50 protein-coding genes (2 of these 50 cut by a window edge) are annotated in these 56,139 nt (G+C 70.7%); 13 read left to right on the forward strand and 37 right to left on the reverse strand.

What is annotated here, in order from left to right:
- The 4 genes from AC1ROW_RS18945 to AC1ROW_RS18960 all read right to left on the reverse strand — a co-directional run.
- Positions 1-314, reverse strand: the 5' end (the start) of a protein-coding gene (locus AC1ROW_RS18945; protein WP_493020723.1) for a carbohydrate ABC transporter permease. Its footprint begins 646 nt before the window's first position; only the first 314 of its 960 coding nucleotides appear in the window; the start codon lies at positions 312-314; the stop codon falls past the left edge of the window.
- On the reverse strand, positions 311-1,582 hold the full coding sequence (locus AC1ROW_RS18950; RefSeq protein ID WP_493020725.1) for an ABC transporter substrate-binding protein: 1,272 nt from the start codon (positions 1,580-1,582) through the stop codon (positions 311-313). Before AC1ROW_RS18950 ends, AC1ROW_RS18945 begins: the two co-directional genes overlap by 4 nt.
- Before the next feature lie 70 nt (positions 1,583-1,652).
- Positions 1,653-2,663: a Gfo/Idh/MocA family protein gene (locus AC1ROW_RS18955; RefSeq protein ID WP_493020727.1), complete on the reverse strand. Its 1,011-nt coding sequence runs from the start codon at positions 2,661-2,663 to the stop codon at positions 1,653-1,655.
- Complete coding sequence (locus AC1ROW_RS18960) at positions 2,660-3,493, reverse strand: sugar phosphate isomerase/epimerase family protein (RefSeq protein WP_493020729.1); 834 nt, start codon at positions 3,491-3,493, stop codon at positions 2,660-2,662. Before AC1ROW_RS18960 ends, AC1ROW_RS18955 begins: the two co-directional genes overlap by 4 nt.
- Before the next feature lie 129 nt (positions 3,494-3,622).
- Between AC1ROW_RS18960 and AC1ROW_RS18965 the strand changes: the two genes are divergently transcribed.
- Genes AC1ROW_RS18965 through AC1ROW_RS18975 form a run of 3 tightly spaced genes read left to right on the forward strand, consistent with a single transcriptional unit; the run spans position 3,623 to position 6,152 of the window.
- A complete protein-coding gene (locus AC1ROW_RS18965) occupies positions 3,623-4,648 on the forward strand; it encodes a LacI family DNA-binding transcriptional regulator (RefSeq protein WP_493020731.1) in 1,026 nt (341 codons plus the stop codon).
- Positions 4,645-5,367: an SDR family oxidoreductase gene (locus AC1ROW_RS18970; RefSeq protein WP_493020733.1), complete on the forward strand. Its 723-nt coding sequence runs from the start codon at positions 4,645-4,647 to the stop codon at positions 5,365-5,367. The genes AC1ROW_RS18965 and AC1ROW_RS18970 overlap by 4 nt, the downstream gene beginning before the upstream one ends.
- Before the next feature lie 47 nt (positions 5,368-5,414).
- Positions 5,415-6,152, forward strand: coding sequence for an SDR family NAD(P)-dependent oxidoreductase (locus tag AC1ROW_RS18975; protein ID WP_493020735.1), 738 nt, complete (start codon positions 5,415-5,417; stop codon positions 6,150-6,152).
- Positions 6,153-6,185: 33 nt separating this feature from the next.
- On the opposite strand, the gene lysA is transcribed toward AC1ROW_RS18975, so the two are convergent.
- From lysA to AC1ROW_RS18995, 4 genes are read right to left on the reverse strand one after another with little or no spacing between them, the layout of a single operon-like run.
- Entirely contained in the window at positions 6,186-7,445 is a 1,260-nt protein-coding gene (gene lysA / locus AC1ROW_RS18980) for a diaminopimelate decarboxylase (RefSeq protein ID WP_493020737.1), read from the reverse strand.
- A 46-nt stretch (positions 7,446-7,491) separates the two neighbouring features.
- Complete coding sequence (locus tag AC1ROW_RS18985) at positions 7,492-8,397, reverse strand: universal stress protein (protein ID WP_493020739.1); 906 nt, start codon at positions 8,395-8,397, stop codon at positions 7,492-7,494.
- Positions 8,394-9,890 carry an amino acid permease gene (locus tag AC1ROW_RS18990; RefSeq protein ID WP_493020741.1) on the reverse strand — a complete coding sequence of 499 codons (1,497 nt, stop codon included), beginning with the start codon at positions 9,888-9,890 and terminating at the stop codon, positions 8,394-8,396. The genes AC1ROW_RS18985 and AC1ROW_RS18990 overlap by 4 nt, the downstream gene beginning before the upstream one ends.
- Before the next feature lie 49 nt (positions 9,891-9,939).
- Positions 9,940-11,484 carry an aminotransferase class I/II-fold pyridoxal phosphate-dependent enzyme gene (locus AC1ROW_RS18995; protein WP_493020743.1) on the reverse strand — a complete coding sequence of 515 codons (1,545 nt, stop codon included), beginning with the start codon at positions 11,482-11,484 and terminating at the stop codon, positions 9,940-9,942.
- 112 nt (positions 11,485-11,596) lie between these two features.
- Here AC1ROW_RS18995 and AC1ROW_RS19000 point away from each other — a divergent pair, with 112 nt between their 5' ends.
- Positions 11,597-12,538, forward strand: a complete 942-nt coding sequence (locus AC1ROW_RS19000) for a LysR family transcriptional regulator (RefSeq protein WP_493020745.1) — start codon at positions 11,597-11,599, stop codon at positions 12,536-12,538.
- Positions 12,539-12,569: 31 nt separating this feature from the next.
- Complete coding sequence (locus AC1ROW_RS19005) at positions 12,570-12,701, forward strand: hypothetical protein (protein WP_493020747.1); 132 nt, start codon at positions 12,570-12,572, stop codon at positions 12,699-12,701.
- Between the two features lie 30 nt (positions 12,702-12,731).
- Here AC1ROW_RS19005 and AC1ROW_RS19010 read toward each other — a convergent pair whose 3' ends face one another.
- From AC1ROW_RS19010 to AC1ROW_RS19035, 6 genes are all read right to left on the reverse strand, one after another.
- Entirely contained in the window at positions 12,732-13,850 is a 1,119-nt protein-coding gene (locus tag AC1ROW_RS19010; protein ID WP_493020850.1) for a Gfo/Idh/MocA family protein, read from the reverse strand.
- Between the two features lie 44 nt (positions 13,851-13,894).
- The gene (locus AC1ROW_RS19015; protein WP_493020749.1) at positions 13,895-15,007 is read right to left on the reverse strand and encodes a Gfo/Idh/MocA family protein; all 1,113 of its coding nucleotides are present in this window, start codon (positions 15,005-15,007) and stop codon (positions 13,895-13,897) included.
- Positions 15,004-15,813 carry a ThuA domain-containing protein gene (locus AC1ROW_RS19020; protein ID WP_493020751.1) on the reverse strand — a complete coding sequence of 270 codons (810 nt, stop codon included), beginning with the start codon at positions 15,811-15,813 and terminating at the stop codon, positions 15,004-15,006. Before AC1ROW_RS19020 ends, AC1ROW_RS19015 begins: the two co-directional genes overlap by 4 nt.
- 40 nt (positions 15,814-15,853) lie before the next feature.
- Positions 15,854-16,714, reverse strand: coding sequence for a carbohydrate ABC transporter permease (locus tag AC1ROW_RS19025; RefSeq protein WP_493020753.1), 861 nt, complete (start codon positions 16,712-16,714; stop codon positions 15,854-15,856).
- The gene (locus tag AC1ROW_RS19030) at positions 16,711-17,676 is read right to left on the reverse strand and encodes a carbohydrate ABC transporter permease (protein WP_493020755.1); all 966 of its coding nucleotides are present in this window, start codon (positions 17,674-17,676) and stop codon (positions 16,711-16,713) included. Before AC1ROW_RS19030 ends, AC1ROW_RS19025 begins: the two co-directional genes overlap by 4 nt.
- 61 nt (positions 17,677-17,737) lie before the next feature.
- On the reverse strand, positions 17,738-18,952 hold the full coding sequence (locus AC1ROW_RS19035) for a sugar ABC transporter substrate-binding protein (protein WP_493020757.1): 1,215 nt from the start codon (positions 18,950-18,952) through the stop codon (positions 17,738-17,740).
- Positions 18,953-19,084: 132 nt separating this feature from the next.
- On the opposite strand from AC1ROW_RS19035, the gene AC1ROW_RS19040 reads away from it, so the two are divergent.
- On the forward strand, positions 19,085-20,110 hold the full coding sequence (locus AC1ROW_RS19040) for a LacI family DNA-binding transcriptional regulator (protein WP_493020759.1): 1,026 nt from the start codon (positions 19,085-19,087) through the stop codon (positions 20,108-20,110).
- Between the two features lie 37 nt (positions 20,111-20,147).
- Here AC1ROW_RS19040 and AC1ROW_RS19045 read toward each other — a convergent pair whose 3' ends face one another.
- The 4 genes from AC1ROW_RS19045 to nirD are packed head-to-tail and all read right to left on the reverse strand — an operon-like array spanning position 20,148 to position 22,707.
- Positions 20,148-21,125 carry an NAD-dependent epimerase/dehydratase family protein gene (locus AC1ROW_RS19045; RefSeq protein ID WP_493020761.1) on the reverse strand — a complete coding sequence of 326 codons (978 nt, stop codon included), beginning with the start codon at positions 21,123-21,125 and terminating at the stop codon, positions 20,148-20,150.
- On the reverse strand, positions 21,122-21,562 hold the full coding sequence (locus AC1ROW_RS19050; protein WP_493020763.1) for a MerR family transcriptional regulator: 441 nt from the start codon (positions 21,560-21,562) through the stop codon (positions 21,122-21,124). The genes AC1ROW_RS19045 and AC1ROW_RS19050 overlap by 4 nt, the downstream gene beginning before the upstream one ends.
- 60 nt (positions 21,563-21,622) lie before the next feature.
- Complete coding sequence (locus AC1ROW_RS19055; protein ID WP_493020765.1) at positions 21,623-22,339, reverse strand: sirohydrochlorin chelatase; 717 nt, start codon at positions 22,337-22,339, stop codon at positions 21,623-21,625.
- Positions 22,336-22,707 (reverse strand): nitrite reductase small subunit NirD, encoded by a 372-nt coding sequence (gene nirD / locus AC1ROW_RS19060; protein ID WP_493020767.1) that lies wholly within the window; start codon positions 22,705-22,707, stop codon positions 22,336-22,338. The genes AC1ROW_RS19055 and nirD overlap by 4 nt, the downstream gene beginning before the upstream one ends.
- A gap of 219 nt (positions 22,708-22,926) precedes the next feature.
- Between nirD and nirB the strand changes: the two genes are divergently transcribed.
- The 3 genes from nirB to AC1ROW_RS19075 are packed head-to-tail and all read left to right on the forward strand — an operon-like array spanning position 22,927 to position 27,435.
- Positions 22,927-25,527: a nitrite reductase large subunit NirB gene (gene nirB, locus AC1ROW_RS19065; protein WP_493020769.1), complete on the forward strand. Its 2,601-nt coding sequence runs from the start codon at positions 22,927-22,929 to the stop codon at positions 25,525-25,527.
- The gene (cobA, locus tag AC1ROW_RS19070; protein ID WP_493020771.1) at positions 25,524-26,309 is read left to right on the forward strand and encodes a uroporphyrinogen-III C-methyltransferase; all 786 of its coding nucleotides are present in this window, start codon (positions 25,524-25,526) and stop codon (positions 26,307-26,309) included. Before nirB ends, cobA begins: the two co-directional genes overlap by 4 nt.
- Before the next feature lies 1 nt (position 26,310).
- Positions 26,311-27,435, forward strand: a complete 1,125-nt coding sequence (locus AC1ROW_RS19075; protein ID WP_493020773.1) for a uroporphyrinogen-III synthase — start codon at positions 26,311-26,313, stop codon at positions 27,433-27,435.
- Positions 27,436-27,572: 137 nt separating this feature from the next.
- Here the strand turns inward: AC1ROW_RS19075 and AC1ROW_RS19080 are convergent, their stop codons facing one another.
- The 6 genes from AC1ROW_RS19080 to chvE all read right to left on the reverse strand — a co-directional run bounded on the left by AC1ROW_RS19080 (position 27,573) and on the right by chvE (position 36,704).
- The gene (locus AC1ROW_RS19080; protein ID WP_493020775.1) at positions 27,573-29,141 is read right to left on the reverse strand and encodes an FAD-dependent oxidoreductase; all 1,569 of its coding nucleotides are present in this window, start codon (positions 29,139-29,141) and stop codon (positions 27,573-27,575) included.
- Positions 29,138-31,222: a molybdopterin oxidoreductase family protein gene (locus tag AC1ROW_RS19085; RefSeq protein ID WP_493020777.1), complete on the reverse strand. Its 2,085-nt coding sequence runs from the start codon at positions 31,220-31,222 to the stop codon at positions 29,138-29,140. The genes AC1ROW_RS19080 and AC1ROW_RS19085 overlap by 4 nt, the downstream gene beginning before the upstream one ends.
- A gap of 13 nt (positions 31,223-31,235) precedes the next feature.
- Complete coding sequence (locus AC1ROW_RS19090; protein ID WP_493020779.1) at positions 31,236-32,630, reverse strand: MFS transporter; 1,395 nt, start codon at positions 32,628-32,630, stop codon at positions 31,236-31,238.
- Positions 32,631-32,783: 153 nt separating this feature from the next.
- On the reverse strand, positions 32,784-33,959 hold the full coding sequence (gene mmsB, locus AC1ROW_RS19095) for a multiple monosaccharide ABC transporter permease (protein WP_493020781.1): 1,176 nt from the start codon (positions 33,957-33,959) through the stop codon (positions 32,784-32,786).
- Entirely contained in the window at positions 33,956-35,500 is a 1,545-nt protein-coding gene (mmsA, locus tag AC1ROW_RS19100) for a multiple monosaccharide ABC transporter ATP-binding protein (RefSeq protein WP_493020783.1), read from the reverse strand. The genes mmsB and mmsA overlap by 4 nt, the downstream gene beginning before the upstream one ends.
- Positions 35,501-35,576: 76 nt before the next feature.
- Positions 35,577-36,704 carry a multiple monosaccharide ABC transporter substrate-binding protein gene (chvE, locus tag AC1ROW_RS19105; RefSeq protein ID WP_493020785.1) on the reverse strand — a complete coding sequence of 376 codons (1,128 nt, stop codon included), beginning with the start codon at positions 36,702-36,704 and terminating at the stop codon, positions 35,577-35,579.
- Positions 36,705-37,041: 337 nt separating this feature from the next.
- On the opposite strand from chvE, the gene AC1ROW_RS19110 reads away from it, so the two are divergent.
- Together AC1ROW_RS19110 and AC1ROW_RS19115 are read left to right on the forward strand one after the other, a co-directional pair.
- A complete protein-coding gene (locus AC1ROW_RS19110; RefSeq protein WP_493020787.1) occupies positions 37,042-38,064 on the forward strand; it encodes a LacI family DNA-binding transcriptional regulator in 1,023 nt (340 codons plus the stop codon).
- A gap of 41 nt (positions 38,065-38,105) precedes the next feature.
- Positions 38,106-38,522, forward strand: a complete 417-nt coding sequence (locus tag AC1ROW_RS19115) for a hypothetical protein (RefSeq protein WP_493020789.1) — start codon at positions 38,106-38,108, stop codon at positions 38,520-38,522.
- 16 nt (positions 38,523-38,538) lie between these two features.
- On the opposite strand, the gene AC1ROW_RS19120 is transcribed toward AC1ROW_RS19115, so the two are convergent.
- The 6 genes from AC1ROW_RS19120 to AC1ROW_RS19145 all read right to left on the reverse strand — a co-directional run bounded on the left by AC1ROW_RS19120 (position 38,539) and on the right by AC1ROW_RS19145 (position 45,569).
- Positions 38,539-38,964 carry a four-helix bundle copper-binding protein gene (locus tag AC1ROW_RS19120; RefSeq protein ID WP_493020791.1) on the reverse strand — a complete coding sequence of 142 codons (426 nt, stop codon included), beginning with the start codon at positions 38,962-38,964 and terminating at the stop codon, positions 38,539-38,541.
- A 112-nt stretch (positions 38,965-39,076) separates the two neighbouring features.
- A complete protein-coding gene (locus AC1ROW_RS19125; protein WP_493020793.1) occupies positions 39,077-40,843 on the reverse strand; it encodes a glycoside hydrolase family 13 protein in 1,767 nt (588 codons plus the stop codon).
- Positions 40,840-42,441: a glycoside hydrolase family 66 protein gene (locus AC1ROW_RS19130; protein ID WP_493020795.1), complete on the reverse strand. Its 1,602-nt coding sequence runs from the start codon at positions 42,439-42,441 to the stop codon at positions 40,840-40,842. Before AC1ROW_RS19130 ends, AC1ROW_RS19125 begins: the two co-directional genes overlap by 4 nt.
- Positions 42,438-43,283 carry a carbohydrate ABC transporter permease gene (locus AC1ROW_RS19135; protein ID WP_493020797.1) on the reverse strand — a complete coding sequence of 282 codons (846 nt, stop codon included), beginning with the start codon at positions 43,281-43,283 and terminating at the stop codon, positions 42,438-42,440. The genes AC1ROW_RS19130 and AC1ROW_RS19135 overlap by 4 nt, the downstream gene beginning before the upstream one ends.
- Entirely contained in the window at positions 43,280-44,278 is a 999-nt protein-coding gene (locus AC1ROW_RS19140) for a carbohydrate ABC transporter permease (RefSeq protein WP_493020799.1), read from the reverse strand. The genes AC1ROW_RS19135 and AC1ROW_RS19140 overlap by 4 nt, the downstream gene beginning before the upstream one ends.
- A gap of 4 nt (positions 44,279-44,282) precedes the next feature.
- Positions 44,283-45,569 carry an extracellular solute-binding protein gene (locus AC1ROW_RS19145; RefSeq protein WP_493020801.1) on the reverse strand — a complete coding sequence of 429 codons (1,287 nt, stop codon included), beginning with the start codon at positions 45,567-45,569 and terminating at the stop codon, positions 44,283-44,285.
- A 180-nt stretch (positions 45,570-45,749) separates the two neighbouring features.
- Between AC1ROW_RS19145 and AC1ROW_RS19150 the strand changes: the two genes are divergently transcribed.
- A complete protein-coding gene (locus AC1ROW_RS19150; RefSeq protein ID WP_493020803.1) occupies positions 45,750-46,907 on the forward strand; it encodes an ROK family protein in 1,158 nt (385 codons plus the stop codon).
- 8 nt (positions 46,908-46,915) lie between these two features.
- Here AC1ROW_RS19150 and AC1ROW_RS19155 read toward each other — a convergent pair whose 3' ends face one another.
- From AC1ROW_RS19155 to AC1ROW_RS19175, 5 genes are all read right to left on the reverse strand, one after another.
- Positions 46,916-47,887, reverse strand: a complete 972-nt coding sequence (locus tag AC1ROW_RS19155) for a PfkB family carbohydrate kinase (protein WP_493020805.1) — start codon at positions 47,885-47,887, stop codon at positions 46,916-46,918.
- A gap of 2 nt (positions 47,888-47,889) precedes the next feature.
- Entirely contained in the window at positions 47,890-48,885 is a 996-nt protein-coding gene (locus tag AC1ROW_RS19160) for a glycosyl hydrolase family 32 (protein ID WP_493020807.1), read from the reverse strand.
- Between the two features lie 2 nt (positions 48,886-48,887).
- Entirely contained in the window at positions 48,888-49,814 is a 927-nt protein-coding gene (locus tag AC1ROW_RS19165) for a carbohydrate ABC transporter permease (protein ID WP_493020809.1), read from the reverse strand.
- Positions 49,811-50,770: a carbohydrate ABC transporter permease gene (locus AC1ROW_RS19170; protein WP_493020811.1), complete on the reverse strand. Its 960-nt coding sequence runs from the start codon at positions 50,768-50,770 to the stop codon at positions 49,811-49,813. Before AC1ROW_RS19170 ends, AC1ROW_RS19165 begins: the two co-directional genes overlap by 4 nt.
- A gap of 63 nt (positions 50,771-50,833) precedes the next feature.
- Positions 50,834-52,126, reverse strand: coding sequence for an extracellular solute-binding protein (locus AC1ROW_RS19175; RefSeq protein ID WP_493020813.1), 1,293 nt, complete (start codon positions 52,124-52,126; stop codon positions 50,834-50,836).
- 184 nt (positions 52,127-52,310) lie between these two features.
- Between AC1ROW_RS19175 and AC1ROW_RS19180 the strand changes: the two genes are divergently transcribed.
- Positions 52,311-53,369, forward strand: a complete 1,059-nt coding sequence (locus tag AC1ROW_RS19180; RefSeq protein ID WP_493020815.1) for a LacI family DNA-binding transcriptional regulator — start codon at positions 52,311-52,313, stop codon at positions 53,367-53,369.
- On the opposite strand, the gene AC1ROW_RS19185 is transcribed toward AC1ROW_RS19180, so the two are convergent.
- Positions 53,350-54,735 (reverse strand): Nramp family divalent metal transporter, encoded by a 1,386-nt coding sequence (locus AC1ROW_RS19185; protein ID WP_493020817.1) that lies wholly within the window; start codon positions 54,733-54,735, stop codon positions 53,350-53,352. The two genes, AC1ROW_RS19180 and AC1ROW_RS19185, sit on opposite strands and share 20 nt — an antisense overlap.
- A 93-nt stretch (positions 54,736-54,828) precedes the next feature.
- A protein-coding gene (locus AC1ROW_RS19190; protein WP_493020819.1) for a hypothetical protein crosses the window boundary here: on the reverse strand, positions 54,829-56,139 show its 3' portion. The gene runs 1,041 nt beyond the window's last position; only the last 1,311 of its 2,352 coding nucleotides appear in the window; its start codon lies off the right edge, out of view — the gene reads right to left on this strand; it ends in the stop codon at positions 54,829-54,831.

Raw genomic sequence — 56,139 nt, forward strand, 5'->3', positions numbered from 1 at the left:
AGCACGAAGATCGCGGTCACCAGCACGCTGTTGAGGAACTGCGGGTCGTGCAGCAGCCGGACGTAGTTCGCCGTCCCGGTGAATTGGGTGCCGCCGAGGAGCGTGGAGTTCGAGAACCCCAGGATCAGCGAGGCGACCTGAGGGATGACGATGAAGACCGCCAGCCCGACGAGCCCCGGAAGGACGAAGACCCAGCCCACCCAGCGGGGGCCCGCGAGGGGCCGGCGGCGAACCCGGCCCCTCGGACGGTCCTGGGGCGCGACGGACCCGGCGGAGACCTCCTGCTCCGCACGGTCCAGGCGCACGAACGTCATTGCCCGAGGCCGGCCTTCACCTGCTGGAGCACCTCGGCCACCGTGTTCTTACCGGAGAACGCGTTCACCTCGTACTGCGTGAGCAGGGTGTCGAGCTGGGCCTGGTTGGACGGCACCGGCGACGGCGTCGCGTCGAACGTCATCTGCTTGATGACGGCGGCGAAGCTCGGCGAACCGACGTTGGTCGTCCAGGCGTCGAGCGCGTCCAGCCGAGCCGGGACCGAGGCCTGCGACTTGGTCACGTACTCCAGCCCGCTCTTGCTCGTCATGGCAGCGACGGCCTGCATCGCCTTCTGCTTGTCGCCGCACGTCTTCGTGATGCCGAAGCCCGAACCGCTGATGAAGCCCTTGGACTTGCCGCTCGTGCTCGGGATCACCGCGATGCCGACGTTGTCCTTGCCCAGGGTCTGCTGCTCGTGCTGCAGATCCCAGAGACCCTCGAGCGACATGGCCGCCTGGCCCGTGCTGAAGGCGTCGATGTCGGGGAACGTGCCGCCCGCGGCCGCCTCGAGAGGCTTCGCCACCTTGTACTTGTCCGCCAGGTCGACGAGCAGCTGGAGGGCGTTCTTGAAGTTCGGGTCGTCGAGCTTCGGACCGTTCTTGTCCGCGTAGGGGTGCCCGTCCGCCGCCATCAGGGTGCTGATGGGGGTCGAGCCCTGTCCGATCGCGAAGCCGTAGACGCCGTTCTTCGTCGTCGCCTTGGCCGTCGAGATGAACTGGTCGACGGTCCAGTTGCTGGTGGGCTCCGCCGCACCGGCGTCCTTGAAGAGCTTCTTGTTGTAGAAGATCACGTTGGGGCCGGCGTTGAACGGGATGGCGTAGAGCTTGCCGTTCACGCTCAGCTGCTGCAGCATGGCCGAGCTGTACGCCGACAGGTCGACCTTGTTCTGCTTCGCCAGGTCGTCCAGCGGCTCCAGGCCCTGCACGTACGGGTTCACCCGGCCGTTCTGGAAGGTCACCAGGCACGGGGCGCTGCTGCTCTTCATCACGGTCGGGAGCTTGGTGTAGTAGTCGTTGATCGGCGGCCCGGAGAAGCTCACGGCCACCTTCGGGTCGGCGTGCTTGCCGCCGGCGATGTAGTCGCTCCATTGCTGCTTGTCGGGCTTGCCGCCGATCCAGGTGTACATCTTCAGGGTGCCGCCGGACAGGCCGGACGACGAGTTTCCGCCTCCCGAGCAGGCGGCGAGCCCGAGCGCGAGCATGCCCGCGATCAGAGCGGAGGCACCGGCGCGGGCCCTGCCTCTCGCGCTTCTCGACCGTGACTTCATGAACTCCTCCTTGAGTGCTAAAGCGAAACGTTACGACTAGATCAGATGCTAAGAACTATTCAGTTGTGGGTCAATGCTCTGACGGAAAAGACGAAACGTTTCGTTCCGGCAGTCCGCGAAGCACGTCGTGCGCGAGGATGAGCTCGGCGATGGTCATCGTCTTCAGTGCGTCGCCGAAGTGCGACGAGGGCAGCCGACGGGAGCGCACGGCGTCGATGAACTCCGCGCTCTTGGCGCGGAAGCCGCCGCGGACGTGCAGTTCGGACGATCCAGCCACCTCCGCTGCGTCCAGGGCGGTGGCACCGTCGGCGTCCCACACGGTCCCGCCGACTTCGAGGTCGCCCTCCGCCATGATCCCCGGACCGTGGAGCTCCACGCCGAAGGTCCTGCGTCCGCTGGTCCAGCTCGTGATCATCACCCCGACCGCGCCCGTGTCGAACTCGAGGGTCGCGGCGACGAAGTTGAGGTCGTCCACGAGCACCCTGCGCGTCACGTCAGAGACGGCGACGAGCTCGCCGCCGCAGAGATGCCGAAGGGTGTCGATCACGTGCACACCGTCGTCCATCATCCGGTCGCGCGCGGACACCATCGGCGTCGGGTCGTTCTTGTAGAAGCGGCACACCGCGTGGACGACCTCGCCGCGCTCCCGCACCCGCGCGAGCATGCTCTCGAGCAGCGGGGACGACCGGCGCTGGAAGCCGACCTGCGTGACGCAGCCGTTCTCCTCGGCGAGCCGGGCGAGCGTGCGCGCCTGGTGGAGTGTCAGTCCGAGCGGCTTCTCCACGAACAGGTCGAGGCCGCGCCGCAGGCAGGCGCACCAGATCCCGAACATGAGCTCGGGAGGCCCGATCACGTAGACGGCGTCGGGAGCCACCTCGTCGAGCATCGCCGACCAGTCGCCGAACAGCGCGGAGACGTGCCACCGCTCCCCGGTCTCCCGGAGTCGCTCAGGCGACAGGTCGCAGATGCCGACGATCTCCACGCCGGGCAGCGAGACCAGAGACGGATAGTGCACCAGATTCGCCATCTGGCCGGCGCCGATGACGGCGACCCGGACCGGACGGCCCTCGGCGGCGCTCATCGCGACGCCCCGACGGCGCCGAGCGCCGCGGCCTGCAGGCTCCGCGCGTAGTCCAGATCGCGCGTCACCTTCGCCACGAGGTCGCTCTCGTCGGTGTACTCGGCCGTCAGGCAGATCGGTCCGGCGAATTCGTGCTCCGCGAGGTAGCGGATGGCCCGGCCCCATTCCGCCATGCCGCTGCGCGCGTCGGTGAAGACGGGCTCCCACACCGGGTCCCCCGCCGGCGACACGGTGTCCTCCACGCGCGCGTAGTGCGCGCTCTTGAGGTTGACGATGCCGAGCCACGGCCACAGCAGTTCCAACCCGTGCTCCGGCCGCTTTCGGGCGAGGGCGTCGTGGGCAGAATCCCAGATCGCCGCCACGAACCGCGGATCGACGTCGCGCAGGAGGGCGTAGAGCTCGGAGGAGTCGGCGATGTAGTCGTCGTAATGAGGCTGGACGGCGACGCGGACCCCGTAGCGCTCCGCGCGTTCGGCGAGCTCGGCGAGCGTGCGGCGGATCTCCGCGCCCGTCGCCGCGTAACCGGCCCGCCCGATGGGCACCATGATGCGGATGAACGGCACGCCCGCCTCGGCGCAGGCGGCGAAGGTCGCCTCGTCGGTGCCGGAGGCGATGCTCGCGATCGTCACGTCCGCCCGGGCGAGTTCGCGCGCGGCGGCCGGGAGCGCCGCCGCCACCTCGGCGGGCGTCACCTGGTATCCGGGCCGCACGGGCAGCTCCACGGCGTCGAAGCCCATCCCGGCGACGAGCTCTCCGAGCGACCCGATGTCGGGCTCTCGCCACGGTTTGGTGAAGACGCTCCAGGTCGTCGTCGGATGGTCGTGCGGCATGTCGAACTCCTTCGTCAGGACAAGTGCGGGATTTTGTGCAACGATACAGTAAGCTACTGCAACGATACAGTGAATCCAGGACGGGTCAACCGGAACGAGGGGGTGAGAGCGATCGCGACGATCAAAGACGTGGCACAGGCCGCCGGCGTCTCGCCCAGCACGGTCTCGAATCTGCTCAACGCGCGGGAGCATCTCATGCAGCCGGAGACCCGCCGGCGGGTACTGGAGGCCATGGAGTCGCTGTCCTACCGGCCGAGCCGGGTCGCGCAGCAGTTGCGCGGCGCGCCGAACCCGACGTTCGGGCTCATCGTCCCCTCCGTCGCCAACCCGTTCTGGGGCTCGTGGGCGGCGCACTTGGAGACGGCGTTCCATGCGCGCGGGCGACAGGTCTACCTCTGCAACAGCGAGCGCGACCCCGAGCGGGAGCGCGCCTACGTCGAGCAGCTCTGGGCGGACGGCGTCGAGCACATCGTGCTCTCGACGTCGCTGCCCTCGCTCGATCATCTACGGCCGGCAATGGACGCCGGCGTTCAGATCGTCGCGTTCGACCGCGAGCGCCAGGAGTCGGATCCGCCCGGGCTGGTGAACGTCAGCATCGACAACGAGGCCGGCGCCTGGCTGGCCACGCAGCACCTCGTGGAGCGGGGGCACCGCCGGATCGCCTTCGTGTCCGGTGCGATCCGCACGGTCAGCAGGCAGCGCCGCCTGGCCGGCTACCGCAGGGCTCTCACCGAGAACGGCATACCGCTGGACGACGCGCTCGTCCCGCTCTCCCCCGACTTCGGCGACGCGGACAGCGATCCGCTCGCCCGGGCGGCGGTGCGCACCCTGCTCGCGCTGGACGAGCCGCCCACCGCACTGGTCGCCGTCAACGACATGTTCGCCCTCAGCGCGTCGGCCGCGATCCGGGAGGCCGGCCTGGACGGCGCCGATATCGCCGTGGTCGGCTTCGACGACATTCCGATCGGCGCCCTCGTGTCGCCCGCCCTGACGACCGTCCGGCAACCGCTGCGCGAGATGGCGGAGGCGATCGCCGAGCTGACGACCTCGGACGGGAGCGCCGACCAGACCCAGGGCACGGACCAGTCGCGCCGCTCGCTCGTCTTCCCACCCACGCTCGTCGTGCGGGCGTCGACCGCGGGGAGCGTCGGATGACCGCCATCGCCACCCGGGTGCTGATCGCGGGCGCGGCGGGCGGAGTCGGCCGCGCCGTGGCCCTCCGGGCGGCGCAGGAGGGCGCCGCCGTCCTGCTCCTCGGGCGCGACGCCCGGCGCCTGGAGGACGTCCGGGCGCAGGTGCTGGAGGCCGGCGGGACCGCTCATCTCGCGGTCGCCGACGCGACCGACGCGGACCAGGTCGACGCTGCCGTCGAGGCGCTGCGACGAGAGGCGGGCGGCATCGACGTCGTCGTCAACGCGGTCGGGATCAACCTCAAGAACCGCCGCCTCGACGCGCTCGACGAAGCGGGCTGGCGCTCGGTCCTGGACGGCAACCTCACCTCCGCCTTCCTCCTCACCCGAGCCGTGCTCCCGGTGTTCCGCGCCGCGGGCGGCGGCCTGCTCATCCACATCTCCTCCGTCGCCGCGCTCAGCGCCGACGGCTCCGGCGCGGCCTATCAGGCGAGCAAGGCGGGGCTCGCCGCGCTCGCCAGGGCGACGGCCCTGGAGACCCGCGGCGAGGGCGTGCGCGTCACGACGATCTCGCCCGGGCTCATCGATACCGCCTTCGTGCGCCACCGCCCGGAAGCGCCGTCCCCCGACGAGCTGGCCGGCGCCCTGCACGCCGAGGACATCGCCGACGTCTGCCTCGCCGTCATCCGCCTCCCCGCGCGGGCGACGGTGGGCGACATCGTCATCCGACCCACCGCGGGCTGAACGCCGGCGGCCACCGAAACACCGCACCGAACGAGATGGAGACACCCGTGACCGAACCTTCCGCCGGCCGAACCGTCCTGATCACCGGAGGCGCGACCGGCATCGGCCTCGGCATCGCGGAGGCCTTCCTCCGCTCGGGCGACCGCGTGGCGATCACGACGAACGCCTCCCCCGTTCCCGAGCACCTGGCCGGCCGCGTGATCGCCGAGAGGATGGACGTCACCGACAGCGCGGGTGTGGCGGAGACCGTCGACCGGCTCGGCGACGCCCTCGGCGGCCGGATCGATGTCCTCGTCAACAACGCGGGCGGCCTCGTGGCACGCCGGACGATCGACGAGGCGGACGACGCGCACTGGCGTCAGGTCGTCGAGCTCAACCTGTCGAGCGTGTTCTACGTGATCAGGGCCGCCCTGCCGCGCATGGCGGAGGGCGGGCGCATCGTCAACATCTCCTCGCTGGCCGCGCACAACGGCGGCGGCGCAGGGGCGAGCGCCTACGCCGCGGCCAAGGCCGGCGTCGAGGGCCTCACCCGGGCACTCGCGAAGGAGCTCGGGCCGCGCGGGATCGCCGTGTCCGCAGTCGCACCGGGCCTGATCCTCGACACGCCGTTCCACGAACGCTTCACCCCGGAGTCCGACCAGCGGGCGACCATCGCAGCGACTCCGATGCGCCGCGCCGGCACGCCGGCCGACGTCGCCGCAACCACGCTGTACCTGGCTTCCGAGCCCGGCGGCTTCGCCTCGGGAACGGTCGTCGCCGTCAACGGCGCCGCGGCGTTCCACTGATCGCCGCCCCCGCGGCCGCGCGAGCAGCGGAGCTCACAGGTCCCGGTCGAACAGGTCCTCCCACGTCTCGCGCCGGATGACCGCCCGCGCCGCGCCGTCGCGCGCGAAGACCACCGGCGGCCGCCGGTAGCCGTTGTAGTTGTTCGCCATCGTGTGCGTGTAGGCGCCGGTCGCGGGCACCGCGAGGATGTCGCCGACCCGGGCGGCGGGCAGCCGCAGCGGGTCGATGAGCACGTCCCCCGACTCGCAGTGCCGGCCGACCACCACGACGTCCTCCGTGTCGTCCTCGTGCATCCGCCCGGCGAGCACGGCCTCGTAGCGCTGCTGGAACAGGGCGGCCTCCAGGTTGTCGCCCATGCCGCCGTCGACCGCGACGAAGTTGCGGGCGTCCCGCTTGACGGTCGTCACCGTGTAGAGCGTGAAGGCCGACGCGTTGACCATGCTGCGGCCGGGCTCGATGATCAGCTCGGCGTCGGCCGGCAGGTGCTCGTCCGCGGCGGCGAGCAGCGCCTCGACGTACTCGTCGACCGTGGCGGGCCGGTCATCGGTCGTGTAGCGGGCGCCGAGACCGCCGCCGAGGTCGTAGACCGGGAAGGTGCCGAGCGCCGCCAGCGGGGCGACGGCCGCCGCGAGCTCCGCCGGGTCCATGATCTGCGACCCGACGTGCGCGTGCACTCCGCGCAGCTCCAGCAGCGGGCTCGCCTCGATCCGGGCGATGAGGCGGCGCGCTGCGGCGGCCGTCAGCCCGAACTTGGAGCCGACCTGCCCGGTCTGCACGTGCGGGTGCGTGGAGGACGCCACCCCGGGGACGACCCGGACGAGGACACCCTGAGCACTCCCCGGCGCGACCAGCTGCTCGAGCCGGTCGACGTCATCCTCGTTGTCCACGACGACGAGCCCGACCCCGGCCTCCACCGCGATCCGCAGCTCCTCCGTCGTCTTGGCGTTGCCGTGCATGACCACGAGCGCCGGGTCCACCCCGGCCCGGAGCGCGCTGAGGATCTCGCCGCCGCCCGCGACGTCCAGGCCGAGCCCCTCCTCGACCATGACCCGCTGCACGGCGGTCGCCGGGAAGGCCTTCGACGCGAATACGACGCGCGCGTTCGGCCGGCGCGAGGTGAGGGCGGTGCGGTATTCGCGCGCCCGGGCCCGGAGCGAGCCCTCGTCGACGACGATCGCCGGAGTGCCGAACTCCCGCGCGAGGTCGTCCACCCGGCAGCCGGCGATGACGAGCGTGCCGTCGGGGTCGACGGCCGCCCCGGCCGGGAAGAGGTCGAGCAGAGGGTGGGCCATGGCGTGGTCCTTCGGTGTGATGGCGGTCAGGCGGTGCTGCGGGAGGTCAGTCCCGGTCGCGGCCGGCGACGCCGTGCGGGACGACGACCACCGGCACGGGAGAGTGGCGGACGATCTTGGCCGCGTGCGAGCCGAGGAACACGCGGGCGATCGGGCCGAGCGTGCTCGATCCGACGACCAGCACCTCGTCGGGCTCCCAGCCGACGTCGGCCAGTGCGGCCTCCCACGTCTCCCCCCTCCCGACGGCGATGCCGGAGACCTCCGGAGCGTCCGGCAGCTCCGTCACCTGGCGCACCAGCGCGGCGGCGTGGCGCTCGACGTCGGCGGCCCAGGCGTCCGCGATCGGCAGCTCGGCGTCGAGGCCCGCACCCGACGTGCCGGAGTCCGGGGGAACGACGGCGAAGGAGGCGACGCGCAGCTCCGCGCCGACCGACGCGGCGACGCCCGCGGCGCCGAGCACGAGACCGGCCGACGCGCCGGTGCCGCGGTAGGCGGCGGTCACGCGACGGACCCGTGCGCCCGGCTCCGTGCGGTAGCCGCGGGGCGCGATCGCGACGGGGACCGGGGACGCGTGCAGCAGGGTGTCGCTCGCGGAGCCGAGGCCGATCCGGCCGGGCTCCGCATCGGTCGCGGAACCGACGACGATCATCGCCGCTCCGCGCTGCTCGGCGAGCTCCACCAGGCCGCGCCGGGCCGAGGGCGCCTCGTGGAGGAGGTACTCCGCCGCGACCGAGCCGCCGAGCACGGCCGCGGCGTGGTCGAGGGCTCCGTCGGCGTTGTCTCTGGTGTAGCCCCGCCACTCGGCGTCGGCGCCTCCCGCCGTCGTCGGCCAGGCCGGCGGGACGACGGCGGTCACGATGAGGTCGGACCCGGACGAGCGCGCGAGCATCGCCGCCAGGTGCAGCGCGGAGGCCGAGCGGTGCGCGGGGTCGACACCGACGACGATGCTCATCTCCGGCCCGCCTTCCTGCGCTCGGCAGCCTCCCGGATCTCGTCCCGGCTCGGCTGGGCGAAGTTGCTCGTGTACGGGGCGTCCGTGCCGGCGATCGGGGCGCCGGTCCCCAGCGTCGAGTGCTTCCGGCCGTAGAACCAGTAGAAGACCAGGAAGACCGCGGTCCAGATCAGGAACACGATGATCGTGATGAGGCGCAGCTGCGTGATGATCGCGATGCAGCCGGCGATCGACAGGATCGGGATCGTCCAGCCGAGCGGGAGGCGGAAGCCGCGCTCCAGCTGCGGCTCGCGCACGCGCAGGATGATGACGCCGAGCGACACCACGATGAAGGCGACGAGGGTGCCGATGCTCGTCATCTCGGCGAGGAAGTCGATCGGCACGACCGCAGCGAGGACACTCGTGGCGATCATGACGATGACCGTGTTCCGCACCGGCGTCATCGAGCGCGGGTTGACCTTCGCGAAGACCTTCGGGATCATCCCGTCCCGCGACATGGCGAACAGGATCCGGGTCTGCCCGTACAGGCAGACGAGCGTCACCGAGAAGATCGAGATGATCGCGCCGATGGCGACGACCGTGCCCGGCCAGGTGGACCCGACGATGTTCTGCAGGATCGCGGCGAGTCCCGCGTCCTGGTTGGCGAACTTCGCCGGGGCCTGCGCGCCGATGGCCGCGAGGCTGGTGCCGACGTAGAGCACGATGATGATCAGCAGCGCGAAGATGATCGCGAGCGGCAGGTTCCGCTTCGGGTTCTTGGCCTCCTCGCCGGCCGTCGACACCGCGTCGAGGCCGACGAACGAGAAGAAGATGATGCCGGCGCCGCCGACGATGCCTGCGAACCCGGCCGGGGCGAAGTTGTGGAAGTGGTCGGCGTTCCAGCCGGTGAAGGCGATGGCGCAGAAGAACAGCACGACGGCGATCTTGACGACCACCATGATGCTGTTGACCGTCGTGGACTCGCGCGCGCCGCGCAGCAGCAGCAGCGAGCACAGCACGATGACGATCACCGCGGGCACGTTGACGATGCCGCCCTGCTCCGGCGCCTGGGAGAGCTGCACCGGCAGCTGCCAGCCGAGGAGGTTCTGCAGCAGCTGGTTGACGTACTGGGACCAGCCGACGGCGACGGCCGCGGTGGAGACGCCGTACTCCAGCAGCAGACAGGCGCCCACCGCCATCGCCGTGCCCTCACCGAGCGTCGCGTAGGCGTACGAGTACGTCGACCCGGAGGCCGGGACGGCGCCCGCCATCTCCGCGTAGCAGAGCGCGGTGAGTCCCGCGACCACGCCGCCGATGACGAACGACCAGATCACCGCGGGGCCGGCGACGGGGACGGCCTGGGACAGGATGAAGAAGATTCCAGTGCCGAGCGTCCCGCCGACGCCGATCATGGTCAGCGAGAAGAGGCCGATGCTGCGTTTCAGGTGCGCCTCGCCGGCACCGGGAGGCGTCGTGGGCTTTCTGCGCAGCAGCTGCTGAGCGATTGTGGGCATATCTACCAGTCTCCTTTGATTGGTGGGGGATTTCGAATCGGTCGGGCGCTCAGCTCCCGGCGGTCACCCGGAACCGCTGGACCGCGGCGTCGGCGGCGCCGCGCACGTAGCCGGACGGGGAGGCGGCGACCGCCTGCAGGAACGCGACGGTCTCCGCCGTGATCTCCTCGCCGGGGATGAGGTTCGGGATCCCGGGCGGGTAGGCGGCGAGGGTGTCGGCGGAGACGCGCCCGACGGCTTCCGCCGCGGGCACGAGCTCGGTCTCGGCGAAGAACGCGTCGCGGGGCAGGAGGCGCAGCGGGCCGGACTCCGGGAGGGCCGGGAACTCGTGCGCGCCGCCGCCCGCCCGCTCCGCGCGGGCCTCCGCGGAGTCGGCCGCAGCGACGAGCGCCCGATGCGCCCGGGCCAGGTCCGGCGTCTTGCCCGCGCCGATGAGCGCGACGAGGGTCGTCGCGGTCGACATCTCGAAGAAGATCCCGTCGGCGTCGATGAGGCGCTGACGCAGCCAGTGCCCGCTCACCCCGGTGCTCGACACGTCGATGGCGACGCGCAGCGGGTCGACGGCGACGACGTCCTCGAACGCGCCGAAGCCGTCGCTGAGCACGCCGAAGCGCGGGTCCTCGCGCAGCGCGGCGCGGAACGCGCCGGCGACCGCGATCGACCGGCCGATCAGCTCGGCTCCGGTGGCGAGGGAGTGCCGCGCGATGTCGAGGGAGGCCTGCAGCAGCGCCGACGTGGAGGTGGAGGCGGTGATCGAGACGGCCCGTTCGATGAGCGGTTCGAGGGCGTCGGCGAAGGGGCCGTGCCCGAGGTGCAGCATCGCGGACTGGGTCAGCGAGCCGCCGAGCTTGTGGGTGCTGGAGACGACCAGGTCCGCGCCGAGCCGGGCGGGCGACTCCGGGAGGTCCGGGTGGAACCCGAAGTGCGGTCCCCAGGCGCCGTCCACGATGAGCGGGGCACCGTGCGCGTGGGCGACTCGGGCCAGCCCGGCGACGTCGGCGACGGAGCCGAAGTAGCTGGGTGAGACGACGTAGACGGAGGCCGCCGGTCGGCCGGCCCGCGCCGCGGCGGTCAGCGCCTCGTCGAGGGAGGCGGGCGACACACCGTGCGCGACGCCGTGCGCGTGGTCGATCGAGGGCAGCACGAACGAGGGCGCCAGCCCCGCCGACAGCACGCCGTCGCTGAAGCTCGAGTGCGCGCTGCGCTGCGACAGGATGTTCACGCCGAGCCCGCGCACCGCCAGCGCGGCGATCCGGTTGGCCTGCGACGCGCCGCCGGTCAGGAACCAGGTGCGGCGCGCACCCCACGCGTCCGCGGCGAGGTCGAGGGAGCGGCTGAGCGGCGAGTCCACGCCCAGGTCGATGTCGTCCACCAGCATCGGCACGTCGAGCTGCAGCGGCCGCGGCCCGAGGAAGCCGGCGAGCCGCGCGCTGAGGCCGAGCTCGTCGCCGCCGTGGCCGGGGACCATCAGCGGGAGCGGCGAGCGCGCGGCGTGCCGCTCCAGCGCGTCGGCGTACGGCGTCTCCCAGTGACGGAGGTCGGCGGCGGGTTGCTGCGGACGCGAGTCGACAGCGGAGGAACGGGTGGGGGCCATGCCTCCATCGTGCGGGCGGCCGCCCCGTCACCAGAATCCCCCGAACTTCGCCCTACCCACATAGACTGTATGTGACTCTTTGCCGGTCGTTCACATCCAGACAGGGGATCCGATGGCGGATCTGCGACAGTTCGAGGCGCTTCGCGCGGTCCACGCCGAAGGCTCCGTCACGGCCGCCGCCCGCCGGCTCGGCTGGGGCCAGCCCACCGTCGACTACCACCTCAAGAACCTCGAACGCCTGGTCGGCGCGCCCGTCCTGGTCCGCTCCCCCCGCGGCAGCCGGCTGACCCCGGTCGGCATGCTCCTCCTGGAACGCGCGCAGGAGATCCTGACGCTCAGCGAGCGCGCGATCGCGGACGCGCGCGAGTTCAGCCTGCTGGGCCGGGTGCGGCTGCGGTTCGGGACCTTCGCGACCGCGGCCGCGAGCATCCTGCCGTTCGTCGCGGGCAGCGTCGGCGACCTCGGCATCGAGATCGACGCCACGTTCGAGGAGGTCCCGGCGCTCGTGGACCGGATCAACCGCGGCGCCCTCGACGCCGCGCTCGTCTACACGGTGCCCGGATACGAGCTGCCGTTCCGACCGGACGTGGTGACCAGGGAGGTGTACCGCGATCCGCTGCTGCTGGCGTTGCCCGTCGGCCACCCGCTCGCGTCGCGCAGGTCGGTCGACCTCGCCGCCGTGCTCTCGCTGCGCGACGAGCGCTGGGTCTTCGCCACCTCCGCGGAGGACGCGATGGACCGCGTGGTCGCCGACGCGTTCGCGGCGGAGGGGCACGTCCTGGACGTCGCGATCAGGACCGACGACTTCCAGGTCCTCCTCGGCATGACCGCAGCGCGCATGGTGGTCGGGTTCATCCCCGGCCTGGCGACGACCGCCGCTCACCCCGGCATCGTCCTGCTCCCGGTCGACGACCCGTCGTTCGTGCGCTCGATCCTCGTAGCGACGCCCGCGGAGGACGCGAGTCGGCGCACCTCCCCCGCCGTGCGCCATCTCGTCGCCGCGGTGCGGGACGGGTTCGCCGCCGTGCGCGCGGGACGCGGAGCGCCGCAGTGACGGCGTCGCCCCGACCCGGAAGGATCTCGGCATGACCTACCGCACCCTCGAACCGGGCCGGACCGCACGGATGCACCTCCACGACGCCCGCACCGGGGAGGACATCGTCATCCACGAGAGCGGGGACGTCCTCTTCGAGGCGCCTGACCCGTACGGTCGGTGACCTTCGTCGGGTGACGCCGGCGGTGAGCCCTCACCCGACCCCCACCCACGCGCTCCCGCCCTCCGCGCTCTCCTCCACGCCCGCCAGCACCCGCTGCACGTGCAGCGCGTCCGCGAACGACGGCTGCGGCTCGCGCCCTGACGCGATGTCGGTCACGAAGTCGACCACCTGGTGGGAGAACGCGTGCTCGTACCCCAGGGCGTGACCGGTCGGCCACCAATTCGCCGCGAACGGATGCTCGGGCTCGGTGGCGAGGATGCGGCGGAAGCCGAGACGGTCGGCGGGCTCTGTCGAGTCATAGAACTCCAGCTCGTTCATGCGCTCCAGGTCGAACGCCAGCGCTCCGCGCGTGCCGGAGATCTCCAGCCGCAGCGCGTTCTTACGGCCGGTCGCGTACCGGGTCGCCGTGAAGGAGCCCATCGCCCCCGAGGCGAACCGGGTCGTGAACCAGGCCGCGTCGTCGACCGTCACCTCCCCCAACCGATCGGAGGCCACCCCGCCGAGGCCGCGCTGTTCGGCCAGGATGGGCCGTCGGCGGACGTACGTCTCGAGGGTGCCGCTGACCGAGGCGATGCGATCGCCCGCGACGAACTCGGCGGCGTCGATGATGTGCGCGCCGATGTCACCGAGAGAACCGGACCCGGCCTTGGAACGGTCGAGACGCCACGTCATCGGGCCTGCGGGGTCGCTCAGCCAGTCCTGGAGGTACTGCGCCCGGATCTCCCGCACCTCGCCGATCGCGCCCTCGTTCACCAGCCGGCGCGCCTCCAGGATCGCGGGCACGCGCCGGTACGTGAACCCGCACATGGCGAGCACGCCGCGCTCCTGTGCGGTCGCCGCCGCCGACGTCATGCGCTCGGCCTCGCCGAGGCTGTTCGCGAGCGGCTTCTCGCACAGCACGTGCTTGCCGGCCTCCAGCGCAGCGATCGCGATCTCGGCATGGGTGTCGCCGGGCGTCACGATGTCCACGAGGTCGATGTCGTCTCGGGCGATCGCCTCCCGCCAGTCGTCCGAGGAGGCCGCCCAGCCGAGCCGGTCGGCCGACTCGGCGGCGCCCGTCCGGCCGACCAGCAACGCCATCTCCGGCCGCAGCGGGAGGTCGAAGAACCGCGGTGCGACCCGCCAGGCCTGCGAGTGCGCGGCCCCCATGAAGCCGTGGCCGATCAGTGCGACGCGGAGCGACCGGGCGGCCGTCACTGCGCCACCTCCACACCCCGCAGGCGCGCCACGCTCCCCCACTGCTCCAGCCGCTCCCGCACGTCGGCGCGTCGCTCGGTCCGCACCGCCTCGGCGTAGCGCCGCTCCAGCAGCTGCGGGATGTCGACCCGCTCGCCGGTGGCCGCGCTCAGCACGGCGGCCTCCACCATTGCGAGACTGTGGATGTTCTCGTGGATCTCGCTCTGGGGCGTCTCGCCCGTGCGCAGGCAGCGCACGAACTCCGCGAGCGATCCGGCGATCTCCTCGGGCCCGGCCGGCGCGTCCGGCAGGTGGTCGATCCCGTCCGCCTCCGGCGCGCCGTCCCCGTCCCAGACGGCGGTTCCGTGCTCGGCGCTGACCCGCCAGGAGCCGTTCCACGAGGTCTCCCGGCCCGGCGCGCACCAGCTCCCGGTGAAGGTGTAGCGCGCGCCGTCGTCGAACGCGAACGTCGCGGTGGCGGAGGCGTCCCCGTCGTACCAGCTCCACGCCGGGTTCCACGACGAGCAGGACACGGAAATCGGGTCCGCACGCAGGAGGTAGCGCGCCATGTCGAACTGGTGGATGGCCATGTCCACGAGGAGCGGCTGCTCCATCCGGTCGCGGAAGCCGCCGAAATGCGGCGCCTTGTAGAACTCGGTCGTGATCGAACCCACCCGGCCGAGCCGCCCGGCGATGGCGCGCAGCCGGCTCAGCTCATTGAAGTACCGCCGCGACTGGCTGACCATCAGCAGGCCGCCCGCGACCTCGGCGAGCGCCGCCTGCTGGAGGGCGTCGACCAGCGTGGGCGCGATCGGCTTCTCGCAGAGCACCGGGAGGCCGGCGAAGAGCGCCTCCTCGTTCACCGGGCGGTGCGCTGCGGGGACCGTGACGTTCACCACGGCCGCACCTCCACTCTGCGCGGCGACCTCCGACACGGACGACCCGAGCACCACGTCCAGCGCCTCTTCCTGGGCGACGCGCGCGGCCAGGTCGAGGTCGAGGTCGACGATCCCGACCAGGCGGGCGTCCGGGGACGACGCAAGGGTGCGGATCCAGTGGCGCCCCATGTTGCCCGCGCCGACGAGGACGACGGGCAGCTCCTTCTGCGAGTCGTTGACGGCCCCGGTCACAGAACGACCTCGTCGCGGTTGTGCATCGCGCCGGCGTAGCCGTGTCCGTTGAAGAAGTCCTCCCGCTCGTAGCGCAGCAGCACGGGCACCTGCCGGGAGGGCCGGTCGGAGACCGCCCACTCCACGCCGTTGGCGATGACATGCCGGACGTCCGGGTGGTGGTAGACGGGATAGTCCTGGTCGCCGGGGCTGAAGAAGAAGATCTTCCCGTTGCCGCGCTTGAACGTCATCCCGCTGCGGAAGCACTCGCCCCCGCTGAAGGTGCTGATGAAGACGAGCTCGTCGGGCGCGGGGACGTCGAACTGCTCGCCGTACATCTCCTGCGCCGGGATCTCGATCGGGTGCGGGATGCCCTTCGCGATCGGATGGGTCGGGTCGACCGTCCAGACGAGTTCGCGGTCGTTGTCGCTGCGCCAGCGCAGCGTGCAGGTGGTGCCCATGAGCTTCGTGAAGATCTTCGACCAGTGCCCCGAGTGCAGCACGAGGAGCCCCATCCCGGCGAGGACGTGCCGGTGGACGCGCTCGACGATCTCGTCGGACACCTCGGCGTGCGCCGCGTGGCCCCACCAGGTCAGAACGTCGGTCTGCTCCAGCAGCTCCTCGGTCAGCCCGTGCTCCGGGTCGTCCAGCGTCGCGGTCGTCACGCTCACGCGGTCGCCCGCGAACTCCTCGATGCCCTCCTTGATAGCGGTGTGCATGCCCGCCGGGTAGATCTCGGCGACCTCCGGCTCCAGCTGCTCGTGGCGGTTCTCGCCCCACACGACCACCCGGATCGGGTCTTCTGCGGTTCCGATTCGATGAGACATTTCTCGTCACTCTCCTTTTGTTGGTGTCGTTCGGACGGCTTCACTTGATCGCTCCGCCGAGGGCTCCGGCGGCGATGTAGCGCTGCGCGAGGATCAGCAGCACCCCGGCCGGGATGGAGGCCAGCACCGCGGTGGCCATCACCGGGCCCCACTGCTGCACGTTCGCGCTGATGTAGTCGTAGATGCCGAGCGTGATCGGCCGGACCTGCGGCGTACTGGTCAGCGTCAGCGCGAACAGGAAGTCGCCCCACGCGCCGAGGAACGTGAACAGCGCCGCGGTCACGATCGCGTTCTTGCTGATCGGGACCACGATCGAGATGAAGGCGCGGAAGTTGTTCGCGCCGTCAACCAGCGCCGCCTCCACCAGGGAGGGCGGCAGCGACCCCATGAACGCCCGGATCAGCAGGATCGCGAACGGGATCTGCGCCGCGGTGTCCGCCAGGATCAGGCCGGCGTACGAGTTCAGCAGGCCCAGGTCGTTGAACAGCGCGTACAGCGCGTTCGCGATCACGATGACCGGGATCATCTGGGTGATCAGCAGCGCGAACACGAACACGGTCATCCCGCGCATCCGGAACCGGGCGAGGCCGTACGCGGCCGGCGTCGCGATCGCGATGGTCAGCACCACGGTGCTCAGCGCGATGATCGTGCTGGTGACCAGGTTGCCGCCCTGCTGCTTGATCGCGGTGACGTAGCCGTCGAGCGTCGGCTGGAGCGGGAACCACGCGGTCGTGGCGGCTCCGGCGTTGGCCTGGAGGCTGCTGTTGACCATCCAGTAGACCGGGAAGATCATCACGGCCAGGAACAGGACGCCGAGGACGGTCATCGGCCAGCGCCGCTTGACGTGCGGCCGTGCCGCGCGGGCCCCCTTGGGGAGCACGATGGCTCGGGTCTCGGTCATTCGTCGACCTCCTTGCGTGACATGTACAGATAGACGACCGCGAAGACGAGGGAGATCACGATCAGGATGTTGCTGATCGCGGCGCCCTCCCCGAACGCGAACTGCACGAACGACTTCTGGTACGCCCAGGTGGCGAGCGTCTGCGTGGAGTTGGCCGGGCCGCCTCCGGTGAGGCCGAGGATCACATCCACGACCTTGAGCGTGTACACGACGCCGAGCACGATGACGACGCTGACGACCGGCCTGATGCTCGGCCAGGTGATGTGCCGGAACGCCCGCCAGCCGACCGCGCCGTCGAGCGCCGCCGCCTCGTAGAGCTCCTCCGGCACGCCCTGCAGGCCGCTGTAGAGGATGGTCGTGTTGAACGGGATGCCGAGCCAGACGTTCACGCCGATCACCGCGATCAGCGCGAGCGACGGGCTCACCAGCCACGGGACCGGGTGGACCCCGAAGACGCCGAGGAACTGGTTGAGCGCGCCGCTGTCCTGGTCGAGGATCCACTTCCAGACCGCGCTCGACGCGATCAGCGGGAGCAGCCACGGCAGCAGCAGCAGCGAGCGCAGGAAGCCGCCGAGCGGGAAGTTGCGCTTGAAGAACAGCGCCAGCCCGAGCCCGATGGCGAACTGGAGCACGATCGAGCCGATCGTGAACAGGGCCGTGTTCAGCATGGTCGTGCTGAACAGCGAACTGGTGACCGTTGTGACGTAGTTCTGGAGGCCGACCCAGGGCGCCTCGCCGGTGTAGAAGGTGCTGGTCGTGTAGTCCTGGAACGACATCGCCAGGTTCTTGACGATGGGGTAGCCGAAGAAGATCAGGACGAACAGGACCGCCGGCAGGACGAACAGCCACTTGCTGATCGACCGGGCGAGCCGGAACCGCCGCCGGCGCGGGCTGCCCGTGAGCGGGCCGCTGTCGCGGACGGCTGGGGCGATCGCGGGTGTCTCCGCGTTGAGAGTCGTCATCGACCGTGTTCCTTTCCCGTAGAGGCGGGAGCCGTGCGGGCTCCCGCCTCCAGCGAGTTCGTTACTGGTTCTCCGACTGGGCCTGCCTGAGGGCGTCCGCGGGCGATGCCTTGCCCGTCAGCGCGAGCTGTACGGCGGTGTAGATCTTCGTCGCCGCCTTGGGCCAGTCCGGGCCGAGCTCTGCGGTGCGCGCCCGCGCGTCTGCGACGACGCCGACGAAGGACGCGACGTCCGGGTTCGCGGCGCCGAACTTCTTGGCCTCCGCGAGGTCGGTCGGCACGGTCTGCGCGGTCTTGGCCTCGAAGGACTGCAAAGCCGGGGTCATCAGGCACTGGACGAACTTCGCGCCGGCCGCCTGGGCGTCCTTCTTGCCGGTCTGCGGAACCGTGTACTGCTCGCCGCCGAGGGGCGCCACCGAGGTCTGCGACGCCTCGCGGACCGGGATGGAGACGCTGGCCCAGTGCAGCCCGCTCGCCTTCGAGAGCGCCGGGATCTGCCAGGGGCCGTTGATCATCATGGCGGCCTTGCCCGCGATGAACTGGTTGTTCACGTCGGCCTGGGCCCACGAGATGGAGCTCTTGGACAGCGACCCGTCGTTCTGCAGGTCGAGTACGAGCTGGAGGGCCTGGGCGGCCTCCGGCGTCGCGATGTTCTTCTCGTCGCCGCCGTTGGTCCAGAAGAAGGGCAGGAACTGCCAGGTGCCCTCGTAGGTGTTGATGTTGCTCATGGCGAAGCCGTAGCGGCCCTTGCTCGTGTCGGTGAGCTGGCGGGCGGCGGCGCGCAGCTCGTCCCAGGTCTTCGGCGGCTGGACTCCGGCGGCCTGGAGGATGTCGGTGTTGTAGAACAGCGCGATCGAGTTGGCGAGCGGCTGCGCGCCGTACAGCTGGCCCTTGTAGGTGCCCGCCTTGACGGCGGCGGGGGTGAGGCCGGCTCCGGTGATCCCGAAGTCCTTGAGCGGCGCGAGGGCGCCGGTCGCCGCGATCTGCTGCACGTCCGGGTTGTCGATCATCAGCACGTCCGGGAGGGTCTTGGACGAGACCTGCTGCAGGACCTTCTGGATGAGCGAGGCGCCGGCGACGTGGACCGCGTTGACCTTGATACCGGTGCTGGCCTCGCACTTCGCGTACTGGGCGTCGTGCGATCCGTCGGTGAAGTAGTCCTCGAGCGTGATGCTCTTGGCGGTGGAGGCCGTTCCCCCGCCGCTGCACGCGGCGAGGCCGAGCGGGATGATCGCCGCGGCCGCGAGGGCGACGACGACGCGATGTGCTGTCTTCATGGATGCTCCTTTGCATTGCACTGTTGGCTGACGACGGTGTGCGCGAAATTGTAAGCATAAAATCCGTCGGAAGTCACGAACTTTTTTTATGCTTACAACTCCCGGCCGGCGCTGTGCGAAGATAGAGGACCCATGACCGCTCCCAAGAAGGCGGGCGCCCGCAAGCCCAGCATGGCCGACGTCGCCCGGCACGCCGGCGTCTCCGTCATGACCGTCTCCAACGCCATCAACCGGCCGGACATCGTCAGCGACGCGACCCGGGAGCGCGTGCGCGTGTCGATGGACGCCCTCGGCTACCGCAACAACCTGGTGGCCCGCAGCCTCCGGCTGGCCCTCCCCCGCCAGATCGGCTACCTGATCGGGCCGCACCGTTTCGCCGCCGACGCCTACATGGACCAGTTCCTGCACGACCTGGCGGCGACCTCCGAGCGGCACGGCCGCAACCTGACCCTCATCTCCACCGGGTCGCACGAGATCGAGGCCTGCGAGGACCTCTACTACGGGCAGATGGCGGCCGGCTTCATCGTGCCCGACATCTGGTTCGGCGACCCCCGCTTGCCCGCGCTCGCGGAGCGCGGCATCCCGTTCGTCGCCTACGGCGGCGACCCGCACGACGAGAGCGCCACCTGGAACTGGGTCGACACCGACGCCGAGAAGGGCATCATCCTCGCCGTCGACCACCTGACCTCGCTGGGCCACAGCGAGCTGGCCTACCTCGGCTACCCCGACGGGCTGATCACGACCCGCTACCGGCGCCTCGGCTACCTGGGCGCGTGCACCGCGCGCGGGCTGGAGTCGTCGCTCGCGCCGGGCCGGGTGATCGAGACCGGACCGGAGTTCATCGACCTCCTGGCCGCGGCCCGCGCCCTGCTCACCTCCGACGACCCGCCGACCGCGATCGTGAGCGCGACGGACCAGCACGCACTGGCCGTGTTCCTCGTCGCCCGCGAACTCGGCATCCCGGTGGGTTCGGGCGTGGCCGTCACCGGCTTCGACGACTCGCCGGTGGCCGGGGAGTCCGGCTTCGGGATCACCTCGATCCGCCAGCCCAAGGACCGCATCGCGGAGCTCCTTGTCGAGATCCTCGTCGGCGAGGGGACGGCCGTACGGCACGAACTGCTGGAGCCGGAGCTGATCGTGCGGTCGAGCACGGTGTGACGAGACCGGACGCCCTTCGGTGCATCCGGTGCGTCGGCTACGCCGCCGCCACCATCCCCAACTCCAGCAGACTCTCCGCCGTCGCCACGATCGTCTCCGCCGCCGGCCGCGGCCGCAGCCCCAACTCGGCCTTCGCGCGCTCGTTGTGGATGACGAGCGGCGCGGGCTCGTCGCCCGGCAGCTCCGCCGTGGGCACGAGCCGCGCGACCTCGCCGAGCTCCGCGCGCAGCACGTTCGCCACGTCGAGGAAGGTCATCGTCGGGCCGTCCGCGAGGACCAGGTAGCGCTTGCCGCCCGCCGACGGCGTCGACATCGCGGCGATGTGGGCCGACGCGACGTCACGGACGTCCGCGATGCCGAACCGCTGCCGCGGGACCGCAGGGATCGTGCCGTCGAGCATCCCCGCGAAGAGCTGCAGGGAGGACCGCGCGGAGGCGGTGAGCGTCGGGCCCGCGATCCAGGTCGGGTTGACCACGACCAGTTCGGTTTCGCCGCCCTCCCGCTCGATGAAGTCCCACGCGGCCCGTTCGGCGACGGCCTTGGAGAGCGGGTAGGCCGGCAGGCCGGGCGTCTCCGGGTCGGTCCAGTCGGACTCGTCGTAATCGCGGACCGGCTTCGGCGAGTACCCGACGGCCGCGAACGACGAGGTGAGCACCACGCGCCGGGCGCCGGCCGAGCGCGCGGCACGCAGCACCCGGAGGGAGCCGTCCCGCGCCGGGACGACCACCTCGGCCGGGTCCGCCGTCTGGATCATCGGTGACGCGACATGGTAGACGTCCTCGATCCCGGCGAGCGCGGCCTCCCAGCCGTCATCGTCGGTGAGCGACGCCGCCGCGAAGGTCAGCCCGGCGTCGTCGGCGTGGGCGCGCCGCACCGCCGCGCGGACCTCCTCCTCCCGGTCCGGCGACCGGACGGTGGCGCGCACCGCGACGCCGGAGGCGAGGAGGTCGGCGATGAGCCGGGTGGCGAGGTAGCCGGTGCCGCCGGTGACGAGGGTGGTCGGGGTGCTGTTCATCGGAAGGTCTCCTCGAGTCGGGGAAGGATGGCGTCCAGTTCGACGTGCGCCTCGGCCTCGGCCGCGACGTCGCCCCGCGCGCGGGCGTCCCACAGCGCGGCCTTCGCCCGCAGGTAGTCGAGGTGGGTCCGCAGCGTCACGATCTGCTCCTCCACGCGCACGGCGTGCCGCAGCAGGATGTCGCGCTGCTCGCCCGCGGCGTCGTGCCCGCGCAGCCGGTTCGCCTGGTAGGTGCGCATGTCCTCGATCCCGACGCCCATCGCGCGGAGGCAGGCGAGCACCTGCGCCGCGTCGAGGTCGCCCTCGCTGTAGCGCCGGTGCCCGCTGCTGCCGTCGCGGGCGATCGGACCGAGGAGGCCGACCTCCTCGTAGTACCGCAGGGTGGGCTCGCTGAGACCGCTCTGCCGGGACACGTCCTGGATGCTCAAACTGGTCATGTCCTCATCAGAACAGACCTCAAGCGCTTGAAGTCAAGCGGGTCGCCGCAGTGACACGCGTCAGACCCTGCTCGCGCGCCCGACGGCCCTCGCACGGTCGACCACGATCCCGGCGAGCTGGCGCGGCGTCGAGGTCGGCGTGAGCAGCGGCTCAGTGGTGATGTCGGCGCCGGCCGCAGCTGCGAGCTGCGCGAAGTAACCCGGCGCCAGCAGGTAGGTCGCGATCAGCACCCGCGCTCCGGGCTTCCGGGATCGCGCAGCCGCAACGGCTTCGGGGAGCGCGGGCGCCGCCGCCGAGATGAACCCGGCGGAGACCGTCGAGCCGATCCGGCCCGCGAGGAGGGTCGCGGTGCGGTGGCAGTCCGCCACGGCGCGGGAGTCGGAGGAGCCGGCGGCGGCGAGGACGACCTCGTCACCGGGACGATGCCCGGCCTCGCGCAGCCGCTCCACCAGGACGTCGACGAGCCGGGGGTCAGGGCCCAGCGCCGGCGTCACCGTCGCGGGGATAGGCGAGGCGTCCGCCGCCTCGGCCAGGTCGACGAAGACGTGGTACCCGGCGGAGAGCAGCAGCGGGACGATGACCGCGTGACCGGAGGGGCCGGCCAGCGCGGCGGCATGCTCGAGCGATGACGGCACGTCGGGCTGCTCGACATCGACGTGGCAGCCGACGACGGGCTCGGAAAGCGCCGCGGCCACGGCCTCCACCAGGCGGCGCACTGCGGCCTGCCCCTCCGGCGAGGAGGTGCCGTGCGACGCGGCGAGGACGACGTCCGTCATCCGTCGCCCAGCTCGATCTCGATGAACCCGCCGACGATGCGGGTGCGGAAGGTCCGCAAGGCCAGCGCGGGGTCGGTGAAGCACTCCCCGGTGCCGAGGTCGTAGACCTCCTTGTGCAGCGGGGAGGCGACGGTCGGCCGCTCGCCGCGCGAGCCGACGATGCCGCGCGCCATCACCGGGGCGCCGCCGGCCGGGTCCTCGTGCGCGACGGCGTACACCTCGCGCGGCGAGATCAGGAACAGCGCGATCTGGCGCATCCGGAGGAGCACCGCCTCGCCCCACGACGGCTCCAGGTCGTCGACGCGGCAGGCGCGCACCCAGGCGGCGCGGGCGGAATCGGTGTGCCGGATGGTCTGCGTGATCGTCATGGTCCGACGCTACGGGAGGCGTGTTTCGGGAGCGCGCGACTGGTGTTACCTCTCTGTGAATCCCGGCTCACACCGTGCGACCGGCCGTGTGCGAGTGGTGTTAACGCGCGGTTACACGGGCGAAACGGCCGGGAAACCCCCTGCTCCTACGCTCGAAAGGCACCGGCCGGGGAACCGGCCGTGCGGCGGCAGCCGCTGGAGACGGAAGGGGCGCTGCGCATGACGAGACGACGCACAGTGATCGTAGGAGGCGGCCCGGCCGCCCACCGGCTGGTCGACGCGCTCGTGTCGCGCGCCGGCGAGGGGTCCGGCGACCGGTCCATCGTGGTCGTCGCCGAGGAGCCCCATCTGCCCTACGACCGGGTCCAGCTCAGCAAGCGACTCGCCGACGGCGAGGTCGACCTCACGCTCGAGCCGGCGTCGCACTGGGAGGACGCGGCGGTGGAGCTGCGCGTCGGTGAGACGGTCACCGCGATCGACCGCGCCGGGAAGACCGTGACGACCTCGGCCGGGGCGGTCCTCGGCTACGACGACCTCGTGCTCGCGACCGGCTCGTCCGCACCCGTACCCGATATTCCGGGCTCCGCGATGTCCCGGGTCTACCGCACGATCGACGATGTCGACGCACTGGTCGCCGAGGTCGCCGACCTGCGCGACCGGCTCGGCCGCGCGCCCCGGGTCGCGGTCGCCGGCGGCGGCCTGCTCGGGCTGGAGGCCGCGGGCGGCGTGGCCGCGCTCGGCGCCGAGGCGGTCATCATCCACTCCGGCGGCTGGCTGATGTCCGCCCAGCTCGACGAGGGCGCCGGGCAGGCGCTCGGCCGGCTGATCTCGGCCCGCGGGATCGACCTCCATCTGGGCACCCGGCCGCGCGAGATCCTGCTCGGCGACGACGGCCTCCCGGCGGCGGTGCGCTGCGCCGACGGCCGAACGGTCCCCGCCGACATCGTGGTGTTCGCCATCGGCATCCGGGCCCGCGACGAGCTCGCCGGCGCGGCCGGGATCGTGACCGCCGAGCGCGGCGGCGTCGTCATCGACGAGGCGTGCCGCACGTCCGACCCGGCAGTCTGGGCGATCGGCGAGGTCGCCGCGATCGACGGCCGGACCATCGGCCTGGTCGCCCCCGCCAACGCGATGGCCGAGACGGTCGCGGACCGGCTGCTCGGCGGCGGGGCGACGTTCACGACCGTGGACGACGCGACCAAGCTCAAACTCTCCGGCGTGGACGTCGCGAGCTTCGGCGACGCGTTCGCCCGGGAGCCGGGCGCGCTGGAGATCGTCTACGCCGACCCGGCGCGCGGCCTGTACCAGAAGCTCGTCGTGAGCGACGACGCGAAGACGCTTCTCGGCGGGGTGTTCGTCGGCGACGCGTCGCCGTACGCCGGCCTCCGCCCGCTGCTCGGCCGGCAGCTCGACGCCGAGCCCGCCGCGTACCTGTCCGCGGCCGGCGCCGAGCCGCCCGCCGGCGGCTCCCTCCCCGACGACGCCTTCGTCTGCTCCTGCAACAACGTCACGGTCGGCACCGTTCGGGAGGCCGTCGGCGACGGCTGCCACGACCTCGGCGAGCTCAAGACCTGCACCCGCGCCGGCACCCAGTGCGGCTCGTGCGTGCCCCTGGTCAAGAAGCTGCTGGAGGCGGAGCTCACCGCCTCCGGGGCCACCGTCTCGCACGCCCTCTGCGAGCATTTCGACCTCTCGCGCCAGGAGCTGTTCGAGTCGATCCGGGTGCTGGAGCTGACCAGCTGGGAGGACACCATCGGGCGGCTCGGCCGCGGCCGCGGCTGCGACATCTGCAAGCCGGCCGTCGGCTCCATCCTCGCCAGCCAGCACAGCGGCTACCCGCTCGACGGCGGCCGCGGCCCGCTGCAGGACACCAACGACCGCGCGCTCGCGAACATGCAGAAGGACGGCACCTACTCGGTCGTCCCGCGCATCCCCGGCGGTGAGATCACCCCGCAGAAGCTGGCGGTGATCGCGCAGGTCGCCACCGACTTCGGCCTCTACACGAAGATCACCGGAGGCCAGCGCATCGACCTGTTCGGCGCGCGCCTCGACCAGCTCCCGGAGATCTGGAAGCGCCTGGTCGACGCCGGTTTCGAGTCCGGCCAGGCCTACGGCAAGGCGCTGCGGAACGTGAAGAGCTGCGTCGGCTCCACCTGGTGCCGGTACGGCGTGCAGGACTCGGTGGGGATGGCGGTCTCGCTGGAGCTGCGCTACCGGGGCCTGCGCGCCCCGCACAAGTTCAAGTTCGGCGTCTCCGGCTGCGCTCGCGAGTGCGCCGAGGCCCGCGGCAAGGACGTCGGCGTGATCGCCACGGACAAAGGCTGGAACCTCTACGTCGGCGGCAACGGCGGCTTCCAGCCCGCACACGCGCAGCTCCTCGCCTCCGACCTGGACGACGAGACCCTGGTGCGGTACATCGACCGCTACCTCATGTACTACATCCGCACGGCCGACCGGTTGCAGCGCACGGCACGGTGGATGGAGGACCTCGACGGCGGCGTCGACCACGTGCGCGAGGTCGTCGTAGCGGACTCCCTCGGCCTCGGCGCCGAGCTGGAGGCGGCGATGGCCACGCACATCGACACCTACGAGGACGAGTGGGCCGCGACCCTGCGCGACCCGGAGCGGCTGCGCCGGTTCCGCTCGTTCGTGAACGCGCCGACCGAGCCCGACCCGTCGATCGCGCGGGTCGAGGAGCGCGGGCAGCTCCGGCCGGCGACCGCCGAGGAGCGCGCGGCGGGCGCGGTGCTGGTGGCAGGCACGACCATCCCGGTGCGAGACGCCACGGCGACGGCCGCGGTGGAAGGAGACACCCCATGACCATCCCGATCCGCACAGGCTCCGTGACCCTGGTCGGCGGCGGCCCCGGCGACCCCGACCTCCTCACCGTCGCGGCGGTGCGCGCGCTCGCGGCGGCCGACGTCGTGCTCTACGACCGGCTCGCCCCGCACGAGACGCTCGCCGAGCTCGCGCCCGGCGCAGTGCTGATCGACGTGGGCAAGCAGCCGGGGCATCACCCCATCCCGCAGGACGAGATCGAGCAGCTCCTGGTCTCGCACGCCCGGGAGGGGTCGGCCGTCGTCCGGCTGAAGGGCGGCGACCCGTTCGTCTTCGGGCGCGGCGGCGAGGAGGTGGAGGCGTGCCGGCGCGCGGGAGTCCCGGTCAGCGTCATCCCCGGGGTGACGAGCGCGATCGCCGTCCCCGCGGCCGCCGGGATCCCGGTCACCCACCGCACGGCCTCCCGGATGTTCACCGTGATCTCGGGGCACGCACCGCTCTCGCCCGCCGAACTCGAGCACCTGGCGGGCCTGGGCGGCACGATCGTGATCCTCATGGGCGTCACGAACCTCCCCTCGATCACGGCGGGGTTGGCGCGCTTCGGGATGGACCCCGGCATGCCGGTCGCGGTGGTCGAGCAGGGGTACTCCGCGCGGCAGCGGACCACCTTCGGCGAGCTGCGGACCATCCTGACCGAGTCCGTCCAGGCCGGCGTCGGCTCGCCGGCCGTCGTCGTCATCGGCGAGGTCGTCCGGCTCGCTCGCGGAGGCAACGCGGACGCGGCGGCGGCACTCGCCGACGCGGCCGCGGTGGCCGGAGGCTGACATGGGTGACGAACGCGTCGCGGCCTTCCGCCCGGACCAGCTCGCCGGCTTCCGGATCGGCGTGACGAGCGACCGCCGCTCGGCCGACCTGATCGACGCGTTCGAGCGCCGCGGCGCGGCCGTGCTGCACGCGCCGACCGTGCACATGCAGCACGCAGAGGACGATGCACCCGTGATCGCGGACACGGAGCGGATCATCGCAGCGGCGCCCGACGTGCTGCTGGCGACGACGAGCTACGGGATGCGGCGCTGGTTCGAGGTCGCCGACTCGGCCGGCCTCGGCGAGGAGTTGCAGCGCGCGCTGGCGGGGTCGACCATCCTGGTCCGCGGGCCGAAAGCGCGCGGCGCGGTACGGGCGGCCGGCCTCGACGACGCGGGGATGAGCGACGAGGAGACGACGGACTCCCTCGTCTCGAAGGTGATCGCGGAGTTCCCGCCCGGGATCACGGTCGCCATCCAGCTGCACGGTCAGACCGACATCGGTCAGCTCCAGCGGCTGCAGGAGGCGGGCGACCGGGTCCTCGCCGTCGCGCCGTACACCTGGTCGGTGGCCGAGGACGACGACGAGCGCGCGACCCGCCTCGTGGACGCGATCGCCGCCCGGCAGCTCGACTGCGTGACTTTCACCAGCGCGCCGGCTGTCGACGGGCTGCTGATCGCCGCCCTCGCCCGCGGCCGGCATCCGGAGGTGCTGGAGGCGTTCCGCACGGACGTGGTCGCCGCCAGCGTCGGGCCGGTGACGTCCGCCCCGCTGGTCGGTGCGGGCATCGAGCCGCTGCAGCCGGACCGCTACCGGATGGGCGCGCTCATCCGGCTGGTCTGCGAGACGCTGGAGGCGGAGTCCACCCGCCGCGTGAGCACGCGGCACGGGGAGGTCGAGCTGCGTGGCAGCATCGCGGTGGTGGCCGGGAATCCGGTGCGGCTGACGCCGACGTCGCTGTCGCTGTTCCGGGCGCTGGTCGCGGCGAACGGCGCCGTGGTGTCGCGCCGCGACCTGTCCGTCGCGCTCGACGGCGGCTGCGACGAGCACGCGATGGAGGTGTCGCTGAGCCGCCTCCGCCAGAGCCTCGGCACCCCCGGCCTCGTCGCCACCGTCGTCAAACGCGGCTACCGCCTCGACGTCTGACCTCGCGCGATTCCGCACGAATCGCGGCTCTCGCCGCCGCTTTCGCGACATTCGTCACGAATCGCCACTATCCACATTCGGCACGAATCGCGGCTTTCGCCGGCGCTTTCACGACATTCGTCACGAATCGCGGCGCGCTACACGACGGGCGCAGCCGCCAGGATGGCCGCGATGCGGCCCTTGCAGCCGCCGCAGCCGGTGCCGGCGCGGGTGTCACGGCCGACGCACTCGACGGTGTCGCAGCCGGCGGCGACTGCCTCGCCGATGCGGCCCGCGGTGACGCCGTTGCACCAGCAGACCGTCGCGTCCGGTCCCAGCGGGTCCTCGACGGCCACGGCTCCCGCGTCGGCGGCGTCCAGCCGCAGCAGCGCGGACGGCTCGGCCGGGAGCGAGGCGCCGCGTTCGAACAGCAGCGTCAGCTCCGCCCCCGCCTGCGGGAGGCCGACCGAGACGAACCCGGTCAGGATGCCCTCCCGGACCACCGTCTTCACATAGGCCGCGCGCGCCGGGTCGAGCCACACGGTCACCTCGGCGTCCGTATCCCACGGCTCCGCCGCGTGGTCGCCGCCCGAGACCACATCGATCCCGGTCGCTTTGAGCATCACGGCCGTGGGGCGCTCGCGGAGGGCGACCGACGCCTCCGCCCCGGCCGCGGCTCCCGAGGCCTCCGCCCGGAGCCGCCGGGCCAGCGCTGCCGCCTGCCGCCAGCCGGGCCCGATCAGCCCGCTGGGGGCGCCCGGCACCCGGCCCGACGCGTCCGCATCCTCGGGCGACGCCACCTGCGCGCAGTCCCCGATCGCGAACACGTCCGGGTCGCTCCAGCTCCGCAGCTCCTCGTCGACGAGGATGCCGGCCGAGCAGGCCAGGCCGGCGGCGAGCGCGAGCTCCACCCGCGGGCCGACGCCGCAGGACAGCACGAGGAGGTCGCCGGGGATGTAGGTGCCGTCCGCGCAGCCGACGCCATCGAACACGCGGCCGGCCTCGGTGTCGCGGAAGCCGATGCTCTCCGCGCGCGCGTGCGCGGCCATCCCGACCCCCGTGTCCCGCACGGCGCGGGCGAGCATCCGCCCGCCCGGCTCGTCGAGGTTGCGCGCCATCGGCGTCGGCCCGTGGTGGACGACGACCACCTGCGCGCCGTGCTCGGCCGCGAGCAGGGCGAACTCCATGCCGAGCACCCCGGCGCCGAGCACGACGATCGCGCCGCCGGCCGCCACGACGGGAGCGACCGCCTCGGCGTCGGTCAGATCGCGCAGCGCCACGACCCCGCTCGGGAGCGGACGTCGTCCGCGGTCGAGCGCGGCGGCCGGTGCGGCATCCCGCTCGTGCCGGGTGTGTTCGAGGCCGTCGAGCGTCGGGATGTTCGCCCGGGCGCCCGTGGCCAGCACCAACCGGTCGTAGCGCAGCTCATCCCCGCCGGACGTGACCACCCGCTGGCGGCCCCGGTCGATCGTGGCGGCGGTCTCCGCGAGGCGGATGTCCGCACCGGCGGCGCGCGCGGCCGCCGTGTCGGTGACGTCGAGCCGGTCGCGGGAGGCGGCGCCGACCGCGTACTCGGCGACGAGCACACGGTTGTAGGCGTCCTGGTCCTCGGCTCCGAGCGCGACGAGCGAGGCCTCCCCTGCCGCCACGGCGGGCAGCATCTCTTCGACGAAACGGGCTCCGACCGGCCCGTAGCCGATGAGGACGATGCGCAGCGGCCTGGTCATGCGCCGGCCTCCACCGTCACCAGCGTGCGCTTGAACTCCGGCATCGCCGAGACCGGGTCGACCGCCGCCTCCGTCAGCAGGTTCGCGCACTGTCGTCCCGCGAAGTGGAACGGCAGGAATACCGTGTCGATCCGCATCCCCGCGGTGAGCAGCGCCGTGGCGTCGACGCTCCCACGAGCGTTGCGGATCCGCACCGGCTCGCCGTCGCCGATTCCGAGCCGGGCGGCCGTGGCCGGGTGCAGCTCGGCCCGCACGCTCGGCTGCGCGGTGACGAGCTCCGCCACCCGGCGGGTCTGCGCGCCCGACTGGTAGTGCTCCAGCAGACGGCCGGTGATCAGGGTCAGCTCGCCGACCTCCTTCCCGGTCTCGAGCGCGCGCGGGCGGACGGCGACGAGGCGGGCGCGCCCGTCCGGGTGGCCGAACCGGTCCAGGAACAGCCGCGGCGTCCCCGTCGATCCAGCGGGGTAGGGCCAGTGCGCTGCCACGTCGTCTTCGAGCTGCGCGTCGAGCACCGCGTGGCTGAGCCCCGAGTAGTCGGCGACGCCTCCCGCCGACGCCCGGCCCAGTTCGTCGAAGACCTCCGCCGGCGAGATCGGCCACGCCCCCGGCGCGCCCAACCGGCCGGCGAGGTCGGCGAGGATGTCCAGCTCGCTCCGCACGCCAGGCGGCGGGTCGATGGCGCGGCGGCGGCGCAGGACGCGCCCCTCCAGGTTCGTCATGGTCCCCTCCTCCTCGGCCCACTGCGTGACCGGCAGCACCACGTCGGCGAGCTCCGCCGTCTCCGACAGGACGAAGTCGCACACCACCAGGAAGTCGAGCGCTTCCAGGCCCGCGCGCACGGCGCCCGCGTCCGGCCCGGAGACGACCACGTTGGAGCCGTGCACCAGCAGGGCCCGCACACCGACCGGGCGGCCGAGCATCCCGAGCAGTTCGACGGCGGGGACGCCCGGACCGGGGAGGACGCCGGGCTCGACGCCCCAGACCGCGGCGACCGCGGCGCGGTCGGCCGGGTCCGCGATCGAGCGGTAGCCGGGAAGCTGGTCGCACTTCTGCCCGTGCTCGCGGCCGCCCTGGCCATTGCCCTGGCCGGTCAACGTCCCGTACCCGGAGCCGGGGCGGCCGACGAGGCCGAGGACGAGCGCGAGGTTGATCGCGGCCGTCGCGGTGTCGGTCCCATCGACGTGCTGCTCGACCCCACGGCCGGTGAGGATGTACGTGCCACGGCCGCGCGCGAGCCGGCGCGCGACCTCCCGGAGCTGCCCGACCGGGACTCCGGTGTGCTCCTGAACGCGTTCGGGCCACCACGCCGAGACGCTGCGGCGCACGGCGTCGAACCCGCTGGTCCGGGCCTCCAGGTAGTCCAGGTCGGCCAGTCCCTCGGCGAGCACGAGGTGGGTCAGCCCGAGCAGCACGACCAGGTCGGTGCCCGGCGCCGGCGCCAGGTGCAGGCCTCCTCCGTCGGCTGTGAGCTGCGCGGTCTGCGAACGGCGCGGGTCCACGACGACGAGGCCGCCCGCCGCCCGGGCGCCGGCCAGGTGACCGATGAAGGGCGGCATGGTGGCTGCGACGTTCGAACCGAGCAACAGGATCGTGTCCGCGTCGTCGAGGTCCGTCACCGGGAACGGCATCCCCCTGTCCATCCCGAACGCCCGCTTGCCCGCCGCGGCGGCCGACGCCATGCAGAACCGGCCGTTGTAGTCGATGCGCGAGGTCGCCAGCGCCAAGCGGGCGAACTTGCCGAGCAGGTAGGCCTTCTCGTTCGTGAGCCCGCCGCCGCCGAAGACCGCCACCGCATCCGGGCCGTCATCCCGACGGATCGCGGTCAGCCGCGCGGCGATCAGGGCGAGCGCCTCCTCCCACTCCGCCGGTCGCAGTTCGCCGTCGCGCCGGATCAGCGGGGCGGTCAGCCGATCGGGAGTCGTCAGCAGCTCGGCGGATGTCCAGCCCTTCTTGCAGAGGCCGCCCCGGTTGGTGGGGAACATCCGTCCGCTCACTGTCACCGGGGCCGCCGCGTCAGGCGACGGTGCGAGCGTCATGGCGCACTGCAGCGCGCAGTACGGGCAGTGGCTCGCTGCGTCCATCGGGGCCCGCCGCTCAGATCCGCACCCCGCGGCGGCGGCCGCGCACGGCCACGGCCACGGTGATCGCCAGCAGCACCACGTAGGCTCCGACGAACCACATCAACCCCGCCGCGTAGCCTCCGGTGGTCGACTTCGACAGCCCGAGCACCTGAGGGATGACGAAGCCGCCGTACGCGCCGAACGCCGAAACGATCCCGAGAGCGGCGGCCGCCGTGCGCTGCGACGACACGTCGCCGGCCGAGCTGTGTCCGTCCGCCGCGCCCGAGCGCAGCGCGAAAAGCGTTGGGATCATCCGGTAGGTCGCACCGTTGCCCGCGCCGGACGCGATGAACAGCACGAGGAAGAAGCCGAGGAACAGCCAGAAGTTGTCCAGCGGCAGCGTGACGACGACGGCGAGCGCCCCGAGCGCCATGACCACGAAGGCGGCGATGGTGATCGTGCTGCCCCCGAACCGGTCGGCGAGCCGGCCGCCGAACGGCCGGGCGAGCGAGCCGACGAGAGCCCCGAGGAACGCCAGCGACAGCGTGGCGCCGCCGACCGGGAACGCGCTGAACGCCGGAAACTGGTCGGCGATGAGCTTCGGGAAGACGCCCGAGAAGCCGATGAACGACCCGAACGTCCCGATGTAGAGCAGGGCCATCAGCCACAGCTCGGGTGCGCGGAGGGCGGCGAGCGACGCCTTCACGTCCGCGCGCGCGTTCGAGAGGTTGTCCATCCGCCGCCAGGCCCCGACGATCGCCACCAGGATGAGCGGCACCCAGACCAGGCCGGCGAGCGGGAGCTGGACGGTCGCACCGGCGCCGAGGGTGATGACGATCGGCACGGCGAACTGCGCGACCGCTGCACCGAGGTTGCCGCCGGCCGCGTTGAGCCCGAGCGCCCAGCCCTTTTTCCGCTGCGGGTAGAAGAACGTGATGTTCGCCATGGACGAGGCGAAGTTGCCGCCGCCGAACCCGGCGAGCGCCGCCACGAGCAGCATCACGCCGAACGGCGTCCCGGGGTTCGCGACGCAGATCGCCAGCCCGATGGCAGGGATGAGCAGCAGGGCCGCCGAGACCATCGTCCAGTTGCGGCCGCCGAACTTCGGGACCATGAACGTGTACGGGATCCGCAGCGTCGCACCGACCAGGCTCGGCATCGAGATCAGCCAGAACGTCTGCGACGTCGTGAAGTGTAAGCCCGCGGCGGGGAGGGCGACCACGACGATCGACCAGAGCTGCCAGACGACGAAGCCGAGGAACTCCGCGAAGATCGACCAGCGGAGGTTGCGCTGCGCTATCGCGGCGCCGGACGCCTCCCACTGGGCCGGGTCTTCGGCGTTCCAGCCGTCGATCCAACGGCCGGGACGGACGGCGAGGGCGGACTCCGCGGCCGGGGCCGCGGTCGGGGCGGAGACGGTGCTGGTCATCGTGCGGTCCTCCTGCGGTGAGTGGGTGACTCCACGCTAGGAAGATGGTGTTTCGGCGGGTCGCGCACGGCGTGAAACCTGTGTGACCAACACCTCTCCGGCGCCCGAGGGGGCTGTGAGGCCCGCGCCGCCGGCCGGCGCGGGCCGCACCGGTCAGGCTCCGACCGACCTCCGCTTGTTGAACACGTCGAAAGCGACGGCCGCGAGCAGCACGAGGCCCTTGATCAGCTGCTGGTAGTCGCTGTCCACGCCCAGAATCGACATGCCGTTGTTGAGCACGCCGATGATCAGGCCGCCGATGATCGCCCCGGGGACCGTCCCGATGCCGCCGGTGACCGCCGCGCCGCCGATGAAGACGGCGGAGATCGCGTCCAGCTCGAACCCGTTGCCGGCGCTCGGGCTGGCCAGGTTGAGCCCGGCGGTGAAGACCAGGCCGGCGATCGCCGAGATGACGCCCATGTTGATGAACAGCAGGAAGGTCACCCGCTTCGTCTTGACGCCCGAGAGGGCGGCCGCGGCCAGGTTGCCGCCGATCGCGTAGATGTGCCGGCCGAAGACCGAACGGTTCATCACCGCCGTGTACCCCACGACGAGGACGCCGAGGATGATGAGCACGATCGGCGTCCCGTTGTAGCTGGCGAGCAGCAGCGTGACCGTGAGCACCAGTGCGACGAGGAAGATCAGCTTCAGCACGAACCACCAGAGCGGCTCGTCCTCCAGGTCGTACTTGCGGCGCACCAGCCGCTGACGCACCGAGGTGGCGACGATGGCGGCGGCCGCGAGCAGACCGAGGATGAGGGTGAGCGGCTCGTAGCCGGAGGTGCCGAACGCCGGCAGGAACCCGGAGCCGATCGAGCGGAACTCCTTCGGGAAGAAGGAGATCTGCTGGTTGCCGAGGGCTATCTGGGCGGCGCCGCGGAAGACGAGCATGCCGGCGAGGGTGACGATGAAGGCCGGGATGCCGAAGTACGCCACCCAGTAGCCCTGCCAGGCCCCGACCAGCGCGCCCAGGACGAGGCAGAAGACGACGGCCAGCGGCCAGGGCAAGTGCCATTGCGAGATCATCACGCCGGCCATCGCGCCGATGAAGGCGACGACGCTGCCGACTGAGAGGTCGATGTGCCCGGCGATGATGATCATCACCATTCCGACGGCCAGGATCAGGATGTAGCTGTTCTGGACGATGAGGTTCGTGACGTTGATCGGCGCGAGGGTGATGCCGGCCGTCGTGATCTGGAAGAACAGCACGATCACGATCAGCGCGATGAAGAGGCCGATCTGTCGGAGCTGGCCCGTCAGGTAGCTGACGGCGTTCGTGAGCGGTTTCATTCTGTGGTCTTCTCGCGTTCCTGGGTCATGAATTGCATGAGGTATTCGGCGGTTGCCTTCTCGCGCGGGACATCGGCGGTGATCCGTCCCTCGCTCAGGGTGTAGATGCGGTCGCAGATGCCGAGCAGCTCGGGCAGCTCGGAGGAGATCACGATGATGCCCTTACCGGCGTCGGCGAGGCGGTCGATGATCGTGTAGATCTCGTACTTCGCCCCGACGTCGATGCCGCGGGTGGGCTCGTCGAGGATGAGCACGTCCGGGTCGGCGTACATCCATTTGGAGAGCACGACCTTCTGCTGGTTGCCGCCGGAGAGCTTGCCGGTGAGCGTCGAGACGTTCGGCGTCTTGATGTTCATCGTCTTGCGGTAGCCCTCCGCGACGATCCGCTCCTTGTGCTCGTTGACGAACTTGAGCCAGTCGACGAGCTTGTCGAGCGCGGCGATCGAGATGTTCCGCTGGATGTCGTCGATGAGGTTGAGCCCGTAGTGCTTGCGGTCCTCGGTCGAGTAGGCGATGCCGTGCTCGATGGCCTTCGACACCGTGTTCACCGAGATCGGCTTGCCGCGCTTGTAGACCTGGCCGCTGATGTCGACGCCGTAGCTGCGTCCGAAGACACTCATCGCCAGCTCGGTGCGCCCCGCGCCCATGAGTCCGGCGATGCCGACGATCTCACCGGCGCGCACGAACAGATTGGCGCCGTCGACGACCTTGCGGCTGCGGTCGAGGGGGTGGTGCACGGTCCAGTCCTCGATGCGGAGGAGCTCCTCGCCGATGTGCGGCACGTGGTCGGGGAACCGGCTGGCGACGTCGCGGCCGACCATCCCCTTGATGATGCGGTCCTCGCTCGCGGCCTCGCCGCGCATCTCCAGCGTCTCGATGGTGCGCCCGTCGCGGATGATCGTGACGCGGTCCGCGATCGCTTTGATCTCGTTGAGCTTGTGACTGATGATGATCGACGTGATGCCGTGGCTCTGGAGCTGACGGATCAGGTCGAGCAGGTGCGCCGAGTCGTCGTCGTTCAGTGCGGCGGTCGGCTCGTCGAGGATGAGGATCTTCACCTCTTTGGAGAGCGCCTTCGCGATCTCCACGAGCTGCTGCTTGCCGACGCCGATGTCCTTGATCTTCGTGATCGGGTTGTCGCGCAGCCCGACCCGGGCGAGCAGCTTGCCCGCCTCCAGGTTGGTCTCGTTCCAGTCGATCCAGCCGCCGTGCTGGCGCTCGTTGCCGAGGTAGATGTTCTCGGCGATGGACAGGTAGGGCGAGAGCGCGAGCTCCTGGTGGATGATCACGATGCCGGCGGCCTCGGAGTCGTTGATCGAGCGGAACTCCACCGGTTCGCCGTTCAGGACGATCTCGCCCTCGAACGTGCCGTGCGGGTACACCCCGGACAGGACCTTCATCAGAGTGGACTTGCCTGCGCCGTTCTCGCCGCAGATGGCGTGGACCGAGCCCTCCTCGATCGAGATCGAGACATCCTGCAGGGCCTTCACCCCGGGGAACGTCTTCGAGATGTTGCGCATCTCGAGAATCGTGTTGGACATTGTCTCCCTTGCTTCGTCGCGGGCGGGGCGGGCACGTCGAACGGCGTGCCCGCCCCGCTTCAGCGGCCGGATCGGACTACTGGAGGTCGGAGGCCTTGTAGTAGCCGCTGTCGACGAGCACCTTCTGGTAGTTGTCCTTGGTCACGACGACAGGCTGGAAGAGGTAGCTCGGCACGACCTTGGTCTTGTTGTCGTAGCTCTTGGTGTCGTTGACCTCGGGCTTCGTGCCGGTGAGGATGTCGTTCGCCACCTTGGCGGCCTCGTTGGCGAGCTGACGGGTGTCCTTGTAGATCGTCGAGTACTGCGTGCCCGCGATGATCTGCTTGACGCTGGCGACCTCGGCGTCCTGGCCGGTGATGATCGGCAGCTTCTTGCCGCTGGAGCCGTAGCCCGCGCCCTCGAGCGCGCTCAGGATCCCGTCGGAGAGGCCGTCGTAGGGCGAGAGCACGCCCTGCACCGCAGCGCCGCCGGAGTACGACTTGGCGATCAGGTCCTGCATGCGGGCCTTGGCGGTCGCCGGGTCCCAGCGCAGGATGGCGACCTGGTTGAAGTTGGTCTGCCCGCTCTTGACGACGAGGGTGCCGTCGGCGATGTAGGGCTTGAGGGTGTCCATCGCGCCGTTGAAGAAGAAGGTCGCGTTGTTGTCGTCCGGGCTTCCGGCGAAGACCTCGATGTTGAACGGGCCCTTGGCCCCGGTCTTCTTGCCGTCGGCGTCGAGGATGCCGAGGCCGGTCAGCAGCGAGTTCGCCTGGTAGACGCCGACCTTGTAGTTGTCGAACGAGACGTAGTAGTCGACGTTCTTGTCGCCGGTGAGCAGGCGGTCGTACGAGATGACCTTGATGCCGGCCTTGGCCGCCGCGTCGAGCTGGTCGGTGAGCGAGCCGCCGTCGATGGAGGCGATGATCAGCACCTTGGCGCCCTTGGTGATCATGGTGTTGATCTGCTGCACCTGGGTGGGGATGTCGTTGTTGGCGTATTCGAGGTCGACCTTGTAGCCGTTCTTCTGGAGGTCGGACTTGACCGCGTTGCCGTCGGCGATCCACCGCTCGGAGACCTTGGTCGGCATGGCGACGCCGACGAGCGCCCCCTTGTTGTCGGCGGTGCCGGCGCCGTTCCCGTTTCCGGGTCGGCCTCCCGAGCACGCGGCGAGCATGACGGCGACACCGAGGGCGACCGCCCCGAGTGCGATTCTCTTCAACTTCACTGTGATTCCCTTCGAGGGTGAGGCGGTCTGCACGCGGGCTGCGTGCGGGTACCAGGGCCGGAAACCGGTCGATGATCGGGCCATCGGCGATCGGCCGATCGACGTCTGCGCGAGCGTGGGCCCGAGGTGCTGCTTCGCATCCCGACCCTCCTTCTGCGACGTCGTCGTCGTCCGCTAGGCTGCTGTCCGATATATGTGACCGGTCCCAGAACGGGTATGACGTTATGCCTCATCCAGCCTTCGCGTCAAGCAACGCGCCGAAAAACGTCCGCCGCCCTATGATCGGCAGAGCAGGGCGATCCGCCGCGGTACCGTCTTGCCGGAACCCGGAGCGAGCATGACGGACAAGGTCGACGGCGAGGCGGCCAAGCCCCTCTCGATCCGCGATGTTGCACGTATCGCCGGGGTCTCCCGGCAGACCGTGTCCCGGGTCCTGAACGGCGAGCGCTACATCAAGCCCTCGACCGAGGAGCACGTCAAGAAGGTCATCGAGGAGCTCGCCTGGCGGCCCAACAGCGCAGCCAGAGCTCTCGCCACGTCGCGCTCGAAGGCGATCGGGCTCCTGGTCTCCGCCCGCTCCCACTACGGGCCGTTCAGCGCGGCGGCCGCCGTCGACGAGGCCGCCCGAGCCCGCGGCTACGCCATCGTCTCGGCGACGCTGGCCCACGAGGACGAGGCGAGCCTCACCGAGGCGCTCGACGCGTTCCTCGCCCAGGGCGTCGACGGGGTGATCGTGATCGCCCCGCAGCAGCGGGCGCACGAGGCGCTGCGCAAGGTGTCGATCCGGGTGCCGTTCATCAGCCTCCAGTGGCCGGACGCGCCAGGCGACCGCGCCGTCGCCTTCGACCAGCGCGAGGGGGCGCGGCTGGCCACCCGGCACCTCATCGAACTCGGGCACAGCCGCATCGTGCACGTCGCCGGCCCCCAGGACTGGAACGAGGCGGAGGAGCGCATGCGCGGCTACCTCGATGAGATGTCGGCACGGGACCTCCCGACCGCCCCGCCGGTCCTCGGCGACTGGACGGCCGACACCGGCTACGACCTGGGCATGAAACTACTCGGCGGCAGGGAGTTCACCGCGGTCTTCGCCTCGAACGACCAGATGGCGCTCGGCCTCATGCACGCCGCGGCGGACCTTGGCCTGCGCGTTCCGCGCGACCTGAGCATCGTCGGCTTCGACGACATCCCGGAGGCGAAGCACTTCGCGCCGCCGCTGACGACCGTGCGCCAGGACTTCGCGCAGCTCGGCGCCAGCGCGATCGAGCGTCTGATCGCCGACATCGAGGGACGCGCCGAGCCCCCTGCGGAGTTCACCGCTCCGGAGCTCATCGTGCGGCGGAGCACTGCTGCGCCGGAGTGACGGGCTTCCGGCGCCGGATGTTTCGCCCTGTGACGCCGAGCGTGACTCACGTCGTCGAGCTGCCTATGCTCGGTACTCATCGCGCACCCCGCGACACCGCCACCGACCGTGAGAAGGACATCGTGACCCGTCAGCCCAGCCCCACCGCGAAGGACGCCCTGCTCCGGGCCGCCTCCGGGCAGGGCGCGGAGATGTTCGACGACGGATACGCCCTGCACCCCATCGCGCGCCAGGCGGCGATCGCCACCCCGTCGCACTGGGCCGACGTTTTCGTCGTCTCCGTCGGCGACGACGGCTGGATCGAGCTGGCCGACCTGGACGGCGGCAGCGTCCGCTGCTGGCACTACGACGACCTGAGCGACCTGCTCGAGCCGGGCGCGCCCGTCGCCGTCCACACGCTCTACGGCGTGCTCTCCGCCGGCGACGAGCTCCTCAACGTGCGCCTCGCGCGCCCCTGAGGCCGCGCACCCCGAACTACGACGCCATCATCGGCTTCATGGACGCCATCATCGCGTCGCATGCGTCCGCGCAGTTGCCGCAGACCTGAGCGCACATCGTCGCGGACGCGCTCCCGGACATCCCGCCGCAGTCGTCCGCGCAAGCGCGGCACATCGCCGACGTGGCCTGCAGCATCGCCATCATCGCCGCCATGTCACCTGCGTTCATCGGCATCGGGCGCAGCATCATCCGCATCATCGTGTTGCACATCTCGGCGCAGCTCATGCACATCGCCGAACCGGACATGCCTTCCATCGACATGGAGCCCGCGCACATGGTGCACGCCTGCTCGCACGCCGAGCACGCCTCGATACATCGCTGCATCATCGACAGGTCCATGCCCGCCATCGGCCCTTGGGCGGACTCCTTCATCATGGACATCATCCCGGTCATGTCATCCATTTCCTGCACCCACTTCCCGCCGGCACGGGAGGCAGGCCGCCTCGAGGGACCGTGCGCGACACCGGCAACGATAGGAGGGTTCGGCAGCGGCGACAAGCAGTTCTGGACGCGCTCAGCCCACGATGTCCCGCATGAACACCTGCGCCTCCCACGGAGCGCACCGGCCGTCCACCCGCGGCGGCCGTTCCTCGAGATTTCCGAGCACCGGCTCCGCCTCGCTCCAGACCGCCGCGTCGGGGAGGTCGTACTCCGCCGGCTCGCCGGAGAGGTTCGCGATGACGAGCAGCTGCCGGGCGCCGAGCGTCCGCGTGTACGCGAACACGGTCGGATGCTCCGGCAGCACGAGTTCGAAGCTGCCGTGCGAGACCACCCGCTCGCTGTGGCGCAAGGCGATCAGCGCGCGGTAGTGCGCGAACACCGACCCCGGGTCGTCGCGCTGGGTTTCGGCGTTGATCCGGGCCGCGTTCGGGTTGACCGCGATCCACGGGGTGCCCGAGGTGAAGCCGGCCGCCGGGCCGTCCGACCATTGGACCGGCGTGCGCGCGTTGTCGCGGCTCATCACGCGCAGGGCCGCGAGCACGGCCTTCGGCGCCTGGCCGCGCTCGCCGACGGCCTCCGCGTAGTAATTGAGGGACTCGATGTCGCGGAAGTCGGCGACGTCGGCGAACGGCATGTTCGTCATGCCCAGCTCCTCGCCCTGGTAGATGTACGGCGTGCCGCGCATCAGGTGCAGCACGGTCGCGAGCGCGGTCGCCGACTCGCGCCAGTGCTCGCCGTCGTCGCCGAAGCGGCTGACGACGCGCGGCTGGTCGTGGTTGTTCCAGTACAGGCTGTTCCAGCCCACGTCAGCGAGACCGTCCTGCCACCGGCCGAGCGACGCCTTCAGGTCCCGCGGCGTCGCCGCGGCCGGGTCGAACTTGCCGCCGGCCCCGTGATCGAGACCGACGTGCTCGAACTGGAACACCATGTCGACCTCGCGCCGGTCGGGGTCGGTGAACAGCCGGGCGTGCTCGATCGTCACGCCCGGCATCTCGCCGACGGTGAGGAAGTCGCCGGAGCGCCCGCCGAACACCCGCTCGTGCATCTCCTGGAGGAACTCGTGGATGCGCGGCCCCTGCGCGTAGAACGGGAACCCGTCGCCGTGGACGGCGCCAGGCGCGACCTCGCCGTCGGGGAGTTCGACCACCTTCGAGATCAGGTTGATCACGTCCATCCGGAACCCGTCGACGCCGCGGTCGAGCCACCAGTTCATCATGTCGTAGACGGCCTGGCGGACCTCCGGGTTCTCCCAGTTGAGGTCCGGCTGCTTCCGCGAGAACAGGTGCAGGAAGTACTCCCCCGAGGCCGCGTCGTACTCCCAGGCCGGGCCGGAGAAGAAGGAGCCCCAGTTGTTCGGCTCGGCGCCGGGAGTACCCGGGACGAACCCGGCCCTCGGCTTCCGCCACCAGTACCAGTCGCGCTTCGGGCTGTCGACGGACGACGCGGACTCCACGAACCACGGGTGCTCGTCGGAGGTGTGGTTGACCACCAGGTCCATGACCAGCTTCATACCGCGGGCGTGGATGTCCGCCAGCAGCTCGTCGAAGTCCTCGAGAGTCCCGTAGGCCGGATCGATCGCGCGGTAGTCGCTGATGTCGTAGCCGTTGTCGTCCTGCGGGGACGCGTAGATCGGCGACAGCCAGACGACGTCGACCCCGAGCAGCTGAAGGTGGTCGAGACGCTGCCGGATGCCGCGGAGGTCGCCGATGCCGTCGCCGTCGCTGTCCGCGAAGCTGCGCGGATAGATCTGGTAGACGACGGCGGAACGCCACCACTGGTCGTCGGGCGCGGCGGCGCCGGGGAGTCCGGCGCGGCCGGGGTTCGTGGTCAGGTCGGTCATGACGCTCCATCCGGGTCGAGTTCGACGAGCACGACCTGCCAGGCGCCAGGAGGCGGCAGGACGACCGTCGCGTGCGTCCCGTCCGCGTGGACGGGGAGGTCGACGAGCCGGGGTGACCCGTCCGGGTCGGCGACGCGGACGCACGGCGTCGCGCCGGCGACCGTGCGGAGACGCAGCGTCCCCTGGCCGACGTCCGCCAGGGGTGCCTTGGGCGCGTCCCAGAGCGCGTCCGGCTGACCGGCCAGGTTGATCAGGTGGACGACCAGGCCGTGCTTCGTCTGCACGACCCGGCGCCAGACGGCGCCGGCGACGGGTTCGCCCGCGACCGCCGCGTCCGGGTAGGAGACGTCGAGGTCGTCGTTGTACGGCCCCGCGTACGAGCCCGTGACGTCCACGATCGCGGGATCGAACAGCAACTCGTCGTGCTCGACCATGAAGTCGTACCAGCGCCGGAGCAGGGTCGCCGTGGAGTCTTCGACGACGTGGTTGCGCACGTAGTAGGGGTCCACCAGGATGCGGTCGGCCTCCCCGGCGAGGAGCTGGGTGGCCCCGTGCGAGAACAGCGTCGCCATGGTGAAGGCGGTGGCGCGGTCGGCAGCGGCGGCGGACGCCGAGTCGTAGACGTGCTGGTACGCCGCGATCGCGATGGGCTTGTCCCGTCCTGCTGCCCGGGCCCGGGTCACGACGGAGGCGAGCGAGCCGAGCGTCAGGTGCGGGTCCCACACCTCGATGTAGACGGCGTCCTGCGGGCTCGCCGCCGTCGTCCAGGTCGGGAAGTCGTTGACGTTGTTGAAGACCAGGTGGGCGTCGGGAAGGGCCTCCCGCACGCCGCCGATCATCGTGTCGAACGACCGGGCGACGTCGACGCTGCGGCCGTCCGCCCGGCGCGCGTGCTTCGGGTAGCCGTACTGGTCGAGGTGGAAGCCGTCGAACCCGACGGTCTCGACGGCCGCGGTGAGCTCATCCCGGAGGTGCGTCAGCCACGGCACGGCGGCCGGGTCCACGATGAAGAGGAAGTCGCCGAGCGCGTACGGCTCGCCGGCCGCGTCGAGCAGGGCCCATTGCTTCCAGCCGTCCCACTCCCGCGGGCCGACCGCGTAGACGGCGGCGTACCCGAGGGCGCGCGCTCCGGCCGCGTGGACGCCGTCGACCAGCCGGCGCACCGTCGCCAGCGAGACCGGCTGGCCCAGCGCGTCCTCGTAGTCATCGCCGCCGCCCAGCAGCTCGGCGTGCCGGTACGCCCAGTCGTAGAACTGCACATCCGTGAGGTGGAGGCGGCGGACGGTGTCGACCAGTCCGCGCGGGTCGCGGCCGGGGCTGTAATCGACGGTGAAGCCGTAGCGCAGCCGCGGCGTGTCCGCCCCGGCGACCTGGAGGGCCGTGCGGAGGACTGTGGAGCCGTCGGTCCACTCGACGCCGTAGCCTCCGGGCTCCGGCGATCCGAGCGAGACGAAGCCGTCGCCGTCCGTCGCCCGGACGCCCTGCTTCTCGCCGAGACGCCAGAACGTGAGCTCTCCGGCGCCGGAGACGTCGCGCACCTCGACCCGGACCTCGTCGCCCGCGCCGAACCAGGCGCGCTCGGGCAGCAGCTCGCTCATCCCTTCACCGCCCCGGAGGTCAGGCCCTGCACGAAGTACCGCTGGAAGACGAGGAACACCACGATCACCGGGACGACCGCGATCACCGATGCCGCGAAGACGAGCCCCCACTGCGTGGCGTTCTCGCCCTGGAACAGTGCGATGGCGATCGGGAGCGTGCGCCTCGCGGGGGTGTTGATGATCGTCAGGGCCCAGGCGAACTCGTCCCAGCAGGCCAGGAACGTGAAGATGGTGGCCGTCGCGAGTGCGGGCTTGGCCAGCGGCAACGCGAGCCGCCAGTACCGGGTCCAGGCGTTCGCGCCGTCGACCTGCATCGCCTGGTCGAGCTCGGCCGGGATAGACGCGAAGAAGCCGCGCAACAGGAAGGTGTTGAGGGCGAGCGATCCGGCGACGTAGAACACGATGAGGCCGCCCAGCGAGTCGATCAGCCCGAAGAACTTCGCGATGATGAACTGCGGGATGATCAGCATCATCGCCGGGACGACGAGCCCGATCAGCAGGATCCGGAACATCATCTCCCGCCCCGCGAACCGGTAGCGGGCGAACCCGTAGGCCATCATCGAGCTGATCAGCACGGAGAGCGCCGTGGAGATGACCGCGACGATCGTGGAGTTCAGGAAGTACAGCCCGAAGTCCTGGGTGGTCAGCGCCTGCCGGTAGTTGTCGGTCGTGGCCGGGCTCGGGATGAACTGCGGCGGCACCGTGAGCACATACGCCTGGCTCTTGAAGCTGGTCGAGAGCATGTAGAGGAACGGCGTCACCATGATCGCTGCGCCCACGACGAGGACGGCGATCCTGACGCCGGTGCCGAGCCTCCGCCGGCCGTTCGCTGTGGCGGTCATGCGAGATCCTCTCCATTGCGCTCGCGGAACACCCGCAGCTGGATGACGGCGAGCACGAAGACGATGACGGCGAGGATCACGGCGAGCGCCGAGCCATAGCCGAAGTCGAGGTACTGGAACGCCTGGTTGTACATGTAGGTCAGGACGACGTCGGTCTGGCCGCCCGGACCGCCGCCGGTCATCACGAGCACGGAGGTGAAGACATTGAAGCCGCCGATGACGAGCATCACCGTGACGAAGAGCAGCGACGGCCAGATCGCGGGGATCGTGACGACGCGGAAGCGCTGCCAGCGGCCGGCGCCGTCCATGGTGGCGGCCTCCTCCAACGACTGCGGCACGCCCTGGAGGGCGGCGAGGAAGATCATCATCGACCAGCCGACGCCCTTCCAGACTCCGAGGGCGCAGATCGCGACGAGGGCTGTCCAGCGCCCGGACAGCCAGGACACGTCGGAGTTCATCAGGTGCAGGAAGTCGTGCAGTGTGAAGTTGACGAGCCCGCCGTCCGCGAAGAGGTACTTGAACAGAAGCGAGACGACGACCCAGCTCGTGATGACCGGAAGGTAGAAGAGCACCCGGAAGACCGGCTGGCTGGGGCTCTTGCGCTTGAGGAGGACAGCGATGAGGAGCCCGAGGACGATCTGAGGCGGCACGGTGAAGAGCATGTAGATGCCGCTGTTGGCCAGGCTCAGCCAGAAGTGCGGGTCCTGGAACGCGCGGACGTAGTTCGCCAGCCCGAGGAACTGGCTGACCGCGCCGGCCATGAGCTTCCAGTCGTAGAAGCTCATCTGCACGGCCTGCAGGATCGGCAGCAGGATCAGCACGACGAAGAGGACGAAGCCGGGCGCGATGAAGAGGTACGGCGTCGCGCCGCCGGTGATCCGGCCGGACGTCGCCCGACGACCCGGCTGCGGGCGCCGCTGTCCCGCCGAGGTGCGCCGCGGCGCGGTGGGGTCGGCCCCCACCGCGCGCGCGGTCCGTTCTGTCGTGGTGCTCACGGGTTCACTTTCCGGTCAGCAGCGGGTCGATCTGCTGGGCCGCCGTGGTGAGGGCGGCCTTCACACTGGTCGTCCCGCTGAAGGCCGGGGTGAGTGCGGCGCTCAGGATGCCGTCGACTTTCGCCCCCTGCGGGATGGCCAGCCGCGACTTCGCCGTCTTGAGCTGGTCCGCGAAGGTGGTGAAGTACGGGTCGATCGCGGCCTGCTTGGCGGCGAAGGCCGGGATCACCGTCATCTGGCCGGTCTTGGCCATTGCGATCTGGAACTGCTCGGACTGGGTGAAGCGGATGAATTTCTCCGCCGCCGTCTGGTTCTTCGACGAGGCTGTGAGCACGATGTCCTCGCCGCCGACGACGCTGGTGGAGGCGCCGTCGCCCTTCGGCACCGGCGCGTAGATCGGCGAGAAGTCCTTGTACTGGCCGGCCCAGATCGCCTTCATCCACGGTCCGTCGAGGATGGTCGCGTACTTCCCAGTCGGCAGGCCGTCGGAGGTGGACGTCGCGCCCTGGTTGCCCGTGATCAGGTTCGGGATCTGGCCCTCCTTGTAGAGGTCGACCAGCATCTGCACCGCCGCGACCGACTTGGGCCCGTCGAGGTACCCGCTGGCCTTGGTCAGGCTCGCGTTGGTGATCTCACCGCCGTTGGACCAGATCCACGGATAGATGTTCCAGCCGCCGAGGCCGCCGTCGGCGAAGACCGAGACGCCGGTGCCCTTGAGCTTGGCGGCCATCTGCTGGAGGTCGCCGAAGGTCTTCGGCGGAGCGCTCATCCCCGCCGCGTCGAGCGCCTTCTGCGACGTGATCAGCACGCGGGTGTTGGTGTCGAGCGGAAGGCCGTAGTACTTGCCGTTGTACTTGTTCGTGGTCAGCGTTCCCGGGTACACCGCCTTGGAGAGCGTCCCGAAGTCGGACATCGACTCGGACAGCGGGGTGAGGACGCCGAGCTGGGCGAGCTGCGGGACCCAGCCGATGTCGGAGCGGACGAGGTCCGGGAGGCTCCCGCCGGCGGCGCTGGTCGTCAGCTTCTGCAGCAGGTTGTTGTACGGGATGTCCACGTAGTTGACCGTGATGCCCGGGTTGGCCTTCTCGAAGGCGGGGATGAGGGTCTTGTTCAGCGCGTCCTGCTGGGCGGAGTTGCCGCCGTTGCCGTACGAGCCCCAGAACGTCAGGGTGACCGGGTGGCTGGACGAGCCGTCGGAGGAGCCGCCCGAGGCGGCGGAGCACCCACTGGCGACCAGTGCGATGGATGCCGCGAGCGCCGCCGTCGCGGCCAGTGCGGTGGAACGCTTCATTGCAGTTCTCCTGTCGGAAGGGGGCGCTCGTGCTGGCCCCGCGGTGTGGAGTTATTTCTATGGCAAAAACAACCCGCTGTCAACAACCTCCTGAATCCGCAATTTTCGCCTGAGTTCGTTGATTGACGAAACAATCTCGGTATGCCAAAGTGAGGGAACCGCACCGCCGAAGGAGGACCAGTGACCGTCACCGCACCGACATGGGCGCCCGAGGCGGGCGCCTCCCGGTCCGTCGCGCTCGAGGTCCTCCTCAACGGCCCGCTCTCCCGCAGCGAGATCGCCCGACGGCTGGACCTCTCCCCCGGCTCCCTCACCCGCCTGAGCGCGCCGCTGATCGAGACGGGGCTGCTCGTGGAGACCGGCGAGCTCGCCGAGGGGCGCACCGGCCGGCCATCCCGTCCGCTGGACATCGTGTCGACCTCGCGCCACTTCATCGGCATGAAGCTGATGGCCGACCGGGTGCAGGGCGTCGCCACCGACCTCCGCGCGAACATCATCGCGACGGACATGGTGGAGTTCGGCTCGCGCGACCCCGACACCGTCGCCGACGCGATCGCCGAGCTGGCCGACCGGCTCTCCCGCGACGTGCCGCCCGTGACCGCCCTCGGTGTCGGCCTCGGCGGCCGCATCGCCGGCAACACGCGCGTCGCGAGCGCGGCCTTCCTCGAGTGGGAGGACGTGCCGCTGGTCGACATGATCGAGCAGCGTACGGGCATGTCCACGGTCATCGAGAACGACGTCATCGCCTTCACCGAGGCCGAGCACTGGTTCGGCTACGGCCGCGGCCTCGACCGCTTCGCAGTGATCACCCTCGGAGCGGGCGTGGGCTACGGCCTGGTCATCCACGACGGCATCGTGGCCGACGACGACGCCGGCATCGGCCTCATCGGCCACTGGCCGCTGGATCCGATGGGCCCGCTGTGCCCGGCCGGTCACCGCGGCTGCGCCCGCAGCGTCCTCACCCAGGCGGCGATCGTCCACGAGGTCGGCACCGCGCTCGGGCGCGAGGTCGGCTACGACGAGGCGCTGACCCTGGCTGCGGCGGGCGAGCCCGCCGCACGCCGGGTCGTCGACGACGCCGGGCGCGGCCTCGGCCGCCTCCTGGCGGCCGTGGCCAACCTCACGATGCCCGAGCGCATCGTCCTCGGCGGAGAGGGAGTCCGGCTGGTCGAGGTCGCCCGCGAGGCCATCGACCAGGGCATCGCCGCCGACCGCGACCCGCGGGCGAAGCGGCTCGACCTCATCACGACGTCCGGCGACAACCTCGAATGGTGCCGGGGGGCTGCCGTGATCGCCATTCAGACGTATGTGCTCGGGACCCACCCGGGGGTGGGCTGAGCGCGGGGTCACCGCCCCGAGCATGCCTCCGCGCCGAGTTCCGCACGCGTCGGAGGGTTCGCACCTCTCCTGCCCACGGTGATCGCCGCCGCGCGGGACGCCCGTGACAGCAGTCGCGACAGCGTCTCGGTGTCGATCGCGCGCAGCGCGTCCCGCCGATCGGCGCCGGTCAGCCCCTCGGCTACCAGGCCGTCCAGCAGCGCCGCGGTGAACGTGTCGCCCGCGGCGACCGTGTCGACCACGGGGACGCGCACCGCGTCGCACGCCACGTTGCCGCCCTGCGCGAACGCCAGCGAGCCGCGTGCTCCCCGTGTCACCACCACCAGCTCAGCCCCCTCGCTCAACCATCGGGAGGCCGCGACGCGTGGCGACGACCCGGGAGCCAGCCACGCAAGATCCTCATCGCTCAGTTTGATGACGTCGGCGAGCGCGAGGATCCGTTCGATCCGCGCGCGGGAGCCCTCGCCGCAGAGCGAGACGCGGATGTTCGGATCGACGCTGACGATGGACGTCGCCCGCGCGGACCGCAGGTAGTCCTCGACGGCGGCTGCGCCGGGCTCGAGCGCAGCGGCGATCGAACCCGTGTGCACCACTGCGGCCGGCTGCACCCTCCCGAGGGAGGCCTCCCAGGCGACGTCGAACGCGTAGCTCGCGGAGCCGTCGGCCGCGATCGTCGCGCGGGCGGTCGCCGTGCGCGCGATCGGCGTCACCTCGACGGCGACCCCCGACGCGGCGAGCCATTCACGCAGTCCCCGACCGCGCTCATCGTCGCCGACCGCCGTGGCGAGCCGCACGCCACGACCCAGCCGGCCGAGCGCCAGGGCCGTGTTCGCCGGGCCGCCGCCGAACGCCTCCTCTGTCCCGGCCGGGCCGCTGAAGATGTCGACGAGCGCCTCGCCGATCACCAGGATCGCTTCCCCGGCCGGCTCGACCGTAGAGGCCGCCCCGACCGTGGAGGCCGGCCCACCGCGCGCGGGCACGCTCAGCCCCGGCCGGCGGCGACCGGAACGGTCCGCCCCGAATGGTCCGACGCGTCGCCGAGCACGACGACGCCGTCGCGCACCCGGACCGGACGCGGGTCGGTGACGCCGCCGACGAACGAACCGTCCGGGCCGGTGTTCTCGAACGCCAGGAACATCGCCGCCCCCGACACCCGGTCGTGCATGACCCGGCCGACGTACAGGTCGTGGTCGGTGACCTGCTGCGCGCGCGTCGGATCCCAGCGGCCGTCGGCGTCGGCGATGATCGCCCAGGTGCCGCCGGTGCTGCCGGTGCGCCTGCGCTCGTCCGCGAGGTCGGAGGCGAGGCAGGAGAAGAACAGGACGCGCTCGCCGTCGATCTCGGCGGTGTTGAGCACTTCCAGCTGGCCGAAGCCGCTCCCCGGCTCGCTGAGCGGCGGCTGCAGCTCCCAGTGCCGGAGATCGTCGGAGACGGCGGTCGCGATGACGCCGCGGTCGTCAGGCCGGCCGTGGTTGGCGCGGGCCGTGATGAGCATGCGCCAGCGGCCGATGCTCTCGTCGCGGTACACCCACGGGTCGCGGAACGCCTCGTCGTGCCAGTGGCCGTCGGCGAGCCGCTCGTACCACCGCGAGTCGGCGCTGAGGATCGGGTTGCAGTCGCTCTTGGTCCAGTCGTAGAGGTCGGTCGACGTCGCCATCCCGATGCTCTGCACGTTGCCGTCGTCCGTCAGCACAGTGCCGGTGTAGAACATGCGCCAGAGTCCGTCGTCGCCTTGGACGACGCTGCCGGTCCAGGTTGCGAGCTCATCGAAGGCCGGAGCGTCGCTGCGGACCAGCGCATCGACCACCCGGGTCCAGTTCACGAGGTCGTCGGAGACCGCGTGGCCGATGGAGGCACGGTAGTGGCGGGCGTCGGGATCCTTGAGCGCCTTCGACGCGTAGAGGAAGAACAGGTGGTACTTCTCACCGTCGTCGGCGAGCCAGAAGTCCCAGACCCAGCTGTCGGGAAGTGCGTACATGGTCAGCCTTTCAGCCCCTGCGAGGCGATGGAGTTGACGAACGAGCGCTGGAACGCCACGAAAAGGGCCAGCACAGGGACGGTGATGATGGTCGCGTAGGCCATGATCTGGCCCCACGACGTATTGAGTTGCTTGAAGTAGTCGATGCCGACCATCGCCGGCCGCACAGCCTCGCTCTGCGTGACCATGAGCGGCCAGAGGTACTGATTCCAGGCGGGCAGGAAGGTCAGGATCGCGACGGTCGCGATCGCTGGGCCGGCCAACGGCATGATGATGCTGCGGTAGATGCGGAACCAGCCCGCTCCGTCGACCCGCGCCGCCTCGTCCAGCTCCTTCGGGATGGAGTCGAAGTACTGGTAGAAGAGGAAGACCGAGAACGCGTTGGCGATGAACGGCACGATCTGCACGGTGTACGTGTCGAGCCAGCCCTGCACGATCTGCGTGCCGTCGAAGTAGGGCAGCTGGTTGACCTCCCACAGCAGCGGCAGCGCCATCACCTCGAACGGCACGATCAGCGTGGCCAGGATGACGCCGAGCGCCACCTTGCCGCCGGGGATGCGCATGCGCGAGAGCGAGAACGCCGCCAGCGAGTTGACGATCAGCCCGAGCCCGACAGTGAGCACCGAGATCAGGATCGAGTTGAAGAGGAACTGCGCGAACGGCACGCGGTCGAACACGCCGGCGTAGTTCTCCAGGCTGATGTTCCCGACGGGGAGGAACGCCTGGATGCCGCCCAGATCCCCGAAGATCTGCGCGTCCGGCTTGAAGCTGGAGACGATCATGAAGACCAGCGGGAGCCCGAAGACGAGCGCGAGCGCGATCTTGAGGGCGAGCATCAGAGCGGGCCGCCAGACGCCGCGCCGGCGCCGGGTCGGTTCGATGGTGTGCGGCGTCTCGATGTCCGCGACGTCGCGGATGGTGTCGGTCATCGCCGGGCCTCCTTGTCACGGGTGAGGAATCGCTGGGTGAGGGTGACGATCAGCACGAGCACGAAGAACACCAGCGAGATCGCCGACGCGTAGCCGGTCTGCTGCTGCTGGAATCCGCTGCGCACCGCCTGGAAGACGAGGGTCGTCGTGGAGTTGAGCGGGCCGCCCTGGGTCATGATCTGCACCTGCGAGAACAGTCCGAACGCGGCGATCGTGATCGTGATGAGGATGAAGGTGCGGGTCGCCCGCAGCCCCGGCCAGGTGACGTGCGCGAACTGCTGCCAGCGCGTGGCGCCGTCGAGAGCGGCCGCCTCGTACAGCTCGGCCGGGATGGTCTGCAGCCCGGCCAGCCAGATGATCATGTGGAAGCCCATCGCCTGCCAGGCCGACATCAGGATGATCGCGAGGAGCGCCCAGTGCGGGTCGCCGAGCCAGTCGGGGCCCTGGATGCCGACCTTCGACAGCAGGACATTGATGAGGCCGTCCTTCTGGTACAGGAACAGCCAGAGCATCGAGACCACCACGATGGAGGTCACGACAGGGAGGAAGTAGACCGTGCGGAAGAAGGTCGTCCCGCGCGTCTTGGAGTTCACCAGCACGGCGAGCACGAGCGCGAGCGTCGACTGCAGCGGAACGATCACGACCGAGAAGATGATCGTGTTGCGCAGCGACGCCCAGAACGTGTCGTCGGTGAACAGGGCGACGAAGTTGTCCAGCCCGACGAAGTGGGCGGGCTCCGGCGACACGAGTCGCGCGTTGGTGAAGGCCAGCCCGAAGGTCAGACCGATCGGGACCAGCAGGAAGGTGACGATCAGGACAGCGGCCGGGGCGAGCATGGCCCACCCGACGACGGCTTCCTTCTTCGCGCCGCGTGCCGCCGGCTTGGACCGGCCCGAGTGCGGTAGTGCTGAGGCGGCGCGCTCGGCGGGCGCGGCCGGCTCGGTGATGGTGCTCATGGTGACGTCCTTGTCCGTCAGCCCGACCGGCCCGGGAGGGACCTCCCGGACCGGCCATGCCGGCTACTTGAAGTAGTTGTTCGACTTCTGGTTGGCGTCGATGTCCTTGACCGCCTGGTCGAGGGTCGACTTCGGGTCGGCGCCGTTCAGGATGTCCTGCGCCGCCTTGGTGAATGTGGTCGCGATGAACGGGTAGCCCGGGGTCACCGGACGGACTTCGGCGAACTTCTTCGAGAAGTCGCGGAAGATCGCGTTCGCGCCGCCCGGCTGGTAGCCCGGCACCTGCGCCGCCGCCGCGTCTGTCGCGGGGATGGTGCCGGTGGCCTTGGCGACCTGGGCCACGTACTTGTCGGCCGCGGCGAACTTCATGTACGCCAGCGCGCCTGCGGTGTTGCCGCAGGTCTTGGAGACGCCCCACTGCCAGGAGGCGCCGCCGATCTTGGGGCCCTTCCCGAGGTCGACCGACGGGAGGAAGACCGCGTCGTCCTTGAGCGCCGTCCGCACCTGGTCGGCCGCCCAGCCGCCGTCGTAGAGGATGCCGGTCTTGCCGTTGAGGAAGTCCGCCACCGGGTCGGCGCCCGACTTCGGGGAGATGTCGTTGCTGGTGACCAGCCCACGGAACCACTTCGCCCAGTCGACGGCCTTCGCCCCGTTGAGCACGCCGTCGGCCGTCTTGTAGCCGTCCCGGTTGATCAGGTCGCCGCCGAAGCTCTGCAGGAACGGCGAGTACGCGTACGGCCACCACTCCCCGGTGAAGCCGGTGGAGAAGTCGGCCGGGTACTGGAACTTGCCGGAGGCCTTGAGCTTGTCGAGCGCGTCCTGGAACTCGGTCTGCGTCCACGGCTGGTCCACCGTCGGGATGCGGATGCCCGCCGCGTCGAGCGTCGACTTGCGCGAGATCATCGTGAGGGCGACGTCGTAGAAGCCGTAGGAGTAGGTGGCGCCGTTGTACTTGCCGACCGTCGAGGGCAGGAACTTCGAGAGCGTGGAGTCCATCCCCGTGAGCGGACCGAGGTAGCCGGCCCAGGCCCAGTTCGGCACGTTCGGCCCGTCGATGTCCATGATGCAGGGCAGCTTCTTGGAGGCCGCCGCCGCCGTGACCGACTGGTTGTACGAGTCCTGCGGGAATGCCTGAACCTTGACCGTGTACTTCGACTGCGACGTGTTGAAGTCGGAGACGATCGACTGGATGGCGCCCAGCTCGGCCTTGTTGCCGGCGTTGTGCGTCCACATCACGATCTGGCCGCCGGATGTCCCGGTTCCGGCGCCGCCCTTGGCGCAGCCGGTCAGTGCGAACGTCGCGGTGGCCGCGACGACGGCCGTGGCGACGAGCGCCCGGCGGGTTGTCTTCCTCACGATGGTGATCCTCCATTGGATGTGTGATCGTCGGACCTGCGGGTGCGGGTCTGGATGCTGAATGCGTTTAGCAATCTGCTGAATGCGTTTAGCAAGGTCGAAAATAGCAATAGGATGGAGTCTGCGCAAGCGCAGCGGGAGAAATCTCCTGCTTGAATGATCCGCAGAGCAGAGGAGACGCCGGATGTCCGACAGGGTGACGATCGCTGACGTCGCGGCGAAGGCGGGCCTGTCCAAGGCGGCCGTCAGCCTCATCCTCAACGACCGGCCGGGCACCCGCCTCTCCCCTGAGACGGCCGAGCGCGTGCGGCGGATCGCCGAAGAGCTCAACTACCGGCCCAACCCCGCTGCCCGCACCCTACGGTTCGGCAAGGCGCCGATCGTCGGCTTCGTCTCCGACGACGTCACGCTCACCCGTTACGCGTCCGCGATGATCCGTGGCCTTCTCGATGTCGCCGAGGACCACGAGCACACCGTCCTGATCGCCGAGACGGGGCACCATCCCGAACGCCTCGGCGGGGTGCTCGACGCCATGGTGGACAGCCGGGCGGCCGGGCTGGTGTTCGGCTCGATGGCCGCCCGCCAGGTCGCCCTCCCCGCGCTCCCCGCCGACGTGCCGGTCGTGATGCTCAACGCCACCACCACCACGGACTACCCGGTCGTCCTCCCCGACGAGCGGGCCGCCGGAGCCGCCATGACGCAGCTGCTCGTGGACGCCGGCCACCGCCGCATCGCGCTCATCGGCCGCATCTCTCCCGAGATCCTCCCGGTCGAGGAGTCGGTCACCATCCTCGACCGTTTCGCCGGCATCGACGCGGTGCTCGCCGAACACGGCCTCACTCTGGCGGCGGACCTGCACGCCCGGCACTGGGAGCCGCAGACCGGCTACCGGCTCGCTCGCGAGCTCCTGGACAGCGGCGTGGACTTCACCGGCCTGATCTGCCTGAACGACAACGTCGCGTTCGGCGTCTACCAGGCGTTCCAGGAGGCCGGTGTCCGCATCCCCGACGATGTCTCCATCGTCTCCTTCGACGACGACGTCCTCGCCTCGATCCTGCGCCCGGCGCTCTCGACCGCCCGCATCCCGTACGAGCAGATGGGACGCACGGCGATGGAGCTGGCGCTCGCAGGGGACCGCACGCCGGTGCGGCACCTCATCCCGATGCCCGTCGTCGAGAGAGAGTCGGTTCGCGTGGTCGAGGCGCCCGAGGGTGTGCCTCTAGCTAACCCCCCGCGACTGTGAACCAGGTGCCGTAAGCCCCGGCGACGCACATCAGCACCGTGGCGATCCACCCCATCGAGTTCGCCAGCCGGCCGTTGACATGCTCCCCCATGATGCTGCGGCTGCGGGAGATCAGCATCAGCACGATCAGGAACGGGCCGGCGGCGATCCCGTTCACGATCGCCGAGAGGACAAGCAGGTCGACGGGATTCTTGTCGGCGACGGCGAGGACCGTTCCCACGACGATTCCGAGCGCCAGGAGGATGTAGAACACCGGCGCGCGACGAGGACTGCGGTCGAGTCCCCAGTCCTTGTTCAGCAGGCCCGCCATCCCGGCCGCCCCGGACGCCGCGAGCACCGGGATGGCGAGCACTCCGGAGCCGATGAAGCCCAGCGCGAAGAGCATCCCCGCGTAGCTCCCGGCGATCGGCTGCAGTGCCTTCGCGGCTTCCGCGGCACTGGTGATCGCCCGATGGTGCGCGCCCAGCGTGGCCGCCGACGAGGCGATGATCGCGAACATGATGAGCACACTGAACGCCATCCCGGTGAACACATCCAGCCGCCCGTTTCGGAGCCGGCGTCGCGCTTCCGGGCGGGGGCGATCCTCGAGCGCGGGAGCGTGCTCCCCGCCGCGCTTCTCGGCGCGCAGCTCCTCGACGCGTTGCGCGGACTGCCAGAAGAACATGTAGGGACTGATCGTCGTGCCGAGCACGCCGACCACCAGTCCGAGGGCGGCAGGCGTCGGTTTCATTCCCACGCCCACGAGTCCCCGGCCGACCTCGGCCCAGTCCACGTTCGACACGAACAGCACGGCGACGTAGACCAGCAGCACCATGCACAGCCATTTGAAGATCCGCCCGATCAGCGCGAAGGATCCGCCGGTCACGGCCACGGCGATCACGACGCCCGCGATCGCGCTCCACACGACCGCGGGCCCGAGGTGCAGCAGGTTCATGCCCTCGCCGATCGCATTCAGGTCGGCCGCGATGTTGAGGACGTTCGCGACGATGAGGAACACGATCAGGACCCCGATCGCGACCCGGAAACTGCGGGTGAAGTGCCGGCGGATCAGTCGGCCGAGGCTGTCGCCCGAGGCGAGGGCCATCCGGTCGCAGATCTCCTGCACCGCCATCATCAGCGGAAGCGTGAGCGGCACCGTCCACAGCATGCTGTAGCCGTAAGAGGCGCCGGCCTGGGAGTACGTCGCGATCCCGGAGGGGTCGTCATCGGCGGCCCCCGTCACCAGGCCCGGTCCGAGAACACCGAAGAACCGGGCCAGAGGACCACGTCGTATGTGCTCCCGGCCCGGCTGGTCGGAGGTCCCCGCGTCGAGCTCGGGGGGCACCTCCTGGGGTGGCTGCTCCTGCATGAACGGGCCGTTGTCCATCGGCGTCCTTCCGTGATGTGCCACACAAAGTACGCGCACGAATCGTCAGTGCGCTTATCACTGTGAGGATTCGAAGGACGGCCCGCTGCGGGATCAGTGACTCAGGCCATCGGCGATTGCGGCTGTCGCGAAAAGCCAGGCCTCGCGGGTACGAGGCTGAAGGGCGTCGATGTCCAGCGTGCCTCCCGACACCAGGGCGGGATCGTGGGGGACATCGAGGACGATACGTGTCGACTGTTCGAAATGTGTGCGCGCTCTGTCGTGCAACAGTCGATCCTCTCGTCCGGACGGGGCAGCGAGCAGGGTGACGGCGTTTCGGACCTTGGCTCCGTGGCCTTTGTCCCGAAGACCGTCGGCCATCCAGACGGCGCTGGCCGCGGTGTCTTCCCGGACGGTGGAGATGATGACGAGTTGGTCGGCCGCGGCGACAGCTGCTTCCCAGTTCGGTGCGCGCATGTTGTTGCCGGTGTCGACCACGATGATCCGGTAGAACCGGCTGAGCGCATGGTGGAGGCGTGCGAACTCGGCGGCGCCGATCGTCGCCGCGCCTGCCGCGGTTTCGTCGGAGGCCAGCACGTCGAACTGCGCCGAGCCCTGGGAGCGCACGTAGCGGTCGAGATCCCCGATTCGCCCGAGCAGGGGTTCGTCGAAGCGGTCCAGATCGGTGAGCAGGTCCAGTGCCGTGCGGGCGTGTCCGGTGCTGTGAGCCCGCCAGCCCATTGTTCCGCGGGTTTCATTGTTGTCCCAGGCCAGCGTGTATCCGCCGCGGTAGATGCCGAATGTGGCTGCGATCAACAACGTCGCCGTCGTCTTGTGAGCGCCGCCCTTGGGGTTGATGACAGCGATGGTCTGCGGACCGTCCAGGCTGGCTCGGACCGACGCTACGGCGTCACGATGCAGCCTCTCCCGCCGTCCTGGAGGCGGGGAGATGACGCCGCCGCTGACGCGACGAATCGCGAATTGCCACCCGCGCTGCGCCGGCAGGCCCGCGGCGACCGGCCGGGTGGCCAAGAAGTCGTCCAGGGTCGGCGTGCGGTCAGGATGCGCGTCGAGTCGTGGCGGCGGGGGCTCCTCGTCGTCGTCGCTCGCGAGGGGTGTTGCCGGGTGTGTCGTGGTCATGAGGGGTACGGCTTTCTGTGACGGCTCCGGGGTTCGGTTGCGGCGGAGCCTGCTGGTGTGGATCACGAACCGTGTTCCGGCCACAGCCAGTCGCTCCGCGACGACGACCAGCCCGGCCAGAGGCAGCAGAAGCAAGAGGATCGAGAGGCACGAGAGCACGAGCGCGGCCGGTTGCCCGGTCTGGAAGGCCGACACCGCGGAGCGGGCATGCTCGGTGATGGCCAGCGCGGTTTGGGTGACGATGACCGGGAGACTCCACAGCAGCCACCCGAAGGAGACGATCAG

The organism is Leifsonia sp. GW821-FHT13C09 (genome assembly GCF_058806435.1).

Coding starts and splice junctions, on each gene's coding strand:
- AC1ROW_RS18990 (WP_493020741.1), bottom strand. CDS start 9,890: ATGCCCACAATCGCTCAGCAGCTGCTGCGCAGAAAGCCCACGACGCCT.
- lysA (WP_493020737.1), bottom strand. CDS start 7,445: ATGGCCCACCCTCTGCTCGACCTCTTCCCGGCCGGGGCGGCCGTCGAC.
- AC1ROW_RS19055 (WP_493020765.1), bottom strand. CDS start 22,339: ATGACGGACGTCGTCCTCGCCGCGTCGCACGGCACCTCCTCGCCGGAG.
- AC1ROW_RS19130 (WP_493020795.1), bottom strand. CDS start 42,441: ATGAGCGAGCTGCTGCCCGAGCGCGCCTGGTTCGGCGCGGGCGACGAG.
- AC1ROW_RS19135 (WP_493020797.1), bottom strand. CDS start 43,283: ATGACCGCCACAGCGAACGGCCGGCGGAGGCTCGGCACCGGCGTCAGG.
- AC1ROW_RS19085 (WP_493020777.1), bottom strand. CDS start 31,222: ATGGACGCAGCGAGCCACTGCCCGTACTGCGCGCTGCAGTGCGCCATG.
- mmsB (WP_493020781.1), bottom strand. CDS start 33,959: ATGAAACCGCTCACGAACGCCGTCAGCTACCTGACGGGCCAGCTCCGA.
- AC1ROW_RS18960 (WP_493020729.1), bottom strand. CDS start 3,493: ATGCCGCACGACCATCCGACGACGACCTGGAGCGTCTTCACCAAACCG.
- AC1ROW_RS19160 (WP_493020807.1), bottom strand. CDS start 48,885: ATGTACGCACTTCCCGACAGCTGGGTCTGGGACTTCTGGCTCGCCGAC.
- cobA (WP_493020771.1), top strand. CDS start 25,524: ATGACCATCCCGATCCGCACAGGCTCCGTGACCCTGGTCGGCGGCGGC.
- AC1ROW_RS19010 (WP_493020850.1), bottom strand. CDS start 13,850: ATGGGGGCCGCGCACTCGCAGGCCTGGCGGGTCGCACCGCGGTTCTTC.
- AC1ROW_RS18950 (WP_493020725.1), bottom strand. CDS start 1,582: ATGAAGTCACGGTCGAGAAGCGCGAGAGGCAGGGCCCGCGCCGGTGCC.
- AC1ROW_RS18995 (WP_493020743.1), bottom strand. CDS start 11,484: ATGGCCCCCACCCGTTCCTCCGCTGTCGACTCGCGTCCGCAGCAACCC.
- AC1ROW_RS18955 (WP_493020727.1), bottom strand. CDS start 2,663: ATGAGCGCCGCCGAGGGCCGTCCGGTCCGGGTCGCCGTCATCGGCGCC.
- nirD (WP_493020767.1), bottom strand. CDS start 22,707: ATGACGATCACGCAGACCATCCGGCACACCGATTCCGCCCGCGCCGCC.
- AC1ROW_RS19180 (WP_493020815.1), top strand. CDS start 52,311: ATGTCCGACAGGGTGACGATCGCTGACGTCGCGGCGAAGGCGGGCCTG.
- AC1ROW_RS19165 (WP_493020809.1), bottom strand. CDS start 49,814: ATGACCGACACCATCCGCGACGTCGCGGACATCGAGACGCCGCACACC.
- nirB (WP_493020769.1), top strand. CDS start 22,927: ATGACGAGACGACGCACAGTGATCGTAGGAGGCGGCCCGGCCGCCCAC.
- AC1ROW_RS19080 (WP_493020775.1), bottom strand. CDS start 29,141: ATGACCAGGCCGCTGCGCATCGTCCTCATCGGCTACGGGCCGGTCGGA.
- AC1ROW_RS19005 (WP_493020747.1), top strand. CDS start 12,570: ATGACCTACCGCACCCTCGAACCGGGCCGGACCGCACGGATGCACCTC.
- AC1ROW_RS19185 (WP_493020817.1), bottom strand. CDS start 54,735: ATGGACAACGGCCCGTTCATGCAGGAGCAGCCACCCCAGGAGGTGCCC.
- AC1ROW_RS19020 (WP_493020751.1), bottom strand. CDS start 15,813: ATGTCTCATCGAATCGGAACCGCAGAAGACCCGATCCGGGTGGTCGTG.
- AC1ROW_RS19145 (WP_493020801.1), bottom strand. CDS start 45,569: ATGAAGCGTTCCACCGCACTGGCCGCGACGGCGGCGCTCGCGGCATCC.
- AC1ROW_RS19040 (WP_493020759.1), top strand. CDS start 19,085: ATGACCGCTCCCAAGAAGGCGGGCGCCCGCAAGCCCAGCATGGCCGAC.
- AC1ROW_RS19025 (WP_493020753.1), bottom strand. CDS start 16,714: ATGACCGAGACCCGAGCCATCGTGCTCCCCAAGGGGGCCCGCGCGGCA.
- AC1ROW_RS19125 (WP_493020793.1), bottom strand. CDS start 40,843: ATGACCGACCTGACCACGAACCCCGGCCGCGCCGGACTCCCCGGCGCC.
- AC1ROW_RS19000 (WP_493020745.1), top strand. CDS start 11,597: ATGGCGGATCTGCGACAGTTCGAGGCGCTTCGCGCGGTCCACGCCGAA.
- AC1ROW_RS19120 (WP_493020791.1), bottom strand. CDS start 38,964: ATGGATGACATGACCGGGATGATGTCCATGATGAAGGAGTCCGCCCAA.
- AC1ROW_RS19050 (WP_493020763.1), bottom strand. CDS start 21,562: ATGACCAGTTTGAGCATCCAGGACGTGTCCCGGCAGAGCGGTCTCAGC.
- AC1ROW_RS19030 (WP_493020755.1), bottom strand. CDS start 17,676: ATGACGACTCTCAACGCGGAGACACCCGCGATCGCCCCAGCCGTCCGC.
- AC1ROW_RS19170 (WP_493020811.1), bottom strand. CDS start 50,770: ATGAGCACCATCACCGAGCCGGCCGCGCCCGCCGAGCGCGCCGCCTCA.
- AC1ROW_RS19075 (WP_493020773.1), top strand. CDS start 26,311: ATGGGTGACGAACGCGTCGCGGCCTTCCGCCCGGACCAGCTCGCCGGC.
- AC1ROW_RS19045 (WP_493020761.1), bottom strand. CDS start 21,125: ATGAACAGCACCCCGACCACCCTCGTCACCGGCGGCACCGGCTACCTC.
- AC1ROW_RS18985 (WP_493020739.1), bottom strand. CDS start 8,397: ATGAGCATCGTCGTCGGTGTCGACCCCGCGCACCGCTCGGCCTCCGCG.
- AC1ROW_RS18970 (WP_493020733.1), top strand. CDS start 4,645: ATGACCGCCATCGCCACCCGGGTGCTGATCGCGGGCGCGGCGGGCGGA.
- AC1ROW_RS19110 (WP_493020787.1), top strand. CDS start 37,042: ATGACGGACAAGGTCGACGGCGAGGCGGCCAAGCCCCTCTCGATCCGC.
- AC1ROW_RS19090 (WP_493020779.1), bottom strand. CDS start 32,630: ATGACCAGCACCGTCTCCGCCCCGACCGCGGCCCCGGCCGCGGAGTCC.
- mmsA (WP_493020783.1), bottom strand. CDS start 35,500: ATGTCCAACACGATTCTCGAGATGCGCAACATCTCGAAGACGTTCCCC.
- AC1ROW_RS19035 (WP_493020757.1), bottom strand. CDS start 18,952: ATGAAGACAGCACATCGCGTCGTCGTCGCCCTCGCGGCCGCGGCGATC.